We start from the raw sequence: 56,035 nt of genomic DNA on the forward strand, positions 1-56,035 counted from the left end.
CCGCCCGGCTTCCACGGCAACTGGATCGCGGATTGAGGAACGCGCTCCCCTCCCCCGCAAGGGAGGGGAGCTATATTCGCCTTTTCCCTTCCCAGCCTAACCACTCGCTAACCAGCGCCGGTCTACACCTTCCGGGTGAACAGCCAGACGACCTCGCAATTCGCCCGGCCGCGCATCGATGCGCGTGCGCTTCTGGGCCTGTACGACCCGGCGGACACCACCGACTGGGGGCCGATCCGCGCCGCCCAGCTCCATGCCGGCAGCCAGCTGGCCCTGTTCATGCTCGCGGCCAATGTGATCGGCGCCTCGCTCGTCACGATGATCCTCGCCCCGCTGGTGCCGCTGTGGCAGCTGGCGAGCTGGGGCGCGATCGTCGCCGCGGCCGGCACCGCGGTCGCCTTCCGGCGCCTCGCCAGGCGCCATCGCACCGCCGTCACCGCCACGCTCGGCGACGTGCGCGACACCGTGCTCGACGGCGTTGCGCTGGGCGCGGTCTGGTCGATCCCGCCCCTCGCCTTCGGCCATCTGGTGGATGCCAGCGCCGCGCTCGGCCTGTGGATCGTCGTGTCGCTGCTGATGACCGCCAGCGCCGTCGCCATGGCCGCGCTGCCGCTCGCAACCATCACCTTCGTCTCGATCGTGGGCACCGCGCTGGTGGTTACGCTGTCGCTGATCGCCTCGCCGATGCTCGCCGCCGCCTCTGCGCTGTTCACCGTGCTGCTCGTCATGGCCACCTTCGCGCGCGGCAAGGCGCTCGTCGTGATCCGTGCCGGCGAGATGGCGATCGCCGAACGCGACGAGACGCTGAGCCTGCTCCTGCGCGAGAACGAACGCGAGGGCGAGGCGGACTGGCTGTGGGAAATCGATGCGCAACGCCGCGTCGCCCGCGCCAATCCGCGCTTCTCCAAGTCGCTGGGCGTCGATCCCAAGGCGATCAACGGCATGCCCTTTCTCCAGGTGCTCGCGGGGCCGACCTGGGAAGACGGCAATTTCGCCGCCGGCCTGCGCGACCTGGCCGAGAAGCTGAAGACGCGCGACCCGTTCCACGACCTGCTGCTGCCGGTCTTCGTCAATGGCGAGGAACGCTGGTGGGAGATGTCCGCCAGCCCGCGCTATGACGAGGGCGGCACCTTCATCGGCTTCCGCGGCGTCGGCTCGGACGTGACCGAGGCGCGCGCCTCGGCCGACCAGATCAGCAAGATGGCGCGCTTCGACACGCTCACCGGCCTGCCCAACCGCCTGCTGCTCAACGAGACGCTGGCCCGCGCCATGGCCGAGGCCGAGAAATGGGGCTCGCGCTGCGCGTTCATGATGATCGACCTCGACCGCTTCAAGGCCGTGAACGACACGCTGGGCCATCCGGTGGGCGACCGGCTGCTGATGCGCGTCTCCGAGCGGCTGAAGCAGTTGATGAGCGAGAACGAGATGGTCGGCCGGCTGGGTGGCGACGAGTTCGCCGTGGTGGTGCGCGACGCGACCGACACGGCGGGCATCGAGCGGCTGGCCCAGGCGATCATCGACACGGTCTCGCGCCCCTATGAGATCGACCAGAACACGCTGTTCATCGGCGCCTCGGTCGGCCTGGCCGTGGGGCCGCGCGACGGGCGCACCGCCGAGATGCTGATCCGCTCGGCCGACCTGGCGCTCTATCGCTCCAAGGATACCGGCGGCGGCGCCTTCCATTGCTACGAGCCGCAGCTGCACATGGCTGCCGAGGAGCGCCGCGTGCTCGAGATCGCGCTGCGCAGCGCCGTCGAGAATGGCGAGATGCACCTCAACTACCAGCCGGTGGTGCTGGCGGACACCGGCTCGCTGGCCGGCTTCGAGGCGCTGCTGCGCTGGACCCATCCCGAGTTCGGCGTGGTCTCGCCCGCCAAGTTCGTGCCCCTGGCCGAGGATGCCCGGCTGATCCCCGCGATCGGCGAATGGGTGCTGCGTACCGCATGCAAGGAAGCCGCGCGCTGGGATGCCGATGTGCGCGTGGCAGTGAACGTCAGTCCCGAACAGCTCCACTCGCCGAGCTTCGCCACCATGGTGGCGCAGGCGCTCGCCCAGTCCGGTCTGCCGCCCGAGCGGCTCGAGCTGGAAGTGACCGAGAGCGTGTTCATGCGCGAAGGGACCCAGGCGATCCACGTGCTGGAAAAAGTGCTCGAGCTGGGCGTGCGCCTGAGCCTCGACGATTTCGGCACGGGCTATTCCTCGCTCGGCTATCTGGCCCATACCCGGTTCAGCTCGATCAAGATCGACCGCAGCTTCGTCCAGGGCGCATCCAAGGGCACCAAGGAAGCGATCGCCATCATCCGCGCAGTCGTGGCGCTGGCCGACAGCCTGGGCATGGCGACCACGGCCGAGGGCGTGGAGACCGAAGAGGAGCACCGGATGGTGCAGCAGCTCGGCTGCACCAAGGTGCAGGGCTATTATTTCGGCCGCCCGCTCCCCGTGCAGGAAGCCCGCGCGCTCGCCACCCGCCCGCGGGGCGGCGCCAGCGCCGCCGCCTGAGACGGCGGCGCCGGCAGGTCACTTCGCCGGCCCGGTCCGGCTGGGCTCGGTCGGCAGCGGGCGCCGCGGGAAGGGCTTGTCCGCATTCGCTGCGTTCCACAGGAAGCTCGCCAGGATGATCGAGGCCTGGCGCATGTCGTCGGCGTCGAGATGGTCGAACGTGTCCATCGAAGTATGGTGCATCCGGCCATAGTCGTTCCAGTCCTGGATGAACTGGAAGCCCGGCACCCCGACCATCTGCATATATTCATTGTCCGGCCCGGTATTGTCCGACGCGGCGACCGTGGTGGCGCCCATCGATGCGAAGGGCGCAAGCCAGGCCTGGAAGATCGGCACCGCCGCCAGGTTGCGATAGGCATAGACGCCGCGGATCTTGCCCGAGCCGTTGTCGAGATTGAAATAGACCGACAGCTCGCCCCAGGTCGGCCGCTTGACGATCGGCCAGCTGGTCGAGTGGAGCCAGAAGCGGCCGTTCGCGCCCACCTTGGGCTCGGCCGGCGGCACGCGCTGCGCGAGCCGTTCCTCGACAAAGGCCGAGCTGCCGATCATCCCCTGCTCCTCCGCCCCCCACAGCGCGAAGCGGATGGTGCGGCGCGGGCGCGGCATCTTCGAGAGGATGCGCGCGGCCTCCATTACCATCGCCATGCCCGCGCCATTGTCCGCCGCGCCGTCCGCCGCCGCCGAACTGTCGAGATGCGCCCCGGCCATCACATAGGCTGCCTTGGGATCGCTGCCGGGGATCTCGGCAAAGATGTTGTAGGCCTGGGGATCGCTGTCGTCATAATGGACCACGCTCTCGATCGCGAGCGTCGGCGCCTGCCCCGCATCGGCGAGGCGGACGAGGCGGCGATAGTCCTCCGCGGCGATCTCCACCGCGGGCAAGGGCGCCTCGTCGCCCGGCGCGAAGCGATAGCCGTCGCCCATCACCAGCTTGCCGTCGCGCTTGGTCACCCGAGCATAGGCGAGCGCCCCCTCCGCCTTCAGGAAGTCCTCCATCTGGCGCGGGAAGAAATAGGATTTCTCCAGATAGGCCTTGCCGTCGGACGAGAATTTCGGCGGCTCGTACACGGCCAGCCTGGCGAATTCGTCCGCCGACAGGCGCGAGGCGGCCGGCGGGGTGTGGATGTCGTCGATGCTCGAGACCAGGACGATCCTGCCCGCCAGCTTGCCCTTCCACTGCGCGAAATCCGCCTTGCTCGTCATCGGCGCGAAGACGATCGGAGCAGTGATCACTCCGTTCGTGCCCGGCGTCCAGCTGATCGGGATGGCGGTGAGCGCGAGCGGCCGGGGCGCGATCATCCGCACGCTCGAGCGCTCCATCCACCAGCCGCGCCCGAAGGGGAACCCCTGCTTGTGCACATTGGCGAGGCCCCAGCCGCGGAACTTCTCCTGGGTCCAGGCCTCGGCCTTGCGCGCGCCGGGCGAATTGGTGAGCCGGCTGCCGATCTCGTCGCTCAGATAGCGCGCGATCTCCATCACTTCGCCATGCCGCTGGCCCTCGTCGACGATGCGATCGGTCATGTCGAGGTCCACGGCCTGGCCGCGGACCACGAGCGGCGCCACGCCGAGCGCCAGCGCGAGCAGCGCCGCGCCGCCGCGCGGGAGAAGACGGTTCGATCGGTTCTTCATGTCGCTCACCATGCCTTGCGCAGCGAGACGCTGACGAAGCGACCCAGCGGCGAATAGTTGGTCGAATCATAATTGACCGTGGTGTCGTCGAACGGCGCCAGATAGGGCGGCCGCGCGTTGGTCAGATTGTTCACGTACAGCCCGAACTCGAAGCCCTTCAGCGGCCCATGGGCCGCCGGCGCCTTCCACATCAGCGACAGGTCGAGCGTGGTCATCCCTTCCCTCGGCACCGGCGGTGCCACGTTCAGGTCGGTGATCCCCCCGGCATAGTTGGCGAACAGCGTGCCGGTGAACGCGCCGAAATGCCCGGTCGCGCCGCCGCGGGCGCGGAACCGCGGGGGATTGAAGTTGGTGCCGGCGAGCTGGGTGAGCGGCGCGCTCGTGCTGTTGCGCTGGTTGCTGCGCAGCCAGCTCGCCTGGCCCGAGAGCGTCACGTCGCCGGTCGCGATCGGAATCCGATAGCTGCCGACCAGGTCGACGCCCTTGATCCGCTGGCGCGCGGCATTGACGAGCTGGTTGCGGATGACCGCCACCACTTTCGCCGGATCATAGGGCTTGCCGGTGTAGTTGCCGAGGCCCCTGCTGTCGCGCGCGATCACCGCTGCCTGCTGGGCCGGGGTCGGCGCATAGTCGATGAATTCCTGCAGCGCCGGATTGTCGAGCACCTTCAGCGTGGCGTTGCTCACCGGCTGGACCACCCGATCGGTATAGTCGATGTCGAAATAGGTCGCCGACAGCTTCAGGCCCGGCACCGCCCGGGGATGCAGGTCGAGCGTCGTCGACAGGGTGCGCGCCCGCTCCGGCTTCAGATCGCGATTGCCGCCCGAAGTGAGCAGCACCGTCGAGCCCGCGGGATAATTGCCGCCGTAGAAGAGGGCGGACTGGAGCCCGACCCTGAACACCTGGAATTCGTTGCGCAGCGTCGGCGCCTTGAACGAACGGCCCCAGGAAAGCTTGAGATCGAGATCCGGCGCCGGCGCATAGACCAGGCCGAGCTTGGGCGTGGTGACGCCGTCGAAGCGATCATATTCCTCGTGGCGCAGGGCGGCCGAAAGGGTCAGCTGGTACAGAAAGGGCGAAGCATTGGCGGCGGAGACCAGCGGCACCGAAAGCTCGCCGAAACCATAGAAATTCCCCCGCCCATCGCCCGTCGGCACGGCGGAAGTGGCGGAATAGACCCGCAGATGGTTGAAGCGATAGCCGCCGCCCACCGCCAGCCGCACATCGCCCCCGGGAATCGCGAACAGCCGGCCATCCAGGTCCAGCTCGCCGCCATAGGCGTAATTGTCGTAGATGCTGCTGCCGCCGTCGTTGTAGCCGGTCACCTTGTCGATATAGTCGTCGAAACGGCGCGTCTTATTGGCGCCGTACGACGCGCTGAGCGAGGCCTTCCAATCACCGGACAGGCGCCAGGCCAGCGTCGGCGAGATCGCATAATTCTCGTTGCTGAACCGCGTCGTCGCGGCGAAGGCGACGGTCGAATATTCGGCGCCGTCGCTGTGGCGCCAGCTGTACAGGCCATCGATGCTGAAGGTCAGGCGATCGGTGATGTCCTGGTGCGCGGTGACCAGTCCGCTGAAATGCTTGTGCGCATCGAGCAGCGTGTTGGGGCCGACGACGTAGCGGGTATAGTCGCGCTGGTCCGATCGCACTGCGTTCTGCCGGTCATATTGCAGGGCGACCAGTGCGCCGCCGCTGCCCCAGCGGCCGCCGCCGACTGCGCCATATTCCTGCAGGAACCCGCCGCCATCGGTGGACGTGCCGAAGCGAAGGGATGTGCTCACGCCCTCGAAGTCGCGCCGCAGGATGATGTTGGCGACCCCGCCGACCGCATCCGATCCATAGAGCGCGGAAGCGCCGTCGGGCATGACCTGGAGCTCCGCCACCGCATCGAGCGGAATCGCCGAGACGTCGACCGCCTGGGCGGTTCCGTCATAGGGAAGCCGGCGGCCGTTCAGCAGGGTGAGCGTCGCATCCGGGCCGAGGCCGCGCAGGTTCAGCGCGGAGGAGCCGGACGCATTGGTGTTGGCGGTCGTGCCGGCCTGAAACCGCGCACCCGGATTCTGCCCGCCACTATAGTTGCTGGGGATGTTGCGGATCACTTCGCCCAGGTCGCGCTGCCCGGCCTCGCGCATCCCGCGCTGGTCGATCCGGAGGACCGGCGAGGCGACGGGCGCCCCGGCGATATGGGTGCCGGTGACGACGATCTCCTGCTCGGCCATCACCGCCTTTTCGAGACCCGGGTCGGCATCCTGCGCGGCGGCGGTGCTTGCCGTCGCAGCGACGACGATGAATACGCCGCGCGCGCTGCGGGAAACGCTCAGCCCCGATCCGCGGATCAGCGCCGCGATCGCCGCATCGGCCGTATAGGAGCCGCGCAGCGCATTGCTGCGTTTGCCGCGCACCACTTCGCCACGGAACACGATCTGCTCGTGCGTCACGCCTGCCACGGTCTTGAGGGCGGCCTCCATGTCCTGTGCGGGAATGTCGAGCAGATAGCTGGCCTGTGCCTGTGCCGATGCCGGTGAAAGGCAGCTCGCGGCCACCGTCACTGCAGCCCCCATGCGAAGCAACGCCATCGATCCCCTCATCTCTGTTCCCCTGTATCGCTCCTCGTTCGCCGGGAGCTTCCGGGAAGAAAGACGCACGAGGCGCGATATCGCGAAATGCCCGCGCCCCGGACTGTCCCGCCCCTCCCTTCCGGGGGAACGGCGCTAGCGCCCGGGAGCGCGCAGGATCACGGTTTCGCCGCGACGAAGCTTCCGCAATCCGTAGAGCGTGACGACACCGTCGATGAAGGCCTCGGTATCGCCGGCATTGAACGTTCCGCTTACCGGCAGCGCGGCGGTGACAGGGTCCTCGATCGCGAGGCTGGCGCCGGAATAGCGGTTGACCCGCTCCACCGCGACTCCCAGCGGCTCGTCCGAGAAGACGAGCTGTCCCTGCTCCCAGGCAGAACTGCGTGCCGTGTCCACCGTCTCGAGCCGCGCCGCCGCCGAAGCGCCGGTCGGCACGATCAGCGCGGTGCTTGGGGCGAGCATCCGATCCGCCGGCGTCCGGCCATCGCCCTGCAGCACGACGTGCCGCGGCGCCTGATCGGCAGGCCCATCCTCGAGCACCGAGACCGAGCCCTGGTAGAGCACCACTCGCATCTCGGCCCGGAACAGTTCGACGCTGAACGCGGTTCCCGTCGCCACCACCATCCGATCGCCGGCCGTAACCGTGAAGGGCCGCCGCGGGTCCTTGGCGACTTCGAACCGCGCCCGCCCGGCCAGCAGGCGCAGCGCACGGCGCTCGCCGTCATAGCGCACTTCGACGGCGCTCGCCGCATCGAGGGAGAGCCGCGATCCATCGTCCAGCATGACCATGCGGCGCTCGCCGATGCCGGTCCGGAAGGTTTCACCCCGCGGATAGAAATGAAACGTGGCAACGATCAGCAGAAGGCAGGCAGCGAGCGCCCCCAGCGCGTGGCGCAGTTCCGGCCTCCAGCCGCGCGGCGATTGCCGATCGGCCTGGCTCAGCGCCTTCAGCGCATCCGCGCGGGCCGCGACCAGTTCGGGGGCTTCCGCAGCCGCGCCCGCCATTCGCCACGCCCGCTCCACGCTCGCAAGCGCCGCGCGATTGGCCGGATGCGCCTCGAGCCACAATTCGAGCTCGAGTTCCTCCTCCAGGTCGATCGGCCCTTCGTGGAACCGCATCAACCACGCCGCCGCCTGTTCGCGGGCCGCTTCGAGATCGCCGCCGCTCACCGGAACGCCTCCATGGAGGTAGCCAGCGCCTCCAGGGCGCGCTGGACATGAATCTCGACCATGCGAACCGACAGGCCAAAGCTCTCCGCGATCGTGCGCTTGTCGATATGCTCGATGCGATACAGCGTGAAAATCCTTCGTGTCTTCTCGGGCAGCTCGGCGATCGTGCGCGCGACGAGATCGAGATTCTCCCGCCCTTCGGCAACGCGATGGGGATCGAGCGGATCGATGCCCAGAAAGTCCTCGATTGCCCGGGCTTCCCGATAGCTGGTGCGCACGCGCTCGCGCCGCCCCTTGTCGCGCAGCAGGTTTGCCGCGATCCGGAAGACATAGGCATCCGCCATCGGCGCTTCGCGCTTCGGATCGCGTATGATGCGGAAGAAGACGTCCTGAGTCAGGTCCTCGGCTTCGGGCAGGGTTTGTACGCGCCGGGCAAAGAACGCGACCAGCGCCCGGCGCAAACGCCGGTCGTTCTCCGTCAGCTCCTGTCGCACGGCCTTGTTCAACGGCTTCACACCCTCCGACAGCATAACGCGCGGCATTGCGGAATCCGAAACGGGAAATCGCGGCGACCATCCGCCTGGCGACGTCCCGGCGCCGTCATCAAGCGCGAGCAGCGCCCTCCCCGCGCTCGCACCGACGCGGCGATGACAGGGTAGATATAGAATTCTTCCATATATTACAGAGTATTAAGTCAAATCGAACAGCACGCTTGCTCAGGCCGATCCGCCGCGCTACACGCGCTCTCCGCACAGGGGCGTAGCTCAGCTGGTTAGAGCGTCGGTCTCCAAAACCGAAGGCCCTCGGTTCGAATCCGAGCGCCCCTGCCACTTCCGATCCGCCATGCGATGTTCTTCATCCCGGCGATGTGCGGAAAGCGCTCGAAGCCCCGGATGCCGGCCGCCCGCTCCGGGCACCGATCGGATGCCGGCCGTTCTCACAAAAAAGGGGCCAGCCAGGCGAATTGGCTGACCCCGATCCGGGAAGCGGAGGGAAGCTGGCCCGGAAGCGTCAGAAGGCCAGCCGCGCACCCAGGACGAACTGACGGCCGCTATGCGTGAGCACGTTGAGACGATTGGTCGCGTCGACGAACTGGTCGTTCAGTTCGTCGGTGAGGTTGATCATCTCCAGGCTGACCTTGAACTTGTCGGTGATGTTGTACGAGACCTGCGCATCGATGTTGGTCGTCGCGTTGGTGCCGTTGTACGAATTGCCTTCCGTGCCCGGCACCGCGGTCAGATATTTGGAGCGATAGGCAACCGAACCGCGGATCGAGAATTTCCTGGTCTCGAAATAGAGCGTGCCGTTGGCGGCATGCTTGGACAGGCCGAGCAGCGGCGCCTTCACCGTGGTCGAGCCGTTGGCCGAAGTCAGATATTCGATGTCCGAGCTGACATAGGTGTAGTTCGCCAGCACGCCGAAGTTGCTGAGGAAGCCCGGCAGGAAGCTGAAAGGCTGCTGCACATTGACCTCGAAGCCGCGCAGCAGGCCGCCCTTCGAGTTGACCGGCTGGCTGACGATGAAGGCGTCGGTGGGGCTCGCGGTAGTGCCGTCGAGCAGCGAGGCGGGCAGGCCCAGGTCGCTGAAGGGCACCGTGGTACTCAGCGTCTGGACGAAGGTGCCGATGTCCTTCTGGAACACCGAGACGGCATAGATCGCGCCGCGCGTCGGATACCATTCGATCGAGGCGTCGAGATTGGTCGACTTGGTCGGCTTCAGGTCCGGGTTGCCCGAGCTGAAAGTGCGGTTGCCGCCCGAGACGTTGAGGTTGCCGCCCGGGGTCAGCGAGCCGATGCCGGCGCGGGCGATCGTCTTGGCGGCGGCGAAGCGCACCATCAGATTGTCGCGCACATCGACGACGAGATTGGCGGACGGCAGCCAGTTCGCATAGCTGCGGTCCGCGCCCACCAGGTTCACCGTGCTGCCCTGGCTGGCATAGCCGGTGGAGAACTGGTCGGTCTTCACATAGCGAAGGCCGGCGTCGCCGCGGATCGGGATGCCGGCATTGGCGAAGTTGAACTCCGCCATGCCCCAGGCGCCCAGATCCTCCTCGCGCACGGTGACGAACGAGCCGCGCGCGGTGGCGTTCTCCACCCCGCCGATGGCATAGGTCGGGTTGGTGTAGGTATTGAGATAGGCCTGGAACGCCGCGAGATCCGGCACCACCCAGGAAGTGGGCGTGCCCGCGGGAACGTTCAACCCGCGGCCGAAGCCCGAGAAGACCGTGGTCAGCGGGGCGAGCTGCGCCGCGGTAAGCGTGGTCACCACCGTCTCGCCCTGCAGGCGGCGCTGCTCGGTGGAGCCATAGTCGAACCGGCGCCAGTCGACGCCCGCCTTGAGCTTCAGCTCGGGCGAGGCCGTCCATTCTAGGAAGCCCTTGGCGTTGGTGAAGCTGTTGTCGACGGTCTGCGGCCGGATGCGGACTTCCGAAGTGCCGTTGGTGAAGGCGAAAGTCGCGGGGCTGGTGACATCGACGCCCGGCCGGATCGTGGGGAAGCGCGTCGAGAAATCATAGTAGAAGCCGTTGGTGTTCGCGGCGTCGATCGTCACCGTGGTCTGGATCGGGTTGCGGAACTGCGAGCTCGAATAGCCCACCACCGCGCCGAACTTCAGCGACTCGCCGATCTTCTGGTCGAGCGTGCCGGTGAGCTGGTAGAAGTCGGTGACCAGCTTGTCGTAGCGCGACTGGGTGCGCAGATCGACATTGTCGAACGTGCCGCTGATGATGTTGCGATTGGCGTCGACCGTGCCCGAGCGGATGATCGTCTGCGGCTTGCCGGTGCCCGAGCGGCTGAAGCTGATCGCCTGGAACTGCGCTTCCTGGCGGGTGCCGTCGAGCCGCGAATAGAGGCCGTCGATCGAGATCAGCGTCTTCTGGGTCGGCTGGAACTGCACGCCCAGCGCCGCGCCCAGGCGCTTCTGCTCGATCGCATAGCTCACCAGGCCCGGGATGCGCGGGTGATAGAGCGCGGTGGCGGGGTTGGTGTCGTTGATCTGGGCTATCGTCTTCCCCGCGATCGTCGAGGCGGCGTTGAACCCGCCGTTGAACCCGCCATAGGTCCAGCGGGTGATGTTCGCACCCTCCTCGACCAGGGCGCGCTCCTCATAGGCGACCGAGAGCAGCACGCCGAAGCGCCCATCCGCGGTGCTGGTGGTAAGCAGCGTCGAGACGCGGGGCTTGGCCTTGCGGGCAAGATCGTTGTAGCTCGCCGCCGCCTGGATCACCGCGGTCGGCTTGCGATAGTCGAACGGACGTGCGGTCTGGAGATCGACCGTGCCGCCGAGCGAGCCCTCCTCCACGTCTGCAGTGGCCGTCTTGCGCACGGCCAGGCTGTTGAACAGGTCCGACGAGAAGATGTTGAAGTCGAAACCGCGGCCACGGTTCACGCCGCCCGAATTGTCGGTGCCGCCGGTGGTGCCGATCGCTTCCATGCCGTTGATGCGTACGCGGCTATATTCCGGGCCCAGGCCGCGGATGGAAATGTTGCGGCCCTCGCCGTTGACGCGGCTGATGGCGACGCCCGGGATGCGCTGGAGCGATTCCGCGAGGTTGAGATCGGGGAATTCCGCGATGTCCTCGGCCTTGATCGCGTCGATCGTCGCGGTCTCGCTGCGCTTCAGGTTGAGTGCGCTGTTGAGGCTGGCGCGAAATCCCTTCACCACGATCTCGTTGCCCGCGCCTTCGTCCTGGACGGGCACCGACGCCGCGGCCGAATCGCCGGCGGCATCCTGCGCACGCGCGTCGGCAGCCGCGAGGACGGCGGCCGCGCCAGACAAAGCGAGGACGGATTTCAGGATTCGGGTGCGGGACATCGCCTTCAGTCTCCCCATGAGATTCCGCTTCTTTGGCGAGCGGATTTGATTGCAGGCTGGTTAGCCGTGAAGGCGCGCGACAGGCCAACCTCAATCGAACATGGATCGATGCGCTTCTTGCACTGATCCGCACGGTCTCGAAGCAAGATGGCCATGATCAAGCCAAGTCGGGACTGGATCGTTCCCGTTTTTGGCTTGGACCCGCTCCCCGCTGCCCGGTAGGCCTGCAAAGCCGTCAACGCGCAGGCAACAGGCGCGCAGCGCGAAGGAGAGAGACTTGACCGAGGGCAGCCGGCCCACGCGCGTGCGCCATGCGATCATCGCACTGATCTTCCTGATCACCAGCGTGAACTATGCCGATCGCGCAACCTTCTCGATCGCAGGCAATGCGGCGGCGGGCGAGTTGGGGCTCACCCCCGTGCAGACCGGCTATATCCTCTCGGCCTTCGCCTGGGCCTATGCGCTCTCGCAGATCCCGGGCGGGCTGCTGCTCGACAGGTTCGGTACCAAGCGCGTCTATGCCGCCGCGATCGCGCTCTGGTCGATCTTCACCGCCAGCCAGGGCCTTGCGGGACTGGTGCCGATCCTTTCCGCCACTGCGATGCTGTTCGCGCTGCGCTTCCTGGTCGGCCTGGCCGAGGCGCCGTCCTTCCCGGGCAATGCCCGGCTCGTCGCCGCCTGGTTCCCCGCCGCGGAACGCGGCACCGCCTCGGCGATCTTCAACTCGGCGCAATATTTCTCGATCGTCGCCTTCGTGCCGCTGATGGGCTGGCTGGCGCACAGTTTCGGCTGGCGATCGGTGTTCTGGACGATGGGCGGGCTGGGCCTGCTCGCCACCCTCGCCTTTCTCCGCTTCATCCACAGCCCGGCCAGGCACCCCGCGATCAACCGGGCGGAACTCGGCCATATCGAGGCCGGCGGCGGGCTGATCCACATGGAGGAGCAGGCCGGCAGCTCGGCCGCGTTCGATTGGGCCAATATCGGCAAGCTGATCGCCAACCGGATGATGCTGGGCATCTATCTGGGCCAATATTGCATCAACGTGCTCACCTATTTCTTCGTCACCTGGTTCCCGATCTACCTGGTGAAGGAGCGCGGGCTGAACATCATGCAGGCGGGCTTCGCCGCCGCGGCCCCCGCCCTGTTCGGCTTTGTCGGCGGGCTGGCGGGCGGCTATGTCTCCGATCGCATCCTGAGGCGCACCGGCTCGCTCGACTGGGCGCGCAAGGCGCCGCTCACCATCGGCATGCTGCTCGCCACGGCGATCATCGCCTGTGTGTGGGTGAAGGAGGAGTGGCTGGTCGTCACGCTGATGTCCGTCGCCTTTTTCGGCAAGGGCGTCGCCTCGCTCGGCTGGGCGGTGATGGCGGACGTTGCGCCGAAGAAGCTCGCCGGCCTTTCGGGCGGCGTGTTCAACATGTTCGGCAACATCGCCGGCATCGTCACGCCGATCGTGGTGGGCTATATCGTCGCCGGCACCGGTTCCTTCGACCTCGCACTGGTCTTTGTCGGCGCGCATTGCCTGCTGACGATCTTCGCCTTCCTCGTCATCGCCGGCCCGATCCGCCGGGTGGAGATCGCCGAATGACCGTCGACCGCCGCCAGTTCCTGATCGCAAGCGCCGCCAGTGCGGTTGCCCTGCCCGCTGCCGCGCATGCCGCTCCGGTCCGGCTGATCGCGAAGACCCGGATGGCAGCGCCCGACTGGGCGGTGATGCAGCGCCGGCTGCTCGCCCGCAACGCCGCTGCCTGCGAGGCCTTCTACGCCAAATATGTCGATGCGCGTGGCTGGTTGAAGGTCTTCGCGCGCTGGGGCGCCAATGACGGCCCCGACGACGCGGCCGAGGCGACCAACGACTGGCTGGTGCTGCACGCGCTCGGCGGATCGGACAGGATCCTGACCCTGGCCCAGCGTTTCTGGGAAGGGCATCTCAAGCAATACGCCGCCGCCCGGACGATGGACGTGCCGATCGCGCGGCAGGGCATGTATCATCGGGAATTCCCGGTCCAGATGGACTGGCAGCACAACAGCGAGGGGCTGACGAGCTTCAACGTGATGGGACTCTCGATCCCTCGCGATCCCAGGCTGCTGGCGCGCACGATGCGCTATGCCGATTTCTATACCGGCCGCGACCCCACGGTGCAGAATTACGATCCCGAGCGCCGGATCATCCGCAGCGTGATGAACGGCAGCCGCGGCCCGATGCTGCGAAGGGCGACTCCGCTCGACTGGGCCGGCGACCCGTTCGAGGCGGGCGAGCGCTTCCACATGGAGCATGGCGAGACGACCTATCAGCAGACGCTCGACCATTATAACGAATATGGCGACGTGATCGGCGACAATCCGCTCAATCTGCAGGCGACCACTCTCGGCCTCAACGCCTATGCGCTCGGCGGTGGCGAGCGCTATCGCCGCTGGGCGCTCGACTATCTCGACGCCTGGGTGGAACGAGCCAGGGCGAACAACGATATTTTGCCTAGTCATATTGGGCTGGACGGCAGCGTGGGCGCCCGGTGGTGGCACGGCGTCTATGGCTGGGGCTTCTCGCCGATCGTGCCGCAGACCGGCAAGCGCGAGGACCGCAACCGCGTACCGCGCGCGATCACCGCCTTCTTCAACGGCACGGTGCTGACCGGCGACCTTTCCTATGTCGAATTGTGGCGCCGCCAGAACATGCGAATCAACGAGGCGGGCCGCCAGCGTGACGGCAAGTTCGAGGCGCCGACCATGTATGGCGCCCAGGGCTGGTATGGCTGGAAGCCCGGCCCCTATCGCAGCAACGGCTTCGAGATCTGGTACTTCACGCAGGACCCGAAGGATCGCGCGGCGGCGGGCGAGCATCCCTGGATATCGTTCCTCGAGGGCCGGAACCCCGGCTATCCGACCACGGCGATGCAGGCGGATCTCGACAGGATCGCCGCACGGGAAAAGGCCCAGGCCGACGACCCGACCACGCCCGGCACGCGGCTCGCCGACTGGCCGCTGGACATCACGCCGGCGAGCGTCACCAGCCTGATCCAGCTGATGACCGGCGGACTGCACGTCGCCCGCCCGCCCTGGTCGCCCACCTCGCCCAACCAGGGCGGCGTGCCGCTCCATTGCCGGCTGCGCTATTTCGACGTGGAGAAGCGCCGCGCCGGCGTGCCCCAGGATGTCGCCGCACTGGTCCATGCGCTGGGCGATGCCTCGGCGGAGGTCACGCTGGTCAATCTCGGCGAGGCGCCCCGCACCATGGTCGTGCAGGGCGGCGCCTGGGCCGAGCACCGGATCGAGAGCGTGACGCTTGACGGCATCGAAACCCGGATCGGCCGGCCGGACTTCGCGCTGCGGCTGGAACCGGGCTGCGGCGCGCGGCTCAAGCTGGCGATGCGGCGCTTCGCCAACCGGCCGACGCTGGCGTTTCCGTGGAGCCGCTGAGCGCTGGGGTCCGTACTCGATATCGGCAACGGTCGTGATCGCCCTGGGAAGGCTGCTGGCGAGGAGGGTCGCGCAGTCGCGTAGCGGCGCTACGCGCAAGCGATCCGACGAAGTCCAGGAGCCTTCCCAGGGCGACCCCTTCGGGGCGGGCGGATTTTGGCGCACAGCGGCGTCGCTTGTCGGTCACGATGCTTTGGCATCGCTCCCTCCTCCCTCCTACCTGTGCGCCAAAATCCGCTCCGTCACGGCCATTGCCGATATCGAGTACGGACCCTAGGCCGGCACGTATGTCAGCCTGATCACCTGCTCGCCGATGCGCTCGCTCGCCACCAGCCGCAGCGGCGGCCGGGGACCGGCGAAATAGGGCTTGCCCCCGCCCAGCACGCCGGGGTGCAGGTACATCCGATATTCGTCGACCAGGCCGAGCCGGGTGAGGCTGTGCGCCAGCTCCGGGCCGGAGACTTCGATCACGCCTTCATGCCGCGCCTTCAATTCGCGCACCGCCGCTTCGAGATCCTCTCCGAGAAGCGTGGCATTGGGGCCGACGGACTCCAGGGTGCGCGACGCCACCCATTTCGGCATGCTCCGCCAGGCCGCGGCATAGTCGCGCCGGGGAGCATCCCATTCCGGATGCTCGTCGTCCCAATAGCGCATCACTTCGTACATGCGCCGCCCATAGATGCTGCCGGCCAGGCTCCGCACATCGTCGATGAAATGCCGGAAGAGCACGGGATCGGGCGCGAACGCCAAGTGATCGACATAGCCGTCGAGCGACTGGTTCAACGCATAGACAAGGCTGGCCATGTGCGATCTCCTCCCGATGGAAGCCACAAGTATCGACCCTTGGCTCTTCCGTTCCCCGGCGAAGGCCGGGGCCCAGTCTCGGCGCAATTGGCTGGGGCAGTCAAACCTATCGAACGACATCGCAACCGGGGCCCGGCCGCAGCTCAGCCGCCCGGCTTGATATAGGGCGCGACCGACCAGAGCAGGCGCTCCTCCCGCCGCGGGTCCGCTACCACGCGCGTATCGGTGTCGAAAAGCATCGTCGCACGCCGATCGAGATCGAAACGCGGCCAGGCGGGCACGCTCGCGCAGTTCGGATCGCCGGTGCGGGCAAAGGCGATGAAGGCGTCCGCCATCCGCCCGGCCAGCCGCCGCGCCTCGGGACCGTCCCCCGTGCGGGCGCCCTGCGCGCCGGTGTTGTCGAACACCAGCGGGATATCGAGCGTGTGGAAGGCGCCGAGGATGCCCCCTGCCTCGGGCGCGGGGAAATCGAGCTGATACATCCAGGTGGGCGCCCCGATCCGCGCGCGTTCCTCCGCCTGGATCAGATGGCCGGGCCAGGAGCGGCCCGCCGTGCTTGCCGCCAGCAGGATCTGGCCGGGCGTCCTTTCCGGATAGATCTCGCGGTAGCGCTTCACCACCCAATCGGGCGCGACGTCCTTGGTAACCTGCGCCGCGATCCGCCCGGCCAGATTGTCCCATGTCGTGTCGCCGCGCTTGAGGATGTCGCCGATCCAGAAGCCGGTCTCGTCATGGGTGTTGCCGACGATCAGCGGGATATGCGCCGCCTCGCGCGGAGCATCCGGAACGAAGGGATGGCGCGGAAGCGCGCCGTGATCGAGCGTCGAGACGAAGCTGATCTCGCCCTTCCCCTCCAGCGGATCCGTCATCCCCATCGCCTCGACCAGCCGCTCGACGGGCAGTGCATCGAGCGCGGCGACATCGGCCGCCCCGGCCCTGGCCATCCAGGCCCTGGCGCGGGCCGTGGCATGCATCGGGCCCGCGGCAGTGACGTGCTGGCCGCTCATCGTCGCGGCGCGGTGAAAGAGCGGGCGCGCCTCGGGCATCGCCATCAGGGTCACCACCTTGGCGCCGCCGCCCGACTGGCCGAAGATCGTCACGCGAGAGGGGTCGCCGCCAAAGCCGGCGATATTGTCCCGCACCCATCGCAGCGCCAGCACGATGTCGAGATTGCCGACATTGCCCGATTCCGCCGGGCCGCCGAGCTGGGCGAGATAGGCATAGCCGAGCGCCGCCAGCCGGTGGTTGAGCGTCACCACCACCACATCGCCGCGGCGGACGAGGCGGCTGCCGTCATAGAGCGGGTCGGAACCCGAGCCATGCGCGTGGGCGCCCCCGTGGAGATAGACCATCACCGGGCGCTTCCCGGCGTCGAGCGCCGGGGTCCAGATGTTGAGGAACAGGCAGTCCTCGCCGGCCGGCTCGTCCACCCTGGTCTGCGGCGCGGCTCGGCCATGGCGCGTGGCGTCGGCGATGCCCCGCCAGGGCTGCGGCGGGAGCGCGCGGCGGAAACGGCGAGTGCGGGTATCCGCGCCGTAGCGGACGCCCCTGAAGACGAGCACGCCCTGTTCGTTCACGCCCCGCACCCGGCCATGGCGGGTGGTCGCGACCGGATCGGCGGGCGCCTTGGCCAGCGCCGCGCCGGCGGGGAGCAGCATCGCGCCGCCGATCACTGCGCGCCGGTCGATCACGCGCCCGCCGTCTGCGCGCAGAGCTGCCGCATCGGCTCGAGCGCCGGATTGGCGTTGTCGCGGCGCCACGCCATGTGGAGTTCGACGGGGTTTTCCGGATCGGTGCGCAGCGCGCGGAACTGCACGTCCATCAGATGCAGGCCCGATGCCGATTGCGGCACCAGCGCGGCGGCAAGGCCGGCATGGACGAGGCCGAGCATCGAATGGATCTGCGTGACGTGCTGCACATGGAGCGGCGAGACGCCGGCATCGTCGAAAAGCCGCACCAGCATGTCGTGGAAATAGCCCGCGCCCTGCCGCGCATACATGATCAGCGGCTCGTTATCGAAATCGGCCAGTTCGAAGGTGGGACGGGACTGGCGCGGATCGCCGGGCGGCAGCGCCACCACCAGCGGCTCGCGCAGCACGCACAGCGTGTCGAACTCGTGCCTGTCGACCGGCGGGCGGACGAAACCGATATCGATCAGGCCGGTGAGCAGCGCATCGACCTGGTCGCCGCTCACCATCTCGTGGAGATCGAGATCGATGTTGGGCAGGCTCGCGCGCGCATTGGCGACGATATGCGGGACCAGTCCATAGCCGGAGACGGCGGTAAAGCCGATCGCGACCTTGCCGGCATCGCCCTGCGCGACTCGCCGCGCCGACAGCGAGGCGCTTTCGGCGAGCCGCACGATGCGCCGCGCCTCGATCAGGAAGACCTGGCCAGCGGGCGTCAGGCTCACCTGGCGACTGGTGCGCTCGAGCAGCATGACGCCCAGAATGCGCTCGAGCAGCTGGATCTGCCGGCTGAGCGGCGACTGGGTCATGTTCAGGCGCTGTGCGGCTCGGCCGAAATGGAGTTCCTCGGCCGCGGCGACGAAGCAGCGGAGCTGGCTGAGCTCGAACATGCTCCCGGGTCTATCGCACCTCCGTGCGCCCTGTCACGCCGCGTGGGCGGCGGACGCGGCGGAGGCGCCCTCCACCAGCGCGCGCAGGGCGTCATGCTCGGCGGCAGTGAGGTCGGTGAGCGGCGTCCGCACCGGCCCGGCATCGCGCCCGACCACGCGCATGCCCGCCTTGACGATCGACACCGCATAGCCGCGGCCGCGGTTGCGCAGCGCGATATAGGGCAGCACGAAGGCCTTGAGCCGCGCAATCACCTCGTCCTGCCGGCCGGCGCGAACGGCGCGATAGAAGTCCAGCGCCCATTCCGGCATGAAGTTGAAGATCGCCGAGGAATAGGTGGTCACGCCCATGGTGAGATAGGGCGTCGCGAAGGTCTCGGCCGTCGGGAGACCGCCGACATAAGTGAGCCGATCGCCCATCCGCGCGAAGATGCGCGTCATCAGCTCGATATCGCCAACCCCGTCCTTGAAGCCGACCAGGTTGGGATTGCGCTCGCACAGCCGGGCGAGCGTATCGTCGTTCACCACCGCATTGTCGCGATTGTAGACGATCACGCCCAGGCCGGTGGAACGGCACACCGCCTCGATATGCGCGGCCAGCCCTTCCTGGCTCGATCCCACCAGATAGGGCGGCAGCAGCAACAGGCCGTCCGCGCCCGCCCCTTCCGCGCCGCGGGCGATCTCGGTGGCGATGGCGGTGCCGTAGCCGCAGCCCGAAATCACGGGCAGCTTGCCCGCCGCCTCGGCCACCGCCGCGGCGACAACGGTAACCACTTCGGCCGGAGTGAGCGAGAAGAACTCGCCGGTGCCACCCGCAGCGAACAGGCCCGACAGCTCGTGCGACAGCATCCATGCGCAATGCTCGCGATAGGCATGCTCGGCAAAGGCGCCGTCGGCATCGAAATGCGTGACCGGAAAGGACAGGAGGCCCCCGCCAAGGCTGCGCGCCATTTCAACCGGATTCCAGCTCGTCACGATCGTCTCCTAGTCGCCGCCCATCGTCCGAGGGGGTCTTGGTTCGATCGCTAGCTATTGGGTCCGCGACATGCCGTCCAAACCAAAGCCGCGATGGATCGATGCAAGACTTGGCTCGATCCATCGCAGGCGGCGCCGGCCCGGCGTCACTTCACCGCGCGGCGACCCTGGGAGCCGGCGTGTCCGAAGCGGCAAGTTCCAGATCGGGCGCGAAGCTGCTGCGGGCGGCTGAACGGCGGGCATTGACGGAGAAGGGAACGACTTCCGCAACGACGACGGGGGAAGTCGCGCGGCGGCCCCATCGCGCGCGACGCAGGCGCCGCAGCGGTGCCGCCGCCCGCTCGATGAGCGCATCCACGATTCCCTCGCCCCTGGTCTGCTCGAGGTGGATCAGCCCGGCGGCGGCCGCCACCCACAGGCCCAGGCTCAGCGCCTCGGCCAAAAGGATATGCGCGGCGAAATTGGCTTCGATCCATGCCGCCAGCTTCAGATGCAGCACGACCAGCACGATCGAAACGAGGATTCCGACCGCGCTCTCCTTGCGCCGGGGCGGTTTGCCCAGCGGAACCGCGAACCAGGGAATGAGCAGGCAGAACAACACGCTGTCCACCCGCATCACCAGCGCGGTCAGCGCATATTGGCGCTCCGCGGGCGTTCCGTTGCGCGCCTTCTCCAGCAGGCCTGGGCCCGAAAGCAGATCGAACCGGTGCATCGCATCGTTGTCGGCCATGCCGGTCGCGGGCGGCTGGCCGGAAAAGTCCATCCGATCGAAACGAACCGCACGGACCTGGCCTGCCCCCGCACCGATCACGCCGACGCCATGGCGAAGCCGCAATCGCACGCCGCCGCCCGGCGAGAAACCGATATCGGCGCGCGGCGCGCTGAAACTGTCCTCGCCGCGGCGAACGACGACGTCCTCGAGATGGCGTTCGCCGCCTCTCCCGGTTCCGCCGATGAAGATCGTGGTCGACGCATCGAGCTCGATCGGCTGGCCGACCGGCAGGGGCAAGCCGTGCTCCCCGGCCTGTAGCTCGTGGTAGATGCCATCGAGCGCCCGCTCGCCGGCGGGCCGCAGCGCGAACCCGATCGCGAACTGGGCGCCGGCGACGAGCACGGCGAAGGCGAGCGGAACCGCCATGATGCGCAGCCGGCTCATGCCCGCGGCCGCGGCGATCTGCCACTCGCCACGCAGGATCATCTGCCGCACCGCCATCGCGGAGGCCAGCATCAGCGCAACGGGGACCGCGGCGTTCAGATGCTCGGGGACCTGCGCGATGCTGAACCGGACCAGCAGCGCCATCGCGTCGCTGCTCTTCTCCACTTCCGCGAGCAGGCGGCGCAGGTTTTCCAGGGCGAGGATCGCCGGGATGATCGCAACGATCACGGCGAACCGGACCGCGATCTTCGCGCCCCAATATCGATCGAAGATGCCGCCGACCACTTCAGCTACGGGGCGAGAAGCCGAAACCGCGCAGATATTGCATCTGAACGTTCACGGTCGTGATCCCGGAGCCGGCGACCACCCTGGCCTGCTCGACGGACGGCTTGCTGCGCACCAATGCCCGGTTCGCGGGTATGCCGGCACCGTCGCTCCAGAAGGAGAATTTGTCGCGCCCGACCCGGTTGTGCCGGAGCAGCACCGCATAGGTGCCCGGCTGCGGGACACGCACGCAGATCGCCACATCGCCCGCGGCGGGCAGCCGCGAGCGGGTGCGGCGGAAAACCTTCCCCTCGGCGACCAGATCCGTGTCGTCCCGCAGATAATCGGTGTTGTTCGCCGGATAGAGCTCGAGCCAAAGCTCGCCGCTGCGATCCTTCAGGCCCTGGACATTGACCTGGATGGCCGGTCCGCGGCCGTTGCGGCAATAATCCGAATCCTCGCCGATCTGCGCGCTCGCCGCCGGCACCAGGGCGATCGCGGCCCAGGCGAACGCCAAGGCAATACCAATCCGCATGCAGAGCATTCCCCGCCATCCCCATGATGCTTCGGGGGTCAGACGACGCGGCGCGGAGCGACTCTCACTTCCGCCCGCGAAAAATCCTCATCGGCGTGCCGGCAAGCCGCGGCGGACATAGACGAGGAGACGCTCGTCCTCGCGCGGCTGCGACAGCGCGAGCGCATAGTCGCGCCGCAATGCCGCATCGATCACGGCCTTGCTGTCCTCGTTCCAGGGCGAGAGCGGCGCATCGAGCGTGACGATCACGGGCGGCCGCCCCGCGATGATCCGCCGGACCTCGGCCGCCTCGTCGGTTCCGGTCGCGCCCTGCTCGGCGGCATAGGCCAGGGTGGAGGGAAAGGCGTAGCGCGTGGGAACACAGGCGTGCGCGAGGACATAGAGCGCCGAATCCCCGGCGAAGACATAGGGGCAGCCGGCACGCGAATGCGCTTCGATCTCCCGCGCGGCCGCGTAGATGCCCGCACGATAGTCGCGCTCGGTCGATAGATGGAAGGCCGCCAGCGCGAGCGCGGCGACTGCCATGAAGCCCTGCGCGAGCCGCGACGCGCCCAGCGCAAGGCCGGCGATCATCGCCAGCGGCGCGAGCAGCGGCAACGCATAATGATCGAAGAACGCGCCGATCATCGCAAAGGCGATCAGCGCGGCGGCCAGCCAGGCGAGGCAGACCGCCAGCGCCTCGCCCCGGTCGGAGAAGCGGCGGGCGAGGATGGCAGCCAGGATGAAGGGCGAGAGCTGCGCCGTCGTTCCCGCCAGCCGCGCGGCGATCTTGCTGGCGGGATAGCCTCGGCGCAGGGCGATGGAAGCGAAATTGGAGAACCAGAACGTGTCGAACGCCGCCGGGCCCAGCGCTTCGAAATAGAGGATCGCGGCCAGCGTCGGCGCGATCCCGAGCGCGCCCCACAGGATGGCGGCGCCGACGGTGAGGGCAACCCGGGCGCCGGCCCGGTGCAGATACCAGAGATGGACGAGCCCGAAGAACGCCCCCTCCACCAGCGGCGTATATTTGATCTGGATGGCCAGGCCCGCGAGCAGGCAGGCGACCGCACCGCTGACGATTATCGCACCGATTTCCCGGCGCCGCGCCCGCTCGGGCAGGCACAGGGCCAGATACCCGCCCGCCGCCATCAGCAGATTGTAATAGACCGGCGTCTGGCCGCCGCGCCCGCTCAGGAAGGACAGCCACAGCACATAGGCACAGGCGGCGAGCAACGCGCCGAGCGGACGCGCGCCCAGGCGCCGCGCACCCAACGCCACGATCAGCCCGGTCGACGCCGCGCACAGGGTAGCGACCAGCTGATAGGCAAGCACGCCGTCGCCGGGCAGCAGCCGCATGCCGGCGAACAGGAGGAACAGCCCGACCGGCTTGCGGTCCCATATGTCGAGATAGGGCAGCGCCCCATGCAGCATCCGGTCGCCGACGAGCAGATAATATTGCTCGTCGACATGGATCGCCGGATTGCCGAAGTCGCGCCAGCGCACCGCCACCGCGAACATCAGCAGAATCAGGAACCACGCCGCGTTCCGGCGCGCCTGCACCCTCGTCATCCCCCTGGCCTTTCCCGGTTCGACCCCGCCGGATCCTATGAGGTTCGGCCTGCCCCGTCATGGAAACTATTTTCCGGAGGCCATGTGGGGATCGCCTCTCGCGGTGTCGTCAGGGCGGTATCGGGGAGAGCGAATGCGGCGCCGAGCGGGGAAATCCGCCGCCGCGCTCGATCTCGCCAGTTGCCGGGGGTGGGGACGGAATATGTACGTCGATCTGGAACGCGCATTGCCGCCATCGATGCGCCGCACAGCGGAAGATGCGGTCGCGGACTGGACGGTGATCATTCCCTTCTTCAACGAGCGGGAGCTCCTGCCCGGCACGATCGCCAGCCTCGCGCGGCAGATCGTGCCCTTCCGGCTGATCCTGGTCGACAATGGCTCGACCGACGGCAGCGCGGCCGTCGCCGAAGCGGCGGCGCGCAGGCACGGCCTCGACCATATGCTGGTCACCGAGCGCACGCCCGGCAAGGTCTCGGCGCTGCGTGCCGGGTTCCGCTGGTCCCGCACCCGCTGGACCGCGACCTGCGACGCCGATACGCTCTATCCGCCGCACTATCTCGCGACCGCGGAAGAGCTGCTCTCGCGGCGCAATTGCGTTACCGCGGGGGCCTATTTCGTCGACCCCGGCGCGAGCGCGGACGACCGCGCGGCGCGGGCCGGGACGATCCGCATGGCCGCACGCCTGCTGCCGCGCCAGTCGCACACCGGCGGCGCCGGCCAGGCCTTCTGCACCGCGACGCTGCGCGCCGTGGGCGGCTTCGATCCCGATCGCTGGAACTTCGTGCTCGAGGATCACGAAGTGATCCACCGCATGATGCGCAAGGGCACGATGCTCTATTCCGAGGCATTGTGGTGCATGCCCTCGCCCCGCGAGCGGGACCGCCACTCGATCCGCTGGAACCTGTTCGAGCGGATCGTCTATTCCGCCGCCGCGCCCTGGGCCGGCGACTGGTTCTTCTATTCCTTCCTTTCCAGGCGGCTGCGCCGGCGCCGGCTGCTCAGCCAGTGCATCCGCGAGCGCCAGTTCCAGCAGATCGAGGAGACCGAGCTTGTCCCGACTCATTCTGTGCGCTGATGATTTCGCCTATTCGCGGGGAGTGAGCGAGACCATCGTCGACCTCGCCAAGGCCGGCAAGCTCAACGCCATCAGCTGCATGACCGGCATGCCCGGCTGGCACGAGGACAGCCTGCTGCTCCGGACGGTGCCGCCGCATGTCCAGATCGGCCTGCACCTCACCCTGACCGGCGAGCGGCCGCTTACGCCGATGCCGGAACTCGCGCCGCGCGGCGTGCTGCCCGACATCAACACGCTTCAGCGCCGGGCGGCGCGCTGGAACCTGCCGTTCGGCGAGATCGCCGACGAGATCCGCGCGCAGTTCGCCGCGTTCGTCCAGGCGATGGGCCGCGCGCCCGATTTCGTCGACGGCCACCAGCATGCGCATGCCCTGCCCGGCATACGCGAGATCGTGCTCGCCGAAGTCGCCTGCCGCGCGCCCCAGAGCTGGGTCCGTGCCTGTTCGGATCGGCTCTCCTCGATGGTGCAGCGCCCCTTCCTGGGCAAGGCGATCGGCAGCAGCTTCCATACGCGGGGCTTCCGCCGTGCCGCCGCCGCCTATGGCATCGCGACCAACGACAGCTTTGGCGGCCATTATGATTTCGCCCGGGACTATGCCGTGCTCTTCCACCGCTTCCTGCGCGGCGGACGCGGCATGCATCTGGTGATGTGCCACCCTGGCGCCGGCGCGCGCGCGGATGACACGATCGCCGGCGCGCGGTGCCGTGAAGCGGAGACCTTGATCAAACTCCCGATCGCCGACATGGCTGCGCGCGCCGGGATGGCGTTCCCCGGACGAGCGGAGGGTCGGCGCGGAAGTGTCGCAAGAAGATCTGAAGGCCAGTTTCATTGCGCAGCGGCCCATGTTGCGGCGGCTTCTGGCCGCGCGGCTGGGTAGCCGTGACGATGCCGAAGACGCACTCCAGGACCTATGGTTGAAGCTCGACCATGTTCAGGCGCCGATCGCGCAGCCCGCGGCCTTCCTGTACCGGATGGCCGCGAACCATGCGACCGATCGCCGCATAGCAGCCTCGCGGCGCGTGGCGCGCGACGGCGCGTGGCTGGCGGTGCAGCCTCCGCCTGCGGCGGTCGCCGACCCGGAAGGGGCGATCGCCGCGGCCGACGATCGGCGGGCGCTGGAACGGGCGATCGCCGCGATGCCCGAACGTATGGCGACGGCGCTGCGCATGTTCAGGCTGGAGGAGCAGCCGCAACGGGCAGTCGCGGAGCATCTGGGCATCAGCGTGAGCGGCGTCGAGAAGCTGCTGGCGCGCGCCTATCGCAGGATTCACGATTCGCTGTCGGAGCCCGATGCCTCGGGCGAGACGAAAGGGGGCAGCAATGACGGCTGACCGAGTGAGCATCGTCGACCAGGCGATCGCCTGGCACCTGCGGCTCGCCGAGGCGGACGAAACCGGCTGGGCGGCGTTCGTCGCCTGGCTCGAGGCGGACCCCGCGCACGCCGAAGCCTATGACCGCCTGGCGGCCGGCGACCGGCTGCTCGACGCGGCGACATTCTCCGCAGCGCCCGCGCCCGTTGCCGACAACGACAACCCGGCCGGGCCACGCCGCTGGTGGTGGGCGCTCGGCGCGGGCGGTGCAGTCGCCGCCGCCCTTTCGGTGGTGGCGCTCCAGCCGGGTCTGCTGAAGCCGCCGTCGAGCGCCTATGTCGTCGCCACGGCGAATGGTGAGCGCAAGACGGTGACGCTTGGGGACGGCACGCGCATCGAGCTCGGCGGCGGCACCGCGATCAGGCTCGACCGTGCCGACGACCGCTTCGCCTCGCTCGAGCGCGGCGAAGCGGTGTTCCATGTGCGCCATGACCCGGCGCGGCCGTTCACGGTCGACGCCGCCGGCGTCGCGGTGCGCGATCTCGGCACGGTGTTCGATCTCGCCGTGGCCGACACGCGGATCCATGTCGCCGTGGCCGAGGGTTCGGTCATGGTCGCGCCGGAGCGCGAGGCACTGCGCCTCGGCGCCGGCGATGCGGTAGCGCTCGACAGGGGCAGCGGCAGGATCGCCCGCTCGCGCCTGGCGCCGGAGCTGGTGGGCGGATGGCGCACGGGCAGCCTGTCCTTCGACGGAGCGCGGGTGGGCGACGTCGCGGCCGCGCTGACGCGCCTCTACGGTACCGAATTGGCACTTGCCCCGAACTTGTCCAACAAACCCTTTACGGGCATGGTCCGCTTCACCGGAGCTGCCGATCGCGACGTACCGCATCTGGCCGAACTGATCGGGGCAACGTCGCGACGTGAGGGCAATCGCTGGATATTGTCGGAGGCGCCATAGAGCCGTGGCATGGGCGCCGGCGTTCGCGCTGCTGCTGGCGCTGCCGTCCTCGCCCGCACGCGCGCAGCGGACCACGCTGTCGATACCGGCGACGACGCTCGACCAGGCGCTGCTGATGCTTTCGCGCCAGACCGGCGTGGAAATCATCAGCACCGAAGCCGGACTGTCACGCGTGCGGACCGTTGCGGTCAGCGGCGTCCCCGATCTGGCCACGGCGCTTTCCCGCCTGCTCGCGGGCACCGGCTACAAGGCGGAACGCGCGAGCCATGGATACCGCATCGTGCGTGCGCGAATCGCCCCCGCCCCCGCCCCGTCGCGACCGAAGCAGAGACCGAAGCCCGCGCCGGCGCCCGCCACGGAGCCCGCGGAATCCGACGAGATCGTGGTCGAGGCGAACAAGCAACGCGTGCCGCTCCTTCGCTATCCGGGCAGCCTGACCATGCTGCGCGGCAGCGAGATCCCGGCCCCCTCGGGAAACAGCCTGTCGGACATCGCCGCTTCCACCCCGATCCTGCAGAGCACCCTGCTCGGCCCCGGCCGCAACAAGGTCTTCATCCGGGGCGTGGCCGACAGCAGCTTCAACGGCAGCACCCAATCGCCGACCAGCGTCTATTTCGATGACGTCCAGCTGAACTATTCCGGCCCGGACGCGGGATTGCGCCTCTACGACATGCGCAGCGTCGAGGTGCTCGAGGGGCCACAGGGCACGCTCTACGGCTCGGGAGCGATCGGCGGCGTGATCCGGCTGACCTCCAATCCGGCCAGCGTGACCGATACGTCCGCGTCGATGATCGGCGGGGCGACCGCCACCGACCATAGCGAGCCCGGGTTCGATCTGGCCGGGATCGTCAACATGCCGGTGATACGCGACAGGCTGGGCCTGCGCGCCGTTGCCTATCGGGTGCGCGACGGCGGCTATATCGATGACGCCAAGCGGGGCCTGCACAACACCAATCGCATCGACACCGTCGGCGGGCGGCTGGCCTTGCGCCTGGACCCTGGCAACGGCTGGCGAGTCGAAGCGAGCGGTGCGATCCAATCGATCGACATGCGCGACGGCCAGTATTCGGACGTCGCGGGAAAGCCGCTGGTGCGCTACTCGCGCCTCGCCCAGCCCTTCCACAGCGCGCTCTGGCTGGGGCGAGTCGTCGCTTCGAAGGATTGGGACAGCGGACTGCGCCTGATCATCGCGAACGGAATCGTCGCGCAGCATTCGGTCGAGCAGTTCGACGCGTCGCCGCGGGGATCGGGCCCCACCACCCAGTATCGCGCCGACCGCAACAAGCTGCTCGTCAGCCACGAAACCCGCCTGTCGCGTTCGCTCGGCAACGGCAATTCCTGGGTGGCTGGCTTCACGCTGGTCAGCGATCGCGACATCCTCTCGCGCGCGCTCGAGATCTCGGCCACCGACCGGTCGCTGATCGGCGTCACCAATGTGTCGCGGGCGGCCTCTCTGTTCGGCGAAGCGAGCTTCGCGGTGTTCGACGATATTTCCCTCACCCTTGGCGCGCGCGCCACCATGGGCCGGAATGACGGCGAGCCCTCCAGCACGCCACGCGGCGGCAGTTTCACCAAGGGGCGCTCGACGCACCGGGTCGACCCCACCCTCGCCTTCTCCTGGCGGCTGGCTCCCACACTGGCATTGTTCGGCCGCTTCCAGACGAGCTACCGCACCGGCGGCCTTGCCGTCGCGGCCGGCACCGGCCGGGTCGCGGACTATCTCTCGGACGTTATCCAGGTGGGCGAAATCGGCATTCGCAAGCTGCGCGCCGGCCCCACCGGCCTCGCCTTCTCGCTGGATCTGTCGACCGCGCATTGGAGCAATATCCAGGCCGATCTGATCACCCAGCGCGGCCAGCCCTATACGGCGAATATCGGCGACGCCCGGATCCGCGCCATCGAAGCCAATTTCGATTGGGTGCCGGTCAGCGGTCTCCATGCCGGCGGATCGATATTCTTCACCGCCAACCGGGTCATCGGGCCGATCGCCAACGCCTCGAAGCGCGACAACCGCCGCCTTCCGGAAACCCCCCCGCTCGCCGCCGTCGCCAGCCTCTCCTACAGCGCACCCACGCGCCGTTTCGCGCCACGCTTCGGCGTGACTGCCAATTATGTCGGCCGCTCGGTGCTGGGCACGGGCGATTTCCTCGACATCAGCCAGGGCCGCTACTGGGTCATCGGGGCGTCGGCAGGCGCGCGCATCGGCCGGATCGAATTGTCGCTGGACGTCGACAATCTCCTGAATGCCGCGGCCAATCGGTTCGCCTTCGGCAACCCCTTCACCCTCGTCGTGCGCGATCAGGCGACGCCGCTGCGGCCGCGCAGCGCACGGCTTGGCATGACCGTCAATTGGTGAGACGGACGATCCCATGACGGACACCGCCCCAACAACCGGAGATCCCGGCCCCGATCACGCGCACCCGCGGCGCCAGCGCGTGCTGCGCTGGCTCGGCATCGCATTGTCCATCGTCACGCTGGGCGCCATCGTGTTCGCCGTCCGCGGGCTGGATTTCGCCGATCTGCTGCGATCCACGCCCGGCGATCCGCTGTTCTGGGTCGCCTTCATTGCCTCCTACCTCCTTGTTCCGGGCGTGGAGTGGCTGATCTATCGCGAGCTCTGGCACCTCCCGCCGAGCGGCATGCTGCCGTTGCTGCGCAAGCAGATCGCGAACGAACTGCTGCTCGGCTATTCGGGCGACGCGCAGCTCTATCTATGGGTGCGCCAGCATGGGGGCGGCGCGAATGCGGCTGCCGCGGTCAAGGACGTGGCGATTCTCTCCGCCGCCGCCGGAAACGTCGCGACACTGGCGATGATGGCGGCAACGGCCCCGATGCTCTGGTCGCTGATCGATGCCGGCTGGCTGCGGGCGCTGGGCATATCCATCGGGCTGGTGACATTCATGTCGCTGGCGATCTTCCTGTTCCGCAATGCGCTGTTCGGCCTGTCGCACCGGGAGCTCTGGCGGATCTTCGCCGCCCACCTGCTGCGGCTGCTCTTCTCGATTCTCCTGCTCACGGTGATGTGGCACGTGCTGGTTCCGCAGGCGACGATAGCCTGGCTGCTGCTGCTCGCGACGATCCGCCTGATGCTCTCGCGCCTGCCGCTCTTCCCGAACAAGGATGCGCTGTTCGCCGGCGCGACGATATTCGCGCTGGGAGCCGGATCGGATACTTCGCGCGCGATCGCGCTGGTGGCCGCACTCACCATCGCCGCGCACATCGCCTTGCTGCCGCTGACCTATCTGCCCATGCTGCGAAGCTGGCTGCCCGGGGCCAATCGCGCCGAAGGCACGAAGGATCGGCCCGCGGTCGAGCCGGAATAGGGTGGCGGAACCCTCAGAAGCGCGCGTCGAGGCCCAGGCGAATGGTCCGTGGCCGCAGCGGAGTCATCTGATTGCGCTGGGCCAGGCCGAACGGGTTGCCGAAGGCGAAGCTGTTGCCGCGGACATCGCCGAGGTTCGTGACGTCCAGCGAAACGCCGAACCTGCCAAAGCCCAATCGGCTGCCGACGTCGCCCACGGAATAATTCCCCTGCGGGATATCGAGCAGCGGCCCGACCCCCAGCCGTGACGCGCCGACATGGCGCAGAGAGGCCTCGCCGCTGAGCGTGATGCCCGACGCGATCTCGTGCCGCCAGGCGGCAACGGCGCGCGCACCGTTGCGCGCCACGTTCGGCAGGGTCCGCTCGCCCGGGGCAACATATTCCGGCGCGGGCGCGTAGAGCTCGCTGTTGTTCAGGAAGGCCGATGCGGTGATCGTCAGGTCCGGCGACGCACGCCATACGATATCGCCGTCCAGGCCATAGATCCTCCCGCTGCCGATATTGGCGGTATAGGGAAGGCCCGAACGGTCGATGAGATCGGCCTGGATGTTGTTCCAGTCGGCATAGAACAAGGCGGCGCGGACCGACAGGCGATCCCGCTCCTGGTTGCCCAGGCGAATGCCGAACTCGCTCATGATCAGGTCGTCGGTCGCGAACTTCCGGGATTCCAGTGCGGATCCGGACGGTGCCACGGCCAGGCCGCCGGCGCGATATCCCTGCTGATAGCGGAGGAAGGCCGAGAACTTCCCGCTCGGGTGCCAGTCCAGTGCGAGGGTCGGCGAGAAGCGCAGCTCGTTGATGAACGGCTCCTTCGACTTCTCCACCGGGCTGTCGAGCAGATTGCCGACGCTGCGCGCGAACGTGACTCGGCCGCCGATCGTGCCGGTAAGGCGACGGAACAACGGCCTCGAGAGCTGGCCGAAGATGGCCGCCTCCGCCTGCCGGTTGACGACGCCCGCGATCCGCGCGGGCGCCTCGGGAGGCCCGAGCGAGCGGGACGATGCGCTGATGTTGTAGATGCTCGAAATGCCGACCACCCAGGGGAAGCGCCCGCCGCCGCCGGACAGCCGCGTTTCCTGGTTGAAGAGCGTGATGTTGTTGTTTTCCTCGTATCGCGCGGTCGCGCCGGAGCCGTCATGGCCCGTCGCATCGAAAATGGTCCGCAGGTCGTGGCGCACGATCGACGTGGTCGAAACCAGCTCGGCGCGCCCGAGCCGCCGCCGCGCGGTGAGATAGGTCAGGTAATAGGTGTTCCTGAAAGGCTGGGCGATCGCGTTGTCCCGAGTCAGCGGCGCATCGCCACGGAGCGTGTATTGCCCATCTTGAGTGGAGGTGTTGTGGGTGGCGGTGCCGAAATCGACGGAGAAGCCCCACAGATCCTCGACGCGCCCGGCCAGGCGCTGGCCATAGCTGGTCGTGTTGTTGATGTTTCGCCGCTTGCGCGCGGGAGCATCGATATACCCTGCCTCGCGCGTCGCGAACACGACGAAGCGGACGGCGACCCGGCCATCCGCGATCGGCACGTTGAGCATCGTGGCGCCATCGCCGCCGATGCCGCCGAACCGGGTGCCGCTGACCCCGGCAGAAACCGTCGTCGACAGCGTATGCGTATCCGGCTCGTTGGGAACGAGGCGAATGATGCCGCCCAGCGAACTCGCGCCGTAGAGCGTGCCCTGCGGCCCCACCAGCACCTCGATGCGCTTCATGTCATAGAGGTTCAAGTTCGGGTCCGGCGCATTGTAGTTGAGCCGGACGTCCCCAAGATACTGGCCCACGGTGGCCTGGGTCGGGCCGTTGAAGCTGCTGTCCGCAATGCCGCGGATGAACAGCTTGTTGCGTGCCGAGCCGAGATTGGTGGACCCGACCGAGGGCAGCAGCTTCGTGATCGCGGCCGTACCCCCGGCGGCATTGCGCGCCACCCAGCCGGGATCCAGCGCCACGAGTTTCACCGATCCCGGATAGCTGTCGATCGGGATGGACTGCTTGCTGGCGGTGACGACGATCTCGGGAGCCCAATCGGGCTCGACCGGCGGAGCGGGTGGCGGCACTCGTTTCTCGGCCTTCTTCGCCGGGAGGCGCTTCCGCACGATGCGGACGGTATTGCGATCATAGAAGATCGCTTGCGTGCCGGTGCCTCGCAAGGCGCGGTCGAGCGCGGTGCGCAGGGGGAAATTGCCCCTGACTCCGGGGGATCGCCTGGCGGCCAGATCCGGGTCGGTCACCGCGATGGTAGCCCCGCCCTGCTCGCCCAGGGCAGCCGCAACATCGCCGAGGCGACCGGGCGCAACGTCGAATCGCTGCGCATGGGCGGCATCGATACCGAGAATGGAAGTCGCGGCGAAAGCCGCCCATCTAACGCTCCGCACCGGCGGCAGTCATCGTCCAGCCGCCGGCGTCCGGCCTGAACGTCACGTTCAGGGCCGGCGTCAGGCGCTCGAGCTCGGCGGGCCCTGTCCCGCGCAGGGCAATCGTACCGGAAAACGGGCGATCGGCGACGTCGGGTGCCGGAGTGATGCGCATGCCGAGCGCCCTGCCGAGATCGGCCGCCACCTGCGCAAGGGGCTCTCCGGAATAGACCAGCCGCCCCTTCCGCCATGCCCCGACGGAGCCGATTGCGGTTCGAGACACCCTGGGGGCCTCCGCCGAGGATGTATCGAGCACCGCCTGTCCGGCATCCAGGGAAATCGTTCGCCCCTTGGACTCGTACAGGACCTTGCCCTCGGCAACCGCCACGCGGACGGCACGGGCGTCGCGCACGACGTTGAACACGGTTCCCACGTCCACGACTCTGCGGCCCGCGACCTCGAGCGTGAACGGCCTGGCGCCGTCATGCTGGACCTGGAAGAGCGCTTCCCCCGCCTCGAGCGCGGCGAAGCGCCGATCCTTGCGGTCGAACCGCATGCGCGTCGCGCCGTTGAGCGTGACCTGGGTTCCCGCCTCCAGGCTGATGGTCCTGCGCTGTCCCGGACCGGTCGCCACTTCGTATCGGCTGTTGGTGGCTTGAGGGACCAGAACCAGCATCGCCGCAACCGCCGCAGCCGCCGCGCCGCCGCCGAGCCCCCACCAGCGCCAGCGCGGGCTCTGTCGCCGGTCGTCGATATCCGTGTCATTGGCCGCTTCCCGGAAGGTCACCGCGGGCAACAGCGGCTCCAGGGCCAGGTCGGCCTGTTCGATCTCGTCATAGAGCGCCGCATGGACCGGGTCCTCGGCCAGCCACTCCGCAAACGCTTCCCATGCCGCATGGTCACCGTGGCGAAGGCGGATGTGCCATTCGATGGCGCGGGCGCGCGCGCTGCCTTGTGCCTCAGATGTCATGACGACCTCTCTCGATCCTGAGATGCCGCGGATCGCCGCCATCCCCATCAAGCCGGAATTTTGCGGCCGCGATGGCTTCATAGGCGCGCGCCAGATGCTTTTCGACAGCGCTGATGCTGATGCCGATATCCGCGGCGATCCGGCGCTGGGGTTCGCCATCGATCCGGAAGCGGCGAAAGATGGTGCGGGTCCGGTCCGGCAGTCCGTCGAGCACGCGCTGCAGCAGCGCGAGCTGCTCGCGGGCGATGAGATGCGCCTCGACCGATGGCTGCTCGTCGATTTCCCGCTCCTCCCCGCTATGCGCGTCGACCCAATCCTCCTCGCGCCGCACCCGCCTCCCCGCAGAGCGGCGCCACCCGAGGAAATGGTTGTTCGTCATGCGATAGAGATAGGCGCGCGGCTCGGCGACGGGGCCGATACGCTCTGCCAGGAGCTTGAGATGCACCTCCTGGAGAATGTCGTCGGCCTCGTCCGCGGTCGCTCCACGCAGCGAGAGATAGCGCGCCAATGCGGAGCGAGTCTCGGTGAAGGTCCGAACCAGACCGCCACCGGCGAGACTCTGCCCATCGCGCTCGTCGTCCGACATGCGGCGTTACTAGCCCCGGAGCAGACCGCGAACAATCCGTTGCCGAGAGCGTAACGAACAGCCGCGATCGGCCGGTACGCGAGCCTGCCGTTTTTTTGATGAGGGTGGTCGAAGGCGCCGGTGTCTCAGGCAGGAAAGGAGACGAACGGTGCGCAACGAAACGCTGACGAGCCTGGAAGTCACGGTCCTCGCACTCGCCTGCCGCGATCCATTGTCGAGCATTCTGCCGAAGAAGCGATTCGCGCTCTACCCGTTTGGCCCGCCCCCCCATTCGCCCCTGGCGAACCCGCGCCTAGAGGCGCTTCGCCGCTATGCGATCCTGTATCGCCTTCACGGCCGGGGCGTGGCCGCGGCGGAGCGCGAGCGCATCCACGGCGCCGGCTATGATCCGCGACAGATTGCCGCGATCGAAGCCGTCATCGCGCAAGCAGGCTTCCGGCAAGGCGGCGCGATGCGCTCCCTCGCGGGCGCTGCCCGAGGCTGGCGAACGATCTTCACCGGCTGGCGACGGCCTCGCGCCCGGAACGCCTCCCATCCCATCCCCAACCGCGCCCGCGAGCCCCGCGGTGCCATTCTTGAGAGAGTATCTGTGAACAGTCCAATCAGCACGCCCTTCTGCCTCGCGATCGCCACGGCGATCCTGACCTTCTCGGGCATCCCGGCGGCGGCGCAGTCCCAGGCACAGATCCAGCCGCAACCGCAGCCGGAGCGCAACCGCGACCATTTCGTACTCGGTATCGGCGCAGGCTATGCCCCGGCCTATCAGGGCGCCGACGACTATCGCGTCATGCCCCTCCCGGTGATCGATATCGCATGGGGACCCTTCTTCGCCAACCTGCGCAACGGCATAGGCGTCAACGCCGTTGACACGGACCATGTCACCATCGGGGCAAGCGTGACGATGATGCCCGGCTATCGCAGCAAGGACGCGCCCAAGGGAATCGGCGAGCTCTCCTTCGGCGCCGGGGCCCGCGGCTTCATGAGCCTCAAGGCCGCCGGCTTCGTCGCGACGATCGGAGCAACCAAGGGCTTCGCCGGCGGCACCAAGGGCGTCATCGCGGATGCCAGCCTCTCCCGGCCGGTCTTCGTCTCGTCGCGCTTCATGCTCGTTCCCACGATCGCGGCAAGCTGGGCCGACAGGAAGCATAACGACCGGTATTTCGGAGTGAATGCCGCGCAATCCCGCGCCTCGGGCCTTCGGCAATATCGCCCGGGCAGCGGCCTCAACGACGCCTCGGCCATGCTGACCGCCCAATATCGCCTGACCGACCGCATCAGCCTCGCCGCCACCGGTGGCGTCACCACATTGCTCGGGAAGGTCAAGGACAGCCCGATCGTCGTCCACAAGACCCAACCGCTCGGCTTCCTCTCGGTCTCCTATCGCCTGGGCCAATAGGGGAAGCGCCAGCCCCGAGGCCCGAGCAACAAGGGGGGAAGGCACGGGCTGCCTTCCCCGCCAAACCGCGCTCCACCTCTGGTTCACGGATCGAGAGGGTCTTGCGGAGGGACGATGGCCGCGGAACCATCGCTCGGTCGAATCGATTGCCGCACCATGAAGACATCCTGCTTCCCGGACATGAGGAACCCCGTTTCGGAGCCGGGCGAATGAAGCGCCTGGTCGCCTTCGACCTCGATGGCACGCTCGCCGAGAGCAAGCAGATGCTCACGCGCGAAATGGCCGACCTGCTGGCGCGGCTGCTCGATATCGTCGATGCGGCCGTGATCTCCGGCGGCGACTGGCCGCAATTCCGGCATCAGGTGGCGGAGCGATTGCCCGTCGGCACGCGCCGGCGGGGCCTGTGGCTGATGCCGACGACCGGCACCAAGCTCTATCGCCATGCCGGCGAATGGCGGGAGGTCTATGCCGAGCGCTTCAGCGATGCCGAACGAACGGCAATCCTCGCCGCGTTCGACCAGGCGCTCGGCAAGGCCTCTCTCCCCCCGGAGAAGATCTGGGGCGAGCGGATCGAGGATCGCGGAAGCCAGCTCACCTTTTCCGGGCTCGGCCAGGACGCGCCGCTGGAAGCCAAGGCGAAATGGGATCCCGACCGGAGCAAGCGCACCGCCCTGCAGGCCGAGTTGCAGCGCCTGCTGCCCGATCTGTCGATCCGGCTCGGCGGCACGACTTCCATCGACGTGACGCGCCGCGGCATCGACAAGGCCCATGGCCTGGAAAGGCTCGCCGGCGAGAGCGGCATCCCCATTGCCGACATGCTGTTCGTCGGCGACGCCCTGTATCCCGGCGGCAACGACGAGCCCGCGCGCCGGACCGGCATCGATGCCATCCAGGTTCGCGACCCCGACGAGACCCGCACGGTCATCGCCACCATCATAGCCTGCCTGCACGGCCAGGCGCCGTTGCCGGCGCGCCCCTCGCCGGCGGGCGGTTGAAGGCCTCCCGGAAATTTGAACCAAAGCCGTTGAATTCAAAGCTATTTGCTTTGGCGCGGATCCGTGTGGATTATAGTTAACGAATCCGCGCCGAATCGTCGATTCGGCGCGGCAATCGGAAAATCCGGGGGGATTTCGTGGAAGCCGACCGCGCGCTCAATTTGCTCGACGACATGTTGTGGAACTGCCTGATCGTTGCGGGCCCCGTATTGCTCGCCACGCTCGTCGTCGGGGTATTGATCAGCATATTGCAGGTCGCGACGCAGATGCAGGAAATGACGCTGAGCTATGTGCCCAAGCTGCTCGTGGCGGCGATGCTGCTCATCCTGCTCGGGCCATGGATGATCGCGCGGATCACCGATTTCGCGCGTGGCCTGTACCTGGTGATCCCCACGCTCGCGAGCTGATCATGGGCGACCTGACCGACCAGGCGGTGGCGGTGCTGCTGCTGAGCCTGCGCATCGCGCCGACGCTGAGCTTCGCCCAGCCCTTCACGCTGCTGCGCATTCCGGCGATGATAAGGCTGATCCTGGCGATCACCCTTTCCGCCTGGCTCGTTTCCGGCAATCCGGACGCGACCTGGCGCGCGCCCTTCTGGGATGCCGGCCTGCCGGTGGTCGTGCTGGGCGAACTCTTCCTGGGCATATCGCTCGCGCTCGCGCTCCAGCTCGCCTTCGCGGCCCTGCTCACTGCCGGGCGCGCGATCGACATCCAGGCCGGGTTCGGACTGGCGGTGCTGGTCGATCCCACCACCCGCGCGCAAATGCCGCTGGCCGGTACGTTCTTCGCCTATGCCGGTGCCGCGATATTCTTCGCGATCGGCGCGCCCGGGGACCTGCTCGCGATCTGGGCCGCCTCGGTCGAGAAGGTCCCGCTGGGTGCCGCGAGCCTGGGCGGCGACCCGGCGCCGTTGATCGAATATATGGGCACGGTGTTCCTGATGGCGATCGGGCTGGCGGGGATCGTGCTGCTCGTGCTGTTCCTGCTCGACCTGATCGTCGCCTTCCTGTCGCGCACCCTGCCGCAGATGAACGTGCTGCTCCTGGGATTCCAGGTGAAGGCGCTCGCCACCATCGCGGCGCTGCCGCTCGCCCTTTCCTTCTCCGGCGCGCTCTTCGCCCGGCTGATGCGAACCGCGCTCGAAACCATGCCGCGGCTGATCTGACATGGCCGAGCAGGAGCAGAATCGCAGCGAGGCACCGACACCCTTCAAGCTGAAGAAGGCACGCGAGAAGGGCATGGTCGCCCGCAGCGCGGAACTCGGCTTCCTGGGCGGGCTGGTCGCGCTGGCGGGGTTCGGCGCGGTGGCGGGGCCGACGATGGTCGGCGAGATCGCCGAGCTGATGCGCAAGGCCTTTTCCGCCGGCATCGACCGGGCGGGCGATCCCGAACAGGCCCAGGCGATGATCGGCACCATCGCCTGGGCCGCGATCCAGCCGCTTGCGCTGCTCGGCGGCACGATCATGGCGGTGGTGATCTTTCTCGAGATCCTTCAGCTGCGCGGGCTGATGTTCACGGCCCAGCCGCTCAAGCCGGACTTCAACCGGCTCAACCCCGCCACCGGCCTAAAGCGGCTCTTCTCGATGCGGATGCTGAAGGAGACGCTGAAGACGGTGCTCAAGTCGGCGGTCTATGCGATCGCCGCCTGGTTCGTCGTCAAGGACGCCATCGCCCGCTTCGCGATCGCCGCGAGCGACGGCGAACGGCTGGCCGAAGCGCTTGCCGGCGCCGGGCTGCGGCTGATCTTCGTGTTCATCGCGATCGCGATCGGCTTCGTCATCCTCGACCAGGTGCTGGTGCGCGGCGAGTTCCTCAAGCAGATGCGGATGAGCCGGCGCGAAGTCACGCGCGAGGCCAAGGACCGCGAGGGCGATCCGCGCATCAAGCAGAAGCGCAAGCAGCTCCATGCCGAGTTCGTCAAGCAGAGCGAGGGCCTGGGCGCGGTGCCGGGATCGGACCTGGTGGTGGTCAATCCCGAGCATTTCGCCGTGGCGCTGCGCTACGATGCCGAACGGATGATCGCGCCCGAAGTCTCGGCCAAGGGCCGCAACCGCTTCGCGCTGGCGATCAAGGAAGAGGCGTTCCGCCTGGGCATCCCCATCCTCGAGCGGCCACCGCTCGCGCGCACCCTTTTCCGCGCCTGCCAGGCGGGCGGCGCGATCCCCCCTTCCACCTATGAGGCAGTGGCCGAGCTCTACATCGCGCTCCGCCGCGCTTCGCACCCTTCGGAAACCGCATGATGTTCGACAAGCTGTTCCGCAACCAGAAGGACCTGGCGCTCGTCGGAGCGACGATCGCGATCCTCGTGATCCTGTTCGTGCCGATCCCTCCGGCCTTTCTCGACCTGGCGATCATCATCAATTTCGGCCTGGGGCTGACGATCATGCTGCTGACCTTCTATGTCGGCAAGCCGGTGGAATTCTCCACCTTCCCCTCGCTGCTGCTTGTCGCGACGCTCTATCGCCTGTCGCTCAACGTCGCCGCGACCCGCCTTATCCTGACCGGCGGCAATGCCGGCGATGTGATCGGATCGATCGGCGCCTTTGCGGTGCAGGGCAATTTCGTGATCGGCCTGGTCGTCTTCTCGATCCTCGTCGTCGTCCAATATGTCGTGGTGACCAGCGGCGCCCAGCGCGTCTCCGAAGTCGCAGCGCGCTTCACGCTCGATTCGATGCCGGGCCAGCAGATGAGCATCGATGCCGACCTCAACATGGGCCTGATCGACCAGAAGGAGGCGGTGCGCCGGCGCGAGGAGCTGGAAAAGGAAGCGAGCTTCTACGGTGCGATGGACGGCGCCTCGAAATTCGTGAAGGGCGACGCGATCGCCGGCATCATCATCCTGCTGATCAACATCATCGCCGGCTGGATCGTCGGCGTCAGCCAGATGGGCATGGAATGGCCCGAGGCGCTGCAGCACTTCACGCTGCTGACCATCGGCGACGGCATCGCCACCCAGCTGCCCGCGCTGATCATCTCGATCGCCACCGGCATCATCGTCACCCGCTCGGCGGCGGACCGGCAGCTTTCCACCGAGGTCTTCCGCCAGCTCGCGTCCGAACCGCGCATCCCCTTGATCGTCGCGGCGGTGCTGCTCGCGCTGATGCTGATGCCGGGCATGCCCAAATGGCCGATCCTGCTGATCGGCGCGGCCGCCGGCTTCGCATGGTGGCGCCTGCGTCGCCGCACCGCTGCGCAGGGCGGCACGGACGAGGACGCGACCGACGAGACGATGGCCTCCGGCACCGCGCCGGTGCCCGCGGTCGAGATCCGCTTCGGCGCCGAACTCGGCCGGGCGTGGGAAAAGGAAGGCGCCCTCATCCTCGAGCGCCTCGCCGGCCTGCGCCGCGCCCAGGAGCAGGAGCTGGGCATCGGCTTTCCCGCGGTCAAGCTCGTCGACGGCCAGGGGCTGGGCAGCTTCGAATATGAGGTGCGGCTGTTCGGGGCCCGCTACGGCGCTACCGAGGTCCAGCCCGAGCGGGTGCTGGCGATCGCCAACCAGGGCGCCAAGGGCCGGCTCGCCGGCGAGGAAACGGTGGACCCGGCCTTCGGCATGCCCGCCTTCTGGATCGCCGAGAACGAGGCCCAGGCCGCGCGCGATTCGGGCTATACGATCATCGATCCGATCACGCTGATGGTCACGCATTTCGGCGAGATCGTGCGCAGCGAGACCTCGACCCTGCTCACCCGCGCCACCGTCGCGGGGCTGCTGGGCGAAGTGCGCGAGCGCCAGCCCGGCCTGGTCGAGGACCTGATCCCCAACACGCTGACGCTGTCCGACGTGCAGCGCGTGCTGCAGAACCTGCTCGGCGAAGGCGTGTCGATCGCCAATCTCGACCTGATCGTCGAGCATCTCGTCGACCTGGCCCGCATCCAGAAGGACCCGATCGAGCTGACCGAACAGATTCGCCAGCGGATGAGCTATGCCATCTGCCACCAGCTGCGCGGCAGCCATGGCGACCTGGCGGTGCTCAGCCTCGATCCGCGCGTGGAGAACCAGATCGTCGCCAGCATCGGGGCCAATGCCGGCCATAGCTCGCTCGCGGTCGAACCGCGCCTTGCCGAGCAGATCCTCCGCCGCCTCGCCCCGATGAGCGAGGAGATGTTCCGCCAGGGCCGCGCGCCGGTGCTGCTGTGCGGCAGCGAGATCCGCCGCCACCTGAAGAACCTCACGCGCCGCAGCATCCCCAAGCTTTCGATCCTGTCGGTGAGCGAGATCCCGATGCGAGTGAACCTGAAATCGTTCGACGTGGTCCGGCTGGAAGGGTGAGCCGAGCGCCACTCCAGCGTGCGACGGGGCGGATGTCGCCGTGACGATCCGCCCGCGATCGGCAAACTCCGCCATCCTCGCCCTTGCGGGGATGGCGGTGGAGAACGCGGCGCTGAAGGAAGAACGAAGGCCTTCAGCCTAACGCGCGCCCAGCTTCGCCAACGCATGCGCCAATGTCTTGCCGTCGTCCCCGATCGGCGTGTGGAGCGCGGTCTCGAAGATCTTGGCCGCCCGCTCGCTGTTCCCGTCGCCCGCGGCGAGCAGCATCGAAGCAAGCGCCGCCGAGAAGCTCTCCCGATCAAGCCGCTGTGCGATCGCGGTGCGCCGGCGCGCTTCCTCGATATGCCCCTCGAGCAGCTCGATCACCGCGATGGAACCCTGCGCCTCGCCGAAATTGTCGTCGAGCGCCAGCGCCTTCTCGAAGCGGACGCGGCCGGCGGCGCGATCCCCGGCCAGGACGTGCGCCCAGCCCGCGGCGATCCACGAGCCCAGATGGGTGCCGAACATCTCGGCCCCCTTGTCCAGATCGCGCGCGGCTTCCCCCTGGTCGCCGCCCAGCATGCGCGTGAGCCCCAGCCCGATCCAGGCCCGGGGGGCGCCCGGCGCACGCGCCAGCGCCGCCTCGAACAGCTCCGCCGCGGCCGCGGGATCGTCCTCGCCGAGCGCCAGCGTGCCGAGCGTGGTGAGCGCGTCGGGGTGATCACCGGCCATTCGCGCGGTGCGCGCCGCGAGATCGGTGTCCTCGATATCGACCGCCAGAGTCGAGACGATGGCGTTGAGCCCGCGATGCTCGGGATGGAGCGCGATCAGCGTGCGTGCGCGCTCCCCGGCGCGATCGAACTGGCCGAGCTGGTGCAACAGCTGCACTTCAAGTTGCGCGGCCTGCGGCAAGGCAGTGCTGGTCGCAATGTCGAGCGCGGCCAGCGCCTCGTCGAAGCGCTTGGCCATGGCGAGCGACCAGGCGAGGTTAAAGCGCACCGGCGGCGCATCCGCGCCCCCGGCCAACAGCGCAGCATAGAGATCGGCAGCGCGCGCCCAGTCGAGCCGGCGCATCGCCACGAGTCCGGCCAGATGCTGGGCCTGGGGCGTCAATGGCTGGAGCCGCGCATGGCGATCGAGCAGTTCCTCCGCGGCGTCGAAGCGTTCCTCGGCGAAGGCTGCTTCCGCCGCGTCGGCGATCAGCGCGACATTGTCCGGATCCTCGGCAAGCAATGCCGCGAGACGATCGTGGCGGCTCTGCGCGGTGGCGGTCTGGTTCATGCTCGAGATTCCCTCAACTGGGCCAGGGCCCTGTCCATCAATTCGCGCCCTTCGGGCGTCTCGCCGATCATCCGGCTCACCTGATCGACGATGGCGATCAGCGCCGGATCGTTCCCGACCGCTTCGCCGAATTGTTCGGCAAGCAGTCCGCGGACCATCGCCCGGCGCAATTCCTCTTCCTCCAGCGTGTCGAGCGCGGCGAGCGCGCGAACCCGGTCGAGCGGGCGCGCGGATGCCGTCTCGGCACGGGAGGTCCGGCCCTGCCGTGCCGTGCCGCGATTGCGGCTCGTGCGTTGCAGCTGCTCGTGCAGGAGCAGCAGCACCTGGTCGACATTGCCGATGCGTGTCATGTCGCGCGCGCGCTCAGTGCGTCGTGCCGCGCTCGATCTGGTCGAGCAGGAAGGACGTCGCCGAAGCCTCTTCTTCCGCCGGTTTTGCCGGGGCACCGTCGCCGGCCAGGCGGCTGCATTCGTCGATGATCAGCCGCATGTCGCGGTTCAGCGGCGGATTCTCCTCGTTCACTGCGATCCCTTCGGTCAGCTCGCGGATCGCCTCCCCGAAATGATCCTGGATCAGATGCCGCAGTCCGCGGACGAAATGCGCGAGATAATGGTCGGACGGCAGCGTATCGAGCGGCTCCCAGGTTGCGAGTGCGCGCGACGCCTCGCCCGAAGTGAGCTCGAAGAAACCGAGCTGGAAGCGGGCCAGCGCAAAGTCAGGCGCCAGCGCGACGGCGCGGCTCAGGGCGGCATGCGCCTCGATCGGGCGCCCCGATCCGGCGAGCATCGAACCGCGCAGGAAGTGGAGCCGGGCATCGTCGGGATAGGCTTCGATCAGCCGGTCGGCGAGGCCGAGTTCGTCCGGCATGCTCGCCTGCATCGCGGCGAGCAGTTGCGCCATCTCCTCGTCACTGCAAAGCGTCATGTCCATCTCCATCAACGATATCCTATCCGTGTCCGCAGCTTCGCCAGCGCTTGGGCGTGAAGCTGCGAGACGCGCCCCTTCGACAGGCCGAGCAATTGCGCGATCTGCGAGAAGCTTACTCCGTTCTCATAGTGCTGGCGAATGATCGCTGCCTCGCGCTCGGGCAGGCGCTCGATCTCGCGGGCGAGCTGGGCGTTGAGCTGGCGCCATGCCAGGCTCTCATAGGCATTGGGCCGCCGGTCGATCCCGTCTTCGGGCTCGACCAGGCCGGTTCCCTCGAGTATCAAGCCGATCGCGAGCCCGGCGGCAAGGTCGGCGAGCGCGCCCAGCGGATCGGCCGGGCCGGTCTCCGCCGCGATCGAGCGGAGCCGCTCGGTCTCGATCCGGCGGCGATAGCTATATTGCGCGTCGCTCTCGTTCATCCGCGCCGCGCCATCGGCGATGCTGCCGATGATCCGGCGCCGCGCAAAGGCGCCAAAAGGGATGCCACGCAGCGGGTCGAACCGGTCGATCGCGACCAGCAGCCCTTCATAGGCGAACTGTTCCAAGTCGTTGAGCTCGATGCCGTTGCGTGGCCGCGTCCGCAGCTGGCGCCGGGCAAGGGCGCGCGCGAGCGAACGGTACCGCGTGAAGATCTGCTCGCGGCACCTGAACTCGCGCTCGAAGCGGAAACGCCGCCATAGCGACGCTTCCACGCGCGGGGGCATCAGCAACAGGTCGAGGCCCGAGGAAGTGCCGCCCCGGCGCTGCTTCATCTGAAGCTTCCCAGCACGCCCTGCAGGATCAGCCCCCAACCGTCGATCAGGACGAACATGAGGATCTTGATCGGCAGCGAGATCGTCGATGGCGGGACCATCATCATGCCGAGCGCGAGCAGGATCGAGGCGACGACCAGGTCGATCAGCAGGAAGGGCAGCAGGATGACGAAGCCGATGGTGAAGGAGACCCGCAGCTCGTTCAGGATGAAGGCGGGCGTGAGCTTGAGCAGTTCCACCTGCTCGGGCCGGTCCGGCACCGGGGCCTTGGCGATGGCGTAGATCGCCTCGATGTCGCTGTCGCGGGTCTGGGCGAGCATGAAGTTGCGCAGCGGTCCGCTCCCCTTCTCGATCGCCTGCTCGACGGTAACGCTGCCGGCCATCAACGGCTTGAGCGCCTGGCTGTTCACGGCGGTCAAGGTCGGGCCCATGGTGAAAGCCGTCAGGAACAATGCGAGGCTGATCAGCACCGGGTTGGGCGGGGTTTCGGGCATGCCAAAGGCATGGCGGACCATCGCCAGCACCACGACGATGCGCACGAAGCTCGTCATGCTGATGAAGATCGCCGGAGCGACCGCCAGCAGCGTGAGCAGCAACATGGTGCGCACCAGATCGGTGCTGATGCCGGTGCCGTTGGCAGCCAGGGCAGTGGCGGGAGCAAGCAGCGCGACGGCCAGCAGGCACGCCTTGCCGGCGCGAACGCGGCGCATCAGCCGTCCTCCCCCTCCGCGCCCGGCGGCGCGGCCGAAGCGGGGGCGGAGGCCGGAACCGGACACGCACTCTCGCGCAGCAGGAGGTGCTGCTGCTGCCCGCAAAGCACGAGATATTCGCGCCCGTCGCAGCGCAACAGGCAGATATCGGCATATTGGCTGGCCCGGCGCGTCTCGAGCACCTCCACCCGCCGCTGCGCCGGCAATGCCGCAACCAGCCCGCGCAATCGGGGAAGGTCGATCCGCCCGCCGCTGCGCTTGAGCGCCAGCGCGGCCAGCGCCGCGAGCATCAGGCACAGGAGCAACGCCATCACGATCCGCGTGAGCGAAAGATTCAGGCTCCCGCCGCCGCCCAGCCGCCCCGGCTGCGCGAGCGCGGCCGGGGCATGGACCAGGAATGCCGTCAGACATGCGCATGCTGCACTCAATCGGGCCATTGCGCGATCTCGGTCAGGCGCACGCCGAACTTCTCGCCCACCGCGACCAGCTCCCCGCGCGCCACCGCCACGCCGTTCAGGCGCAGTTCGACCGGCGTATTGAGCTGTGCATCCAGCGTCACCACCGCGCCGGTGGCCAGGCCGGTCAAGTCGGCGACTGTCATCGGGGCAGCGCCCAGAAACGCCTCGAGCTGCACGCCGACATTCTCGATCAGCTTGCTGCTGACGCGTGCGGGCGCCGGCCGCTCCGGCTTGGCTGCGGCGGGCTGGCTTTCGGCGGGCAGGATATCACTCGGTTCGGTCACGGGGCTACTCATCGGGTTGGAGCTTCTATGATTTCGAGCGCGGGACCGCGCTTGCCTTCGACGACGGCACAGCGGCCCCGCGCAAGCGGCACCCCGTCCACCGCGAGCGGCAGGATGTCATCGGTCGCGCGGTCGAGCACGAGCACGTCGCCGCAGCCGAGCCCGGCGAGATCGGCGACGGTGATATGGCTGCGGCCGAGCAACGCGGAGAGCGACACGGGAATTCCGGCAAGCGCGGCACTGCCGGAACCAAGCGGCACACCGACCGCCGGCTCGGGCAGCACCTCCCGCACGAAGCGCGCGAAACAGGGCGCCGACAGCTCGATCAGGAGCGTCAGCCCGCGCGTGGCGGTGACGGCCTCGAGCCGATGTATCGCCCCCTCGCCGCGCCCCGCCTCCGATGGATGCCAGACCGGCTTGCCCAGCGCGAGGCACTGGACGAGGCGAGACTTGAGGCCATCCAGGCATTCCTTGCCCAGTGCCTCGAGCAGCGCCAGATCGTGCGCGTTGCGCTGGCCCGCGGCTGCGGGCACGCCGAGCACCATCGCCCCCAGCGCCATCACCCCCGCCGGCGGCAGGCCGATCGCCACCCCTTCGTCGCAGCAATGCCACACGGCCTTGCGCAATTCGGTGCGCGGTGCCGCAATGCGGGCGAGCCCCCCGGCGACGCGCATCGGCTCGCCCGCGAACCACTCGCCCGACCAGCTCTCGACCATGCCGGCGAGCAGGTTCTGGACCGAAGCGGGCGCGAGCGTTCCGTCGGGCAGCCAGGATCGGCAGGGAAGCGTCATCCCTGGCCCCGGATGCCGAAGAGCTGCTGGATCATGTCGTTCGAAACGCTGACGATCTGCGACGAGGCCTGGAATCCGCGCTGGATCAGGATCAGGTCGCCGAACTGCTTGGACAGGTCGACGTTCGAGGCCTCCAGCTGCCTGGCCTTGACCAGGCCCACCCGGGGATCGGAGCTGGCAAGATACATGCGCTCGCCGCTGCCATTATAGGTGAACAGGCCGCCATCCTTCTCGACCAGCGACTGGGTATCGCGGAAATCGGCGAGCGCGACTGCGCCCAGGTCGAGCTTCTGCTCGTTCGAATAGGCAAGCTCGATATTGCCGGTGGCGTTCACGGTAACGGTGGTCAGCGCGCCTACGCCGTGCCCGTCGATCGAGGATGCGCGCAGATTGGAGACATCGCCGGAGGAATAGGATTGCACGGCCGAGAAATCCAAGGTCACCTTGAAGTTGTTGGTGGTATCCTCGACTTCGATCTTGGCGGCGCTGGGATCGATGATGCTACCGATGAATTTGAGGCTCTTGGTCGCGACCAGGCCCTTCTCGTCGCTGATCTTGACGGTCCATTCGCCGGCGGCGGTGCCCTTTTCGAACTTCGCGCTCCATTTGTGCGAGCCGCCCTTGCTGTCGTACACGACCATGTCGTTGATCGTGACTGCGTTGACGGCAGTGTTCGACAGATTGTCCGTGAAGGTGATCGTGGTGCTGCCGAGCGGGGCGCTGGTGCGCTTCTGATCGATCGAAAGGCTCACCGGCCGGCCGGAGGAATCGAGCGTCGCCAGCCGATATTTCGTGCCCGAAAGGACGATGAAGCCCTTGTTGTCCACCTCGAAGCTGCCGGTGCGCGCATAGAGCATCTTGTCGCCGTCCATCAGGACGAGGAAGCCGCCGCCGTCGATCGCCAGGTCCAGGTCGCGCCCGGTCTGCCGCAGCTGGCCGGCGCTCAGGTCGAGCCGGCTCTGGCCGATGCCGACTCCGTTGCCGCCGCCATTGCTGTCGGTGTCGTGCGAAAGCCCGCCCTGGCTGCCGCTGCCATAATAGTTCTGGAACGTCACCGTCGAACCCCGGAAGCCCGAGGTGTTGAGATTGGTCACGTTGTTGCTGACCTGCTCGAGTCCGCGGGAATAGGCGTTGAGGCCACTGAGGCCGATATAGATGGCACCGAACATGGCTTAGTTCCCCTTCCTGACTTGCGAGATGCTGGCGATCGCGAGGTTGCTGATCGTGCGATTGTCCGCCGTCTTGATCGTGATCCGCGGCGTGCCATTGCTGAAGGTGACTGCGGTTACCAAGCCCGTGAGCGTGGTCGCCCCCGCCGGCACGTCGACCGTGGTGCCGAGCAGGCCGGTCGCCTGGCTGGTCGCCTGGGCGGAGACCAGCGCCTCGAGCCGGTCGTTCATCGTCTGGCTCTGCTGGATCTGCGAGAACTGCGCGAGCTGCGAGACGAACTCGAAATTGTCCATCGGCTTCAGCGGATCCTGATAGGTCAGCTGGGTCAGGATGATCTTCAGCAGCGCGTCGAAGCCGAGGCCGAAGGCATCGGTCGCCGCATTGGCGGCGCCGGCATTCTGCTGGCCGCCGTCAGCGGCGCCCACTGGCGCGGTTTGCGCGATCATCGTTCACTCTCCCGTGGCGGCATGGCATTGATCTGGATTCGGGCGGCGGAAAGCCCATGGCGGCCGAGCAGCGCGGCGATTTCGTCGCGCAACTGATGACGTTCCGCTTCGTCCAACCCCTCGACGCGCGCCGCGATCTGCAAGCCGCTCTCGATCTCGTGCAGCGCCACATGCAGCGCCGAACGCGCGGCGCCTGGCGTGCGATAGGCGCGGTGCCGCAGGGGCGCGACGGGATCGGCCGCCTCATTCTCTGCGGTCGCCAGCGGCGCGGCCGCCATGCCGCTCGCCGGCTTGGCGACGACGGTCGCCGGCCCTGCCCTGGCGACGCGCATCGCCGGCCCATGCCCCGCGCCCGATCGCGCCATGGTGCTGCCCCCGGGGATGGCGGGGAACGCGACTTCCGGACGCAGCGCCGCGGCCAGCCCTGCCGGCGCGACGCCGGGCGCCTGTGCCAGCGCCGCCTCCTCTCGCTCGAGCATTACCGCCTGGCCCGGTATCTTGCCTGCATGGCCGAAAAAGCCATCCTGATTGAACACGCGCGCGAGCGGCGCGGGCGCCTGCTGCGCCGGGTCCGCGCCAACGACATCGGGGACGAGCAGCGAAGCTTCGGGAGCCGGCATCGAAGGCGCTTCGGCGAGCGCCGCCTGCTCTGCCGCAAGCGCGCCGCCGGCACCGAGTAGCTGCGCGAACAGGTCGCTCGGCGCCTGCCCATGCTGCTGATCGGCGGAATCGCCCCGCCCCTCGGGCGGCATGGGGCCGGTATGCGGGAGAGGTCCAATCATGCTCGCCTCCAGTTCGAAGCTATGCGGTCCGCCAGCGCATCGAGCGCGCGCTCGTCACGGTCCCGGCGGCGCGCGCGGCGGCTGGTGTCGAGCGCGCGGTCGGCAAGCCGGCAATGTGCATCGCCGTCGTGCCAATCCTGCTCCGCAGCGGCGCAAGCCTCGACCATTTGCGCGCGATGCGCCTGCGCGACGGCACTCGCCCGGCCCTGTTCGACAAGCTCGGCGGCAAGCGCGCGGGCGAAATCCGGCGCGAAGTCCGCGCTGCCGAGATGCGCGTCCCAGGCCCTTGCGGCCGTTTCGGTGCGCAGGTCCGCGCGACGCGACGCGTCCGCCGCTTCTTCCTCGCGCACCTGCGCCGCGGCCAGTTCCTGATGCGCGGCCATGCGCTGCGCGACACGGAGCGCGGCGATATCGGCGAGTGCGCGATGGGTGCGGCGATCATGCATGGCCGCCACTCCCGGCAGCCGTGCGCAGGCCTGAAAGCGTATCGGCAAAACCCGAATTCTCGCTCTGCCCCTGGCGCAGGAACGCCATCAGCTTCGCGCGCATCGCGATCGCCTGATCGATCTCGGCATTCGCGCCGTCCTTGTAGACGCCACTCTCGATCATCACGCGCGCCTCGTCATAGACGCCGAGCTGCGTGACGGCCGTGCGTGCCGCGCTGGCATGCTGGCGCTCCATCAGCCGCGCTGCCTGGCGGCTGATGGAACGCGACACGTCGATCGCCGGGAAATGGCCGCGCTCCGCAAGCGTGCGCGACAGCACGATATGGCCGTCGAGCAATGATTTCATCACTTCGACGATCGGGTCGTCGACATCGTCGGTCTCGCTCAGCACGGTCATCACCGCGGTGATCGCACCGCCGCCGCCGGTGGCGCCGCACCGCTCGACCAGGCGCGGCAGGGCCGCGAACACATTCGGCGTATAGGCGCGCACCGTCGGCGGCTCCCCGGCGGCGAGGCCGATCTCGCGCAGCGCCATGGCGAGACGCGTGACCGAATCCACGACCAGCAGCACATGCTGGCCCCGATCGCGCCAATGTTCGGCCAGGCACAGCGCCACATTGGCTGCCCGGGCACGCAACGCCGCCGTTTCGTCGGATGTCGCGGCGACCAGGGTGAAGCGCTCCGCATCGGCGCGGGCGGAAAGCGTGCGCCAGATCGCCTCGACTTCGCGGCCGCGCTCGCCGACCAGGCAAAGCACCACGCGATCGCATTCGATCTGGCCGGCGAGCTGCTCGAGCAGGCTGGTCTTGCCCACCCCCGCGGCAGCGAAGATGCCGACGCGCTGGCCCTCGCCGAGCGTCAGCAGCCCGTCGATCGCGCGCAGCCCGGTCTTCACCATGCGCCGGGGCGCCGCACGATCGAGCGGGCGCGGCACCGATCCGGCAAGCGCCGTCCGAGCCTCGACGGCGATTGCGCCTCCGCCATCGAAGGGCCGCCCGAACGCATCGATCGCCCGCCCGGCGAAACCGTCACCCACCGCCGCCGAGCCGCCGCCGGGCAGCGCCGTCACCCGGGCGCCGGGGCGCACCTGGCGATTCTGTTCCAGCGGCACCAGGATCAGCCCGGCCTCGTCCACCGCGGCGACTTCGACGCGCACAGCGGCACCCTCCCCGGCAACTTCGCACAGGTCGCCTACGGTGCAGGCCGGGCCGGTCGCCTCGAAATGGCCATGCGCGACCTTGCGCACGAAGCCTATGGGGCGAACCAGCTCCAGATCGCGCAGCCGCTGCAGGAAGGGATGGAGGGTCATCCGGCCATCTCGGCCAGCAGCGCCGACAGCGCCTGCCACTGCGTGCGCACGTCGAGATCGACCTGGCCGAGCCGGCATTCGATCCGGCTGGCGCCCGCGCGCAGCGCGCGGTCGCTCTCGACGCGCAGCCCTTCCGCGCCGAGCTCGGCCGAAAGCGTTGCGAGCGCGGCAGCGTCCGGGAAGTCCTCTGGGCTCACATGGATCGCGATCACGCTCGATCGGCGCAGGGCGGCGAGCTGGCGCGCGATCATCGCCTCTGCCGGGGCGGCCCAGCCCTCGCCCTCGGCGAACATCTTGTCCAGTGCGGCCCGGGCAAGTTCCGGCGCGAGCCTGTCGAGCGAATCCAGCTGCGCAGCGAAGTCCGCCCGGGCCTGTTCCAGCCCCTTGCGGACCGCGGCGATCCCGTCGGCCTCTCGCCGTTCGGCCTGGGCCAGCCCCTCCTGCCGGCCTTCCTCGCGCGCGACTTCCACCGCGCGCTTCGCCGCGGCTTCGTCCTCGCCGCGCTGGCGCTGGAGCCGCTCCACCTCGGCAAGCAATTGCGCACGCTCGATATCGCGCGGATCCGGCGCCGGCGCTTCGCTCGCTTCGACCGGCAAGCGCGCGCCGCCGATGAAGCTGCGCACCGCAATGCCGGCATCGGACTTGATGAGCATGGTCATGGCAGCCTGCCACGCGGGCGGAGCAGGCCGCCCATCGCCTGGGCGAGCGACGCGCCGCGCCCCTGCTCGGGGCGCGAGGCGCCCTTCCCCGCCGGCATCAGGAACGCATCGAGCGCGCGCCGCCCCGCCACGGTGAGCCCGGTGTCGCCGCGTGCCTCGAGCCGCGCCGCGATATCGGCGGAATAGGGAGAGACGGGTTCGGCGAGCCCGCTTGCCGAAGCGGCGAGCCGGGCACGGACGCGCCGGCGCTCCTCGCCCCCCAGCTTCGCCAGCACCGCCTTGCGATCGCCGGCGGACATGCCGCGCAGTTCGTCGATCAGGATATCGAGCCGGGCTTCAGGCAGCAGCATCGCCAGCCTCCTCCGTCATGTTGAGCTGGCGGCGCAGCCGCTGCGCGAACGCCTCCTGCTCTTCGCCGCTCATCCGCGCGCCCGGGCGGCGGAAGCGCCAGACCAGCACTGCCGCCATTGCGACGCCGGCAACCAGCCACAGCCAGATCGGCGGCCAGGCGAAGCCGAAACCCTGGGCCGGTATCGGTGCTGCCGCCATGGGTGCGCCTGCCGCCGCGTGGCTGGGCTGCGCGATCGGCGGGGAAGATACGGGCTGATCGATCGGCCCGGTTTCGAAGGACAGGCTGTCGCCGGCCTGGTCGTCGAGCCCCGTCGCCTGGACGATGGCATTGCGCGCGATCTGCTGGTCCTCCGAATTGATCGGCGCTTCGCTGATGAACAGGATACGCATACGGAAGTTGCGCGCCGACCCTTCGCCCGACGGCGTCCAGCCGGCGGCAGGAACCACCGTCGGATCGGCGCCGGCCGTGCCGGCGGCTCCTGCCGTCGGCGGCGCGCCGTTCGGCAGGAGCAGGACCCGGAGGGCAAAGCGCACGCCCGGCATCTGTCGCTCGACCGCGCCGCGCGCTCGCGCCCGATAGTAATTCTCGACCGCGCCGCGCTCCTCGATATCGGCGGGGCGTTCGGCGCCCGTGCCGCCGTCGACCACGGGCGGGGGGCTGATCACATGTCCGGCCGCGTCGAGCACCACCACCTTGCTCTCGGGCAGATCGGGGACGGCCGCCGCAACCAGCTGCTGGATGCCGGAGACGCGCGCCGGATCGGCCGTCTGGCCCGGCTTCATCGTGACGGTCACCGCTGCTTTGGGGTCGACCCGGTCGCCGCGGAAGAGCGCCTTTTCGGGCAGCGCGAGATGGACGCGCGCCGTCTCCACTCCGTCCATCGCCGTGATGGTACGGACCAGTTCGCCCTGGAGCGCGCGCTGATAGTTGATCTTCTGCGCGAAGTTGGTGAGCCCCATGTCGGACTTGTTGAACAGCTCGAAGCCGATCTGCCCGCGCGCCGCCGCATCCGACCCGGCGATCGCGACGCGAGTGGCATCGGCCTGCCCCTCCGGCACCAGGATCGTCGCGCCGCCGTCACGCAAGCGATAGGCGACGCCGCGCTTGTCCAGCTCCGCGACGATCGCGGAGGCATCGGTCGGACGCAGCCCCTGCGCGAGCACGACATAGTCGGTGCGCAGGAACAGGAAGTAGCCGATGGCGAGCAGCAACAGGACGAGCCCGAAGACGCCGCCCAACAGGTACAGCTGTCCGCGCGCGGCGGCGGGAGCGGGAACGGGGTTTTCCATCGGAGATCAGCCGGTCAGAGGGGCATGTTCATGATTTCGCGATAGCCCTCGACGATCCGCGAACGGACCTGCATCGCGAGCTCCACCGAAAGCCGGGCCTGTTCCAGCGCCATGGTGACCTGGTGCACGGGCACCGAATCGTCCACCGTGAACTGCTGGACGAGCTTGTCCGCCGTGGCGAGCTTCTGGTCGACGCCGCGCAGCCCGTTCATCAGCACTTCGCCGAAGCCGGCGCCCCCGGCGGGCTGGGCAACCGTCGCAGCCGCTTCGCCCAGGCGCATCGCGAGCGGCGCCGCATCGGCACCGCCGATCGCCGCGATCCCCTCGATCCCGGTCATGCCTGCTTGCCCAGTTCGGCGGCGCGCGAATACATTTGCTGCGCGATGCTCATCGCCGTGAGATTGGCCTCATAGGCGCGCGACGTCTTGATCAGCAGCGTCATCTCGGATGCATGGTCGACATCGGGATAGGTGACGAAACCATCGGCGTCGGCATGCGGATGGCCGGGCTCGTAGACCCGGCGCGTGCCCGCCGCCATCGGCTCGACACCAAGCACCTCGACGCCGCCGGGCGTCTTGTCGCCCGCCCGCACGAGATGCTTGAAATCGACTTGCGGCCCCGACAACAGGCGCAGCGGGTGGAACGGCTGGCCGGAAGCGGTGCGGCTCGTGTTGATGTTGGCGAGGTTCTGCGCGATCACCTGAAGGCGCTGCCACTCGACGTCCAGGCCGGTGCGGCTGATGGCGATGGCGTCCATCTCAGCGGCCTCCCGACACGATGGTGCGGGCAAGCTCCATCTGGCGCCCGAGGATCGAGAGCAGCGCGCCATAGCGCATCGCGGTCTGCGAGGCGTTGGCGATCTCCAGGTCGAGCCGCATCTCGCTGGCGATGCGCGGCATCGGCTCGAGCTCCACCTTGGGCTCGACGCCGGCGATCGCTCCGCCGCCCTGCGTCGCCGCGCTGCGCAGGCTGTCCTCGAACGTGACGCGAATCGGCCGATAGTTGGGCGAGTTCGCGTTGGCGATGTTCTGCGCCGTCGCCTGGTAGCGCGCGGTAAGCCCGTCGAGCGCCTTGGCGATCAGCGCCGTCGAAATACTCTCCATGTCCCCACCTTCTTCACGCTACTGAACGATGATCTCCGCGTGCAGCGCGCCCGCGGTCTTGATTGCCTGGAGGATGCTGATCATGCGCCGCGTATCGACATGCGCGCGCGACAATGCCTGGACGAGATCGGCAACCGAAGTGTTGGGGAAACGGAACGACTGGTCCCCCACCCCTTGCGCCACTTCGAGCTTGGTATTGGTGACGATCAGGCTGCTGACGTCATTGGCGAAGCCGCCATAGAAGCCGCCGGGCTGCGACGCGCTGCGCTCGCCGGTCACCGTCACCTTGATGTCGCCCTGTGCGATCGCGACGCTCGAGATCATCACGTCGCCGCCCGCCACCACCGTGCCGGTGCGCTCGTTGATCACGATGCGCGGCGCGATGTCGGGCTCGACCCGGACATTCTCGAGCTGCGCCACGAAACCGGTCACCTCCGCCGGCGCGCCGGAGAAGCGAATGCGGACCTCGTCGGCATTCTTCGCGAGCGCGGTGCCATAGCCGAACCGCGCATTGATCTGCTCGGCGATGCGCTGCGATGTCGAGAAGCTCGGGTTCGCAAGCAGGAACGCGACCTCGTTGCCCCCGCGCAGCACCATCGACTCGACCGGCGCCTCGATGGTGCCGCCGCCCTGGAGCACCGCAGTGGTCGGATAGTTGCGCTGCTGCTGGTTCAGATCGGCATCGAACCGATAACCGCCCACCAGCAGCGGCCCTTGCGCAAGCGCATAGGTGCGCTGGTCCGGGCCGAGCAGCGGCGTCATGATCAGCGTGCCGCCAGCCAGGCTGCGCGCATCGCCGATCGACGATACGGTGACGTCGATCCGGTCACCGACATTGGCCGATGGCGGCAGCACCGCGGTGACCATGACCACCGCGACGTTGCGGCTGCTGAGCTGATCCTCGGTGACGCTGGTGCCCAGGCGGCTCAGCACGTTGCGCAGCGCCTGGCGCGTCACCACGCTGCGGCGCGTATCGCCCGATCCGGCCAGGCCGGTGACCAGGCCATAGCCGACCAGCGCATTCTCGCGCCAGCCGTCGAACCTGCCCAGGCTCTTGAGCGGCACCGACTGCGCGATGGCGGGCGCGACCGGCATCGCAAGAGCCAGCACGAGGGCGACCGCCGCGCGGACCGTTCCGGCGCCGCGCATCAGCCCAGCCCCAGCAGCGAGAAGATGCGGTTGAGCAGCCCGGGCTTGGCGCTGCGCGAAACAAAGCCCTTGCCGTCATAGTTGATCTGGGCATCGGCGATCCGGCTCGAGAGCACGCTGTTGTCGCTGCGGATATCCTCGGGCCGGATGCGCCCCCGCACGGCGATCAGCGTCTTCTCGCCGTTCACGTGGAGGCGCTGCTCGCCGACGATGCGATAGTCGCCATTGGGCAGCACCTGTTCGATCGTGACGCTCAGTTGTGCGACCAGCCGCTCGCTGCGCCGCACCTCGCCGCGCCCGGTATAGCCGCCGCCGAAGGAGAGCTGGCCGCTCTCGTTGATCGAGCCGGCATTGAGCCCGCCCGACACGTCGGTGCTCTTGCGCGTCGCGTTCTGCGTGGTGTTCGAAGCCTCCGCCGCCTGCTGGACGACGACCGTGATCGCGTCGCCCACGCCGCTGGCGCGGCGATCCGCCGCCATGGAGGACCAGTTCCCGCCCCTGTAGAGATCCTGCGCGGCCACGGGCGTCGCAAGCAGAAGCGCCGCGGCCGCGGCTGCCAGCCTGAGGCTCATCGTCCGCCCTCCTTGTCGACCAGCGCAAGCGGCGCCGCGAAGACCTTGCCTTCGCCATCGCGCACGAACAGGCGCGCGCCCGGGCGGCCGGACTGCATCGTGGTCACCGCGCGCTCGACCGTCACCGGGCCGGCCGCCGAGCGCAGGGTCAGCGGAGTCCCCTTGCCGATTGCGTCCCGCGGAAGCGCTGCCAGCCGCCCGAGATACGCCCCTGCCGGCAGTGCGGCGCGCGCCACCGCCAGCCCATCCCGGTCATAGCGCAACGCCGCGGGCACGGTGCCGCGGCATTCGGCCGCGACCACGTCGCCGGCCTTGACGGCGGCACCCGCCGGAATCGCGGCCGCGGCGGCGAAGCAGCCACCGCCGATGCGCGCCGGAAGCGCCGCGATCGCCGCGCGTATCCGGACAATCTCCCCTGCCGGCGCGGATACCCGCAGCCCCGGCACCCGACGGCGCACCAATGCGGCGACGTCGCGGGCCGGCAGCGCAAGCGTCGTCGCGCCATGCGGCAGCCGTGCCACCACCAGCTCGGCGATGCCCGCCGGCAGCGCGCCCTCGCGCGCGGCGACCAGATCGCCGACGCGCAGCTGCGCCGAACGCACCTCGACCATCGGCCTGAGCGCGACATCCCCGGCGCCGCCCGCCGCGGCGACGGCGAGCGCCACCCCCATGACGATTCCCCCTGCCATGTTCCTAGCGCCGAAGACCGTTCGCAATGCCCATCAGCTGATCGGCGGCCTGGACGATCTGGGCATTGGCGGCATAGGCGCGCTGAACGAGCATGAGCCGCACCATTTCGTCGGTCAGCGCGACGTTCGATTGCTCGATCGAGCCCTGGACGAGCATCCCGGTGCCGTCTTCGCCTGGCACCGCTTCGCTGAGGGCACTGGCATCGTCGACGCGATAGAGGCCGCCATCGAGCCGCGAGACCGCCGATGGATCGTTGACGCGAACGAGCTGGATCTGCCCGAGTTCGACCGGATCGGCGCTGTCCGGCACGCGCACGCGCACCACGCCGTCCTTGCCGATCTCGATCGCGCTGGCGTCGCCCGGCACCGTGATCGCGGCCCGCAACGCGACGCCATGGCTGGTCGCGAGCTGGCCGTCGTCATTCACCTTGAGCGCGCCGCCGCGCCACAGCAGCGTCTGGCCGCCCGGACCCATCAGCTCCATGAAACCCTGGCCGTCGATCGCGATGTCGAGCTGCTGGCCGGTGCGCTCCAGCTGCCCCTGTTCGTTCAGCATGAACTGGGTATCGAGCATCACCCCCGCGACATCCGCGGGAAGCTGGCGCAGATCCGGCGTCGCCACGTCCACCGGGCGGCCGGCCACCACGTCCGAAAAACGCAACTGGACGCGCTTGAACGCCGGCGTGTTCACATTGGCGA

The 56,035-nt window shown here is 68.4% G+C and carries 55 protein-coding genes and 1 tRNA gene (2 of these 56 cut by a window edge); 17 read left to right on the top strand and 39 right to left on the bottom strand.

Going from position 1 to position 56,035, the window contains the following annotated elements:
- Together FHR20_RS16415 and FHR20_RS16420 are read left to right on the top strand one after the other, a co-directional pair.
- Nucleotides 1-36 carry the end of an 8'-apo-carotenoid 13,14-cleaving dioxygenase gene (locus tag FHR20_RS16415; protein WP_208413689.1) on the top strand. The gene continues 1,329 nt to the left of window position 1, outside the view, so 36 of the gene's 1,365 nt are visible here — the last part of the coding sequence; its start codon lies beyond the left edge, outside the window; it ends in the stop codon at nt 34-36.
- A gap of 99 nt (nt 37-135) precedes the next feature.
- Nucleotides 136-2,499: a putative bifunctional diguanylate cyclase/phosphodiesterase gene (locus FHR20_RS16420; protein ID WP_167300707.1), complete on the top strand. Its 2,364-nt coding sequence runs from the start codon at nt 136-138 to the stop codon at nt 2,497-2,499.
- An 18-nt stretch (nt 2,500-2,517) separates the two neighbouring features.
- Here the strand turns inward: FHR20_RS16420 and FHR20_RS16425 are convergent, their stop codons facing one another.
- The 4 genes from FHR20_RS16425 to FHR20_RS16440 form a co-directional block, all read right to left on the bottom strand.
- Nucleotides 2,518-4,128: a M20/M25/M40 family metallo-hydrolase gene (locus FHR20_RS16425; RefSeq protein WP_167300708.1), complete on the bottom strand. Its 1,611-nt coding sequence runs from the start codon at nt 4,126-4,128 to the stop codon at nt 2,518-2,520.
- A gap of 5 nt (nt 4,129-4,133) precedes the next feature.
- Nucleotides 4,134-6,707 carry a TonB-dependent receptor gene (locus tag FHR20_RS16430; RefSeq protein ID WP_167300709.1) on the bottom strand — a complete coding sequence of 858 codons (2,574 nt, stop codon included), beginning with the start codon at nt 6,705-6,707 and terminating at the stop codon, nt 4,134-4,136.
- Between the two features lie 135 nt (nt 6,708-6,842).
- Nucleotides 6,843-7,877, bottom strand: a complete 1,035-nt coding sequence (locus FHR20_RS16435; protein ID WP_167300710.1) for a FecR domain-containing protein — start codon at nt 7,875-7,877, stop codon at nt 6,843-6,845.
- Nucleotides 7,874-8,419 carry an RNA polymerase sigma factor gene (locus FHR20_RS16440; RefSeq protein ID WP_243857484.1) on the bottom strand — a complete coding sequence of 182 codons (546 nt, stop codon included), beginning with the start codon at nt 8,417-8,419 and terminating at the stop codon, nt 7,874-7,876. Before FHR20_RS16440 ends, FHR20_RS16435 begins: the two co-directional genes overlap by 4 nt.
- Before the next feature lie 211 nt (nt 8,420-8,630).
- Here FHR20_RS16440 and FHR20_RS16445 point away from each other — a divergent pair.
- Nucleotides 8,631-8,707 (top strand) — tRNA-Trp (locus FHR20_RS16445).
- Between the two features lie 181 nt (nt 8,708-8,888).
- Here the strand turns inward: FHR20_RS16445 and FHR20_RS16450 are convergent.
- A complete protein-coding gene (locus tag FHR20_RS16450) occupies nt 8,889-11,690 on the bottom strand; it encodes a TonB-dependent receptor (RefSeq protein ID WP_167300711.1) in 2,802 nt (933 codons plus the stop codon).
- A 277-nt stretch (nt 11,691-11,967) separates the two neighbouring features.
- On the opposite strand from FHR20_RS16450, the gene FHR20_RS16455 reads away from it, so the two are divergent.
- On the top strand, nt 11,968-13,278 hold the full coding sequence (locus FHR20_RS16455; RefSeq protein ID WP_167300712.1) for an MFS transporter: 1,311 nt from the start codon (nt 11,968-11,970) through the stop codon (nt 13,276-13,278).
- On the top strand, nt 13,275-15,107 hold the full coding sequence (locus FHR20_RS16460) for a DUF8034 domain-containing protein (protein WP_167300713.1): 1,833 nt from the start codon (nt 13,275-13,277) through the stop codon (nt 15,105-15,107). The genes FHR20_RS16455 and FHR20_RS16460 overlap by 4 nt, the downstream gene beginning before the upstream one ends.
- Before the next feature lie 273 nt (nt 15,108-15,380).
- Here the strand turns inward: FHR20_RS16460 and FHR20_RS16465 are convergent, their stop codons facing one another.
- The 7 genes from FHR20_RS16465 to FHR20_RS16495 form a co-directional block, all read right to left on the bottom strand.
- On the bottom strand, nt 15,381-15,911 hold the full coding sequence (locus tag FHR20_RS16465) for a dihydrofolate reductase family protein (RefSeq protein ID WP_167300714.1): 531 nt from the start codon (nt 15,909-15,911) through the stop codon (nt 15,381-15,383).
- Nucleotides 15,912-16,054: 143 nt separating this feature from the next.
- Complete coding sequence (locus FHR20_RS16470; RefSeq protein ID WP_341786468.1) at nt 16,055-17,602, bottom strand: carboxylesterase/lipase family protein; 1,548 nt, start codon at nt 17,600-17,602, stop codon at nt 16,055-16,057.
- The gene (locus FHR20_RS16475) at nt 17,599-18,489 is read right to left on the bottom strand and encodes a LysR family transcriptional regulator (protein ID WP_167300715.1); all 891 of its coding nucleotides are present in this window, start codon (nt 18,487-18,489) and stop codon (nt 17,599-17,601) included. Before FHR20_RS16475 ends, FHR20_RS16470 begins: the two co-directional genes overlap by 4 nt.
- Before the next feature lie 33 nt (nt 18,490-18,522).
- Nucleotides 18,523-19,437 (bottom strand): 5-dehydro-4-deoxyglucarate dehydratase, encoded by a 915-nt coding sequence (kdgD, locus tag FHR20_RS16480; protein ID WP_208413718.1) that lies wholly within the window; start codon nt 19,435-19,437, stop codon nt 18,523-18,525.
- 175 nt (nt 19,438-19,612) lie between these two features.
- On the bottom strand, nt 19,613-20,902 hold the full coding sequence (locus FHR20_RS16485) for an LptF/LptG family permease (protein WP_167300717.1): 1,290 nt from the start codon (nt 20,900-20,902) through the stop codon (nt 19,613-19,615).
- 1 nt (nt 20,903) lies between these two features.
- Entirely contained in the window at nt 20,904-21,416 is a 513-nt protein-coding gene (locus FHR20_RS16490) for a DUF2141 domain-containing protein (protein ID WP_167300718.1), read from the bottom strand.
- Between the two features lie 87 nt (nt 21,417-21,503).
- On the bottom strand, nt 21,504-22,964 hold the full coding sequence (locus FHR20_RS16495) for an ArnT family glycosyltransferase (protein WP_167300719.1): 1,461 nt from the start codon (nt 22,962-22,964) through the stop codon (nt 21,504-21,506).
- Nucleotides 22,965-23,166: 202 nt separating this feature from the next.
- Here FHR20_RS16495 and FHR20_RS16500 point away from each other — a divergent pair, with 202 nt between their 5' ends.
- The 6 genes from FHR20_RS16500 to FHR20_RS16525 are packed head-to-tail and all read left to right on the top strand — an operon-like array spanning nt 23,167 to nt 29,630.
- On the top strand, nt 23,167-24,039 hold the full coding sequence (locus FHR20_RS16500) for a glycosyltransferase family 2 protein (RefSeq protein ID WP_167300720.1): 873 nt from the start codon (nt 23,167-23,169) through the stop codon (nt 24,037-24,039).
- Entirely contained in the window at nt 24,014-24,916 is a 903-nt protein-coding gene (locus tag FHR20_RS16505) for a ChbG/HpnK family deacetylase (RefSeq protein ID WP_167300721.1), read from the top strand. Before FHR20_RS16500 ends, FHR20_RS16505 begins: the two co-directional genes overlap by 26 nt.
- The gene (locus tag FHR20_RS16510) at nt 24,882-25,370 is read left to right on the top strand and encodes an RNA polymerase sigma factor (protein WP_167300722.1); all 489 of its coding nucleotides are present in this window, start codon (nt 24,882-24,884) and stop codon (nt 25,368-25,370) included. The genes FHR20_RS16505 and FHR20_RS16510 overlap by 35 nt, the downstream gene beginning before the upstream one ends.
- Nucleotides 25,360-26,307, top strand: coding sequence for a FecR family protein (locus FHR20_RS16515; protein WP_167300723.1), 948 nt, complete (start codon nt 25,360-25,362; stop codon nt 26,305-26,307). Before FHR20_RS16510 ends, FHR20_RS16515 begins: the two co-directional genes overlap by 11 nt.
- Before the next feature lie 4 nt (nt 26,308-26,311).
- Entirely contained in the window at nt 26,312-28,663 is a 2,352-nt protein-coding gene (locus tag FHR20_RS16520) for a TonB-dependent receptor (RefSeq protein ID WP_341786469.1), read from the top strand.
- A gap of 13 nt (nt 28,664-28,676) precedes the next feature.
- A complete protein-coding gene (locus tag FHR20_RS16525) occupies nt 28,677-29,630 on the top strand; it encodes a hypothetical protein (RefSeq protein WP_167300724.1) in 954 nt (317 codons plus the stop codon).
- 13 nt (nt 29,631-29,643) lie between these two features.
- On the opposite strand, the gene FHR20_RS16530 is transcribed toward FHR20_RS16525, so the two are convergent.
- From FHR20_RS16530 to FHR20_RS23065, 4 genes are all read right to left on the bottom strand, one after another.
- Complete coding sequence (locus tag FHR20_RS16530; protein ID WP_208413690.1) at nt 29,644-31,995, bottom strand: TonB-dependent receptor; 2,352 nt, start codon at nt 31,993-31,995, stop codon at nt 29,644-29,646.
- Nucleotides 31,982-32,944 carry a FecR family protein gene (locus FHR20_RS16535; protein ID WP_167300726.1) on the bottom strand — a complete coding sequence of 321 codons (963 nt, stop codon included), beginning with the start codon at nt 32,942-32,944 and terminating at the stop codon, nt 31,982-31,984. Before FHR20_RS16535 ends, FHR20_RS16530 begins: the two co-directional genes overlap by 14 nt.
- A complete protein-coding gene (locus FHR20_RS16540; protein ID WP_167300727.1) occupies nt 32,934-33,530 on the bottom strand; it encodes an RNA polymerase sigma factor in 597 nt (198 codons plus the stop codon). The genes FHR20_RS16535 and FHR20_RS16540 overlap by 11 nt, the downstream gene beginning before the upstream one ends.
- 292 nt (nt 33,531-33,822) lie before the next feature.
- The gene (locus tag FHR20_RS23065; protein WP_279589459.1) at nt 33,823-33,957 is read right to left on the bottom strand and encodes a hypothetical protein; all 135 of its coding nucleotides are present in this window, start codon (nt 33,955-33,957) and stop codon (nt 33,823-33,825) included.
- 162 nt (nt 33,958-34,119) lie between these two features.
- Between FHR20_RS23065 and FHR20_RS23070 the strand changes: the two genes are divergently transcribed.
- The 6 genes from FHR20_RS23070 to FHR20_RS16570 all read left to right on the top strand — a co-directional run bounded on the left by FHR20_RS23070 (nt 34,120) and on the right by FHR20_RS16570 (nt 40,188).
- Nucleotides 34,120-34,926, top strand: coding sequence for a MipA/OmpV family protein (locus tag FHR20_RS23070; protein ID WP_167300728.1), 807 nt, complete (start codon nt 34,120-34,122; stop codon nt 34,924-34,926).
- Nucleotides 34,927-35,135: 209 nt separating this feature from the next.
- Entirely contained in the window at nt 35,136-35,921 is a 786-nt protein-coding gene (locus FHR20_RS16550; RefSeq protein ID WP_167300729.1) for an HAD-IIB family hydrolase, read from the top strand.
- Nucleotides 35,922-36,058: 137 nt separating this feature from the next.
- Entirely contained in the window at nt 36,059-36,328 is a 270-nt protein-coding gene (fliQ, locus tag FHR20_RS16555) for a flagellar biosynthesis protein FliQ (protein WP_086130312.1), read from the top strand.
- A gap of 2 nt (nt 36,329-36,330) precedes the next feature.
- Nucleotides 36,331-37,086, top strand: a complete 756-nt coding sequence (locus FHR20_RS16560; RefSeq protein ID WP_167300730.1) for a flagellar biosynthetic protein FliR — start codon at nt 36,331-36,333, stop codon at nt 37,084-37,086.
- A gap of 1 nt (nt 37,087) precedes the next feature.
- Nucleotides 37,088-38,161, top strand: coding sequence for an EscU/YscU/HrcU family type III secretion system export apparatus switch protein (locus tag FHR20_RS16565; RefSeq protein WP_167300731.1), 1,074 nt, complete (start codon nt 37,088-37,090; stop codon nt 38,159-38,161).
- Nucleotides 38,158-40,188: a flagellar biosynthesis protein FlhA gene (locus tag FHR20_RS16570; RefSeq protein ID WP_243857486.1), complete on the top strand. Its 2,031-nt coding sequence runs from the start codon at nt 38,158-38,160 to the stop codon at nt 40,186-40,188. Before FHR20_RS16565 ends, FHR20_RS16570 begins: the two co-directional genes overlap by 4 nt.
- 138 nt (nt 40,189-40,326) lie before the next feature.
- On the opposite strand, the gene FHR20_RS16575 is transcribed toward FHR20_RS16570, so the two are convergent.
- The 23 genes in view from FHR20_RS16575 to FHR20_RS16685 are tightly spaced (at most 18 nt apart) and all read right to left on the bottom strand, a layout consistent with a single transcriptional unit that may run on beyond the window.
- Nucleotides 40,327-41,448, bottom strand: coding sequence for a tetratricopeptide repeat protein (locus tag FHR20_RS16575; protein WP_167300733.1), 1,122 nt, complete (start codon nt 41,446-41,448; stop codon nt 40,327-40,329).
- Nucleotides 41,445-41,798 (bottom strand): hypothetical protein, encoded by a 354-nt coding sequence (locus tag FHR20_RS16580; protein ID WP_167300734.1) that lies wholly within the window; start codon nt 41,796-41,798, stop codon nt 41,445-41,447. The genes FHR20_RS16575 and FHR20_RS16580 overlap by 4 nt, the downstream gene beginning before the upstream one ends.
- A 13-nt stretch (nt 41,799-41,811) precedes the next feature.
- On the bottom strand, nt 41,812-42,372 hold the full coding sequence (locus FHR20_RS16585) for a tetratricopeptide repeat protein (protein WP_167300735.1): 561 nt from the start codon (nt 42,370-42,372) through the stop codon (nt 41,812-41,814).
- An 11-nt stretch (nt 42,373-42,383) separates the two neighbouring features.
- Nucleotides 42,384-43,127, bottom strand: a complete 744-nt coding sequence (locus FHR20_RS16590) for a sigma-70 family RNA polymerase sigma factor (protein WP_167300736.1) — start codon at nt 43,125-43,127, stop codon at nt 42,384-42,386.
- Entirely contained in the window at nt 43,124-43,837 is a 714-nt protein-coding gene (gene fliP / locus FHR20_RS16595) for a flagellar type III secretion system pore protein FliP (RefSeq protein ID WP_167300737.1), read from the bottom strand. The genes FHR20_RS16590 and fliP overlap by 4 nt, the downstream gene beginning before the upstream one ends.
- Nucleotides 43,837-44,274, bottom strand: a complete 438-nt coding sequence (locus tag FHR20_RS16600; protein ID WP_167300738.1) for a hypothetical protein — start codon at nt 44,272-44,274, stop codon at nt 43,837-43,839. The genes fliP and FHR20_RS16600 overlap by 1 nt, the downstream gene beginning before the upstream one ends.
- Nucleotides 44,262-44,579, bottom strand: coding sequence for a FliM/FliN family flagellar motor switch protein (locus tag FHR20_RS23075; RefSeq protein ID WP_167300739.1), 318 nt, complete (start codon nt 44,577-44,579; stop codon nt 44,262-44,264). Before FHR20_RS23075 ends, FHR20_RS16600 begins: the two co-directional genes overlap by 13 nt.
- An 8-nt stretch (nt 44,580-44,587) precedes the next feature.
- Complete coding sequence (locus FHR20_RS16610; protein ID WP_167300740.1) at nt 44,588-45,370, bottom strand: FliM/FliN family flagellar motor C-terminal domain-containing protein; 783 nt, start codon at nt 45,368-45,370, stop codon at nt 44,588-44,590.
- Nucleotides 45,367-46,539: a flagellar hook-basal body complex protein gene (locus FHR20_RS16615; protein WP_167300741.1), complete on the bottom strand. Its 1,173-nt coding sequence runs from the start codon at nt 46,537-46,539 to the stop codon at nt 45,367-45,369. The genes FHR20_RS16610 and FHR20_RS16615 overlap by 4 nt, the downstream gene beginning before the upstream one ends.
- A gap of 3 nt (nt 46,540-46,542) precedes the next feature.
- Complete coding sequence (locus FHR20_RS16620; RefSeq protein WP_167300742.1) at nt 46,543-46,986, bottom strand: flagellar hook capping FlgD N-terminal domain-containing protein; 444 nt, start codon at nt 46,984-46,986, stop codon at nt 46,543-46,545.
- Nucleotides 46,983-47,768 (bottom strand): hypothetical protein, encoded by a 786-nt coding sequence (locus tag FHR20_RS16625; RefSeq protein WP_167300743.1) that lies wholly within the window; start codon nt 47,766-47,768, stop codon nt 46,983-46,985. Before FHR20_RS16625 ends, FHR20_RS16620 begins: the two co-directional genes overlap by 4 nt.
- Entirely contained in the window at nt 47,765-48,214 is a 450-nt protein-coding gene (locus FHR20_RS16630; RefSeq protein WP_167300744.1) for a hypothetical protein, read from the bottom strand. Before FHR20_RS16630 ends, FHR20_RS16625 begins: the two co-directional genes overlap by 4 nt.
- The gene (locus tag FHR20_RS16635) at nt 48,207-49,523 is read right to left on the bottom strand and encodes a FliI/YscN family ATPase (protein WP_167300745.1); all 1,317 of its coding nucleotides are present in this window, start codon (nt 49,521-49,523) and stop codon (nt 48,207-48,209) included. Before FHR20_RS16635 ends, FHR20_RS16630 begins: the two co-directional genes overlap by 8 nt.
- Nucleotides 49,520-50,182, bottom strand: coding sequence for a FliH/SctL family protein (locus FHR20_RS16640; protein WP_167300746.1), 663 nt, complete (start codon nt 50,180-50,182; stop codon nt 49,520-49,522). Before FHR20_RS16640 ends, FHR20_RS16635 begins: the two co-directional genes overlap by 4 nt.
- Nucleotides 50,179-50,532: a hypothetical protein gene (locus FHR20_RS16645; RefSeq protein ID WP_167300747.1), complete on the bottom strand. Its 354-nt coding sequence runs from the start codon at nt 50,530-50,532 to the stop codon at nt 50,179-50,181. The genes FHR20_RS16640 and FHR20_RS16645 overlap by 4 nt, the downstream gene beginning before the upstream one ends.
- Nucleotides 50,519-51,823, bottom strand: a complete 1,305-nt coding sequence (fliF, locus tag FHR20_RS16650; RefSeq protein WP_167300748.1) for a flagellar basal-body MS-ring/collar protein FliF — start codon at nt 51,821-51,823, stop codon at nt 50,519-50,521. The genes FHR20_RS16645 and fliF overlap by 14 nt, the downstream gene beginning before the upstream one ends.
- A 14-nt stretch (nt 51,824-51,837) precedes the next feature.
- Entirely contained in the window at nt 51,838-52,161 is a 324-nt protein-coding gene (gene fliE / locus FHR20_RS16655; RefSeq protein ID WP_167300749.1) for a flagellar hook-basal body complex protein FliE, read from the bottom strand.
- A complete protein-coding gene (flgC, locus tag FHR20_RS16660; RefSeq protein WP_167300750.1) occupies nt 52,158-52,580 on the bottom strand; it encodes a flagellar basal body rod protein FlgC in 423 nt (140 codons plus the stop codon). Before flgC ends, fliE begins: the two co-directional genes overlap by 4 nt.
- 1 nt (nt 52,581) lies before the next feature.
- Entirely contained in the window at nt 52,582-52,926 is a 345-nt protein-coding gene (locus tag FHR20_RS16665; protein WP_086130292.1) for a flagellar basal body rod protein FlgB, read from the bottom strand.
- A gap of 18 nt (nt 52,927-52,944) precedes the next feature.
- The gene (gene flgI, locus FHR20_RS16670; RefSeq protein ID WP_167300751.1) at nt 52,945-54,075 is read right to left on the bottom strand and encodes a flagellar basal body P-ring protein FlgI; all 1,131 of its coding nucleotides are present in this window, start codon (nt 54,073-54,075) and stop codon (nt 52,945-52,947) included.
- The gene (locus tag FHR20_RS16675; protein ID WP_167300752.1) at nt 54,075-54,647 is read right to left on the bottom strand and encodes a flagellar basal body L-ring protein FlgH; all 573 of its coding nucleotides are present in this window, start codon (nt 54,645-54,647) and stop codon (nt 54,075-54,077) included. Before FHR20_RS16675 ends, flgI begins: the two co-directional genes overlap by 1 nt.
- Nucleotides 54,644-55,336: a hypothetical protein gene (locus FHR20_RS16680; protein WP_167300753.1), complete on the bottom strand. Its 693-nt coding sequence runs from the start codon at nt 55,334-55,336 to the stop codon at nt 54,644-54,646. The genes FHR20_RS16675 and FHR20_RS16680 overlap by 4 nt, the downstream gene beginning before the upstream one ends.
- A 4-nt stretch (nt 55,337-55,340) precedes the next feature.
- Nucleotides 55,341-56,035 carry the 3' portion of a flagellar hook-basal body protein gene (locus tag FHR20_RS16685; RefSeq protein WP_167300754.1) on the bottom strand. 76 nt of this gene lie beyond the right edge of the window, so the window shows 695 of its 771 coding nt (coding positions 77-771); the start codon falls outside the window, past its right edge; the stop codon is at nt 55,341-55,343.

The organism is Sphingomonas leidyi (assembly GCF_011761945.1).
Classification (GTDB): domain Bacteria; phylum Pseudomonadota; class Alphaproteobacteria; order Sphingomonadales; family Sphingomonadaceae; genus Sphingomonas; species Sphingomonas leidyi.

Excerpts from the sequence above, each read along its gene's own strand:
- FHR20_RS16570 (WP_243857486.1), top strand. The coding sequence starts at position 38,158 with ATGATGTTCGACAAGCTGTTCCGCAACCAGAAGGACCTGGCGCTCGTC.
- FHR20_RS16640 (WP_167300746.1), bottom strand. The coding sequence starts at position 50,182 with ATGACCATGCTCATCAAGTCCGATGCCGGCATTGCGGTGCGCAGCTTC.
- FHR20_RS16465 (WP_167300714.1), bottom strand. The coding sequence starts at position 15,911 with ATGGCCAGCCTTGTCTATGCGTTGAACCAGTCGCTCGACGGCTATGTC.
- FHR20_RS16515 (WP_167300723.1), top strand. The coding sequence starts at position 25,360 with ATGACGGCTGACCGAGTGAGCATCGTCGACCAGGCGATCGCCTGGCAC.
- FHR20_RS16585 (WP_167300735.1), bottom strand. The coding sequence starts at position 42,372 with ATGACGCTTTGCAGTGACGAGGAGATGGCGCAACTGCTCGCCGCGATG.
- FHR20_RS16550 (WP_167300729.1), top strand. The coding sequence starts at position 35,136 with ATGAAGCGCCTGGTCGCCTTCGACCTCGATGGCACGCTCGCCGAGAGC.
- FHR20_RS16590 (WP_167300736.1), bottom strand. The coding sequence starts at position 43,127 with ATGAAGCAGCGCCGGGGCGGCACTTCCTCGGGCCTCGACCTGTTGCTG.
- FHR20_RS16625 (WP_167300743.1), bottom strand. The coding sequence starts at position 47,768 with ATGATTGGACCTCTCCCGCATACCGGCCCCATGCCGCCCGAGGGGCGG.
- FHR20_RS16500 (WP_167300720.1), top strand. The coding sequence starts at position 23,167 with ATGTACGTCGATCTGGAACGCGCATTGCCGCCATCGATGCGCCGCACA.
- FHR20_RS16475 (WP_167300715.1), bottom strand. The coding sequence starts at position 18,489 with ATGTTCGAGCTCAGCCAGCTCCGCTGCTTCGTCGCCGCGGCCGAGGAA.
- FHR20_RS16610 (WP_167300740.1), bottom strand. The coding sequence starts at position 45,370 with ATGACGCTTCCCTGCCGATCCTGGCTGCCCGACGGAACGCTCGCGCCC.
- flgI (WP_167300751.1), bottom strand. The coding sequence starts at position 54,075 with ATGCGCGGCGCCGGAACGGTCCGCGCGGCGGTCGCCCTCGTGCTGGCT.
- FHR20_RS16535 (WP_167300726.1), bottom strand. The coding sequence starts at position 32,944 with ATGACATCTGAGGCACAAGGCAGCGCGCGCGCCCGCGCCATCGAATGG.
- FHR20_RS16645 (WP_167300747.1), bottom strand. The coding sequence starts at position 50,532 with ATGCTGCTGCCTGAAGCCCGGCTCGATATCCTGATCGACGAACTGCGC.
- FHR20_RS16450 (WP_167300711.1), bottom strand. The coding sequence starts at position 11,690 with ATGTCCCGCACCCGAATCCTGAAATCCGTCCTCGCTTTGTCTGGCGCG.
- FHR20_RS16575 (WP_167300733.1), bottom strand. The coding sequence starts at position 41,448 with ATGAACCAGACCGCCACCGCGCAGAGCCGCCACGATCGTCTCGCGGCA.
- FHR20_RS16560 (WP_167300730.1), top strand. The coding sequence starts at position 36,331 with ATGGGCGACCTGACCGACCAGGCGGTGGCGGTGCTGCTGCTGAGCCTG.
- FHR20_RS16615 (WP_167300741.1), bottom strand. The coding sequence starts at position 46,539 with ATGTTCGGTGCCATCTATATCGGCCTCAGTGGCCTCAACGCCTATTCC.
- fliF (WP_167300748.1), bottom strand. The coding sequence starts at position 51,823 with ATGGAAAACCCCGTTCCCGCTCCCGCCGCCGCGCGCGGACAGCTGTAC.
- FHR20_RS16495 (WP_167300719.1), bottom strand. The coding sequence starts at position 22,964 with ATGACGAGGGTGCAGGCGCGCCGGAACGCGGCGTGGTTCCTGATTCTG.
- FHR20_RS16580 (WP_167300734.1), bottom strand. The coding sequence starts at position 41,798 with ATGACACGCATCGGCAATGTCGACCAGGTGCTGCTGCTCCTGCACGAG.
- FHR20_RS16490 (WP_167300718.1), bottom strand. The coding sequence starts at position 21,416 with ATGCGGATTGGTATTGCCTTGGCGTTCGCCTGGGCCGCGATCGCCCTG.
- FHR20_RS16525 (WP_167300724.1), top strand. The coding sequence starts at position 28,677 with ATGACGGACACCGCCCCAACAACCGGAGATCCCGGCCCCGATCACGCG.
- FHR20_RS16425 (WP_167300708.1), bottom strand. The coding sequence starts at position 4,128 with ATGAAGAACCGATCGAACCGTCTTCTCCCGCGCGGCGGCGCGGCGCTG.
- FHR20_RS16680 (WP_167300753.1), bottom strand. The coding sequence starts at position 55,336 with ATGGCAGGGGGAATCGTCATGGGGGTGGCGCTCGCCGTCGCCGCGGCG.
- flgC (WP_167300750.1), bottom strand. The coding sequence starts at position 52,580 with ATGGACGCCATCGCCATCAGCCGCACCGGCCTGGACGTCGAGTGGCAG.
- FHR20_RS16540 (WP_167300727.1), bottom strand. The coding sequence starts at position 33,530 with ATGTCGGACGACGAGCGCGATGGGCAGAGTCTCGCCGGTGGCGGTCTG.
- FHR20_RS16675 (WP_167300752.1), bottom strand. The coding sequence starts at position 54,647 with ATGAGCCTCAGGCTGGCAGCCGCGGCCGCGGCGCTTCTGCTTGCGACG.
- FHR20_RS16635 (WP_167300745.1), bottom strand. The coding sequence starts at position 49,523 with ATGACCCTCCATCCCTTCCTGCAGCGGCTGCGCGATCTGGAGCTGGTT.
- FHR20_RS16600 (WP_167300738.1), bottom strand. The coding sequence starts at position 44,274 with ATGGCCCGATTGAGTGCAGCATGCGCATGTCTGACGGCATTCCTGGTC.
- FHR20_RS16630 (WP_167300744.1), bottom strand. The coding sequence starts at position 48,214 with ATGCATGATCGCCGCACCCATCGCGCACTCGCCGATATCGCCGCGCTC.
- FHR20_RS16440 (WP_243857484.1), bottom strand. The coding sequence starts at position 8,419 with ATGCCGCGCGTTATGCTGTCGGAGGGTGTGAAGCCGTTGAACAAGGCC.
- FHR20_RS16665 (WP_086130292.1), bottom strand. The coding sequence starts at position 52,926 with ATGGAGAGTATTTCGACGGCGCTGATCGCCAAGGCGCTCGACGGGCTT.
- FHR20_RS16510 (WP_167300722.1), top strand. The coding sequence starts at position 24,882 with ATGTTGCGGCGGCTTCTGGCCGCGCGGCTGGGTAGCCGTGACGATGCC.
- FHR20_RS16565 (WP_167300731.1), top strand. The coding sequence starts at position 37,088 with ATGGCCGAGCAGGAGCAGAATCGCAGCGAGGCACCGACACCCTTCAAG.
- FHR20_RS16430 (WP_167300709.1), bottom strand. The coding sequence starts at position 6,707 with ATGGCGTTGCTTCGCATGGGGGCTGCAGTGACGGTGGCCGCGAGCTGC.
- kdgD (WP_208413718.1), bottom strand. The coding sequence starts at position 19,437 with ATGGCGCGCAGCCTTGGCGGGGGCCTCCTGTCCTTTCCGGTCACGCAT.
- fliP (WP_167300737.1), bottom strand. The coding sequence starts at position 43,837 with ATGCGCCGCGTTCGCGCCGGCAAGGCGTGCCTGCTGGCCGTCGCGCTG.
- fliE (WP_167300749.1), bottom strand. The coding sequence starts at position 52,161 with ATGACCGGGATCGAGGGGATCGCGGCGATCGGCGGTGCCGATGCGGCG.
- FHR20_RS16460 (WP_167300713.1), top strand. The coding sequence starts at position 13,275 with ATGACCGTCGACCGCCGCCAGTTCCTGATCGCAAGCGCCGCCAGTGCG.
- FHR20_RS16620 (WP_167300742.1), bottom strand. The coding sequence starts at position 46,986 with ATGATCGCGCAAACCGCGCCAGTGGGCGCCGCTGACGGCGGCCAGCAG.